Raw genomic sequence first — 56,953 nt, forward strand, 5'->3', positions numbered from 1 at the left:
TGCCACTGAGAGATTCGGCAAATTTGCCAATATATGCTCGGGCACAAACTGCGGCATGGCATTGCGTTTCGCCTGTGCAACGAGGTGGATCAGGGGACCGCTGCGGATCATGCCAAGATAGCTGTGCAAAGCTTTGTCGCTATGACCCACGGGTTTGTCCATAAGCGCAATCGTCGTCTTGTGGGCCGGTTCCAGAAGATCGCAAAGCACTGGATCGGCCACAACGGGCCGCGCCCTGCCGGCGGGATTGACGGGGCGTACCTCCGCCCTGCTGCGCGCAACATTCCACCCCGCATCGCCCTTTTGAAGTGTGATATCCACGATGCCAAGATGTGACCCGCGTGATCCCGCCATCACCGCGGGCACCCCTTTCAGATGACCATGTTCGATGTCCGCGTCTTCGATGCCCGCATGATCCGCGGCCGGAAATACCAGGTGGCTGTGACCGGCAAGAATGGCGTCCAGACCGGGAACATCGGCCAGTTCAAGTGCCGCGTTCTCGGCGGTGTCATACGCCGAGCCTTGTGCAATTCCGGTATGGGCCAGCGCGATGACAATATCCGCCCCCGCCGACCTTAGCCTGGGAACAAGGGCCCGGGCCGTATCCACGATTGGCCGCGTCATGATCTGGCCTTCAAGGTGGGAATGATCCCAGTTGGTGATCTGCGGTGGCAGCACGCCCAGTACCCCGATGCGCAGATCATGCGCCTGCCCGGCGCAATCCGTGACAATGCGATCCAGCATAAGGTATTGTGATACAAGGGTTTTGTCCTGTTTCGGCGTTGCCCCCATATGCCGGATGGCATTGGCGCAGGTGACGGGAAACTCCGCTTGTTCAAGTGTTTTGACCAACCATTCAACGCCATGGTTGAACTCGTGGTTGCCAAGCCCCACGGCATCATAATCCAGGGCATTCATCGCGGTGATCGCCGGGTGGGGGCCTGTCCACTCGTTGTCTGGGGGGGCCGCGATGTCGATCAGGGGCGCCCCCTGCAGAAAATCACCGGTATCGAACAACAGGCAATTGCGTGCCTGCTGTCGTGCTTCGCGAATCAAGGTGGCCGTCCGGGCCAAGCCTGCACTGGTATTGGCGCTGCACGTCAGGTAGTCAAATGGCAGTAAGTGACCATGTATATCCGTTGTTTCAAGCACGCGCAGCTGAACTGTAACACCGGCAGTGCTGTGATGTTGAGGGGACGGGTCAATGCGAGTCACGGGTATTTGGCTGTTTGCTTTTGGGAGTGATCGACATGGGAATCAAAACGCAACAGAAAGAACATGAGCCTGCGTAAAATGTGTATTTGATAAACATCTTAGAGTTGAAATGACCTATAAATCAATGTGGTAACAAGAAGATATCTGGAAAGTTCGGGAAAATCAGCATGAAGCACGCGGAAACGGTTACCTTCGGAGGATCGTCTTTGGATCGCGCGGCGCATTTGCGCGGGGATCATGAGGCACGGACCTACCAGGAGCGGCAATACGGGTCCGAGGTGATCGTCTTGTGGCGTGGCAAACCATTGGTGTCGGGGTCAAACCTCGATCGCCTGAAACGCCTGCCTGCGGATCATCCCGTCTTGCGCGCTGATATGGGCGTTCAGATATTGCTGGGCCGAGATGAAAGCGGATCTTTGATATTCGCGCATGATCTTTCCGCATGGGAGCCGGACAGTCTCGATGCATCTGAATTGGACCGTTTCCTTGACAGTTCCGAGCAATCCCACCCCGACCTTCCCAAGGATGTGGTGTTCGCCGAGTTGCGCCGCATAATGACACGGCTTGATGCCCGCGATGCGGAATTGGCGGCAACGGCGCGGGCGGTCTTGGGTTGGCACCAAAGCCACAGGTTCTGCGCCCGATGCGGGGCGGAAAGCCAATTGATCATGTCGGGCTGGCAGCGCAGTTGCCCGAACTGTGGGGGGCAGCATTTCCCGCGCACCGATCCTGTGGTGATCATGTTGATCACCCGTGGCAATAGCGTTCTCATGGGGCGCTCACCAGGGTGGCCCGAAGGCATGTATTCCCTGTTGGCGGGGTTTGTCGAACCCGGCGAAACCATCGAGGCCGCCGTGCGGCGTGAAGTGTTCGAAGAGGCGGGCGTCGCCGTGGGGCAGGTGACCTATCTGGCCAGTCAGCCCTGGGCGTTTCCCTCGTCGCTGATGTTTGGGTGCTGGGGCCACGCCCTTTCCCGTGAAATCACCATCGACCCGACCGAGATCGAAGACGCAATCTGGGTCAGCCGGGATGATATGCTTGAGGCTTTCGCCGGGCAGCATCCTATTCTGATGCCCGCAAGAAAAGGGGCTATTGCCCAATTTTTGTTGCGCAACTGGCTTGCGGATACCCTTGAATAGGGCGACACTGATTTCCGAGCAGGAAGATAGAGGCGAACCATGAAGTTCAGCACCAAGGAAGATGTTGAAGCGCCCATCGACTTTGTTTTCAACGAGGTTTCCGATTTTCAAGCCTTTGAGCGTGCGGCGTTGCGGCGTGGCGCGGAGGTTCAGCGCATTGATGCCCTTCAAACGCCCGGCCCGGGCATGATGTGGAGTGCCCAGTTCAACTTTCGTGGGCGCAAGCGCGACGCTGAAATCGAGTTGACCCAATATGATCGGCCAAACGAGTTGGCTTGCACGTTTCGAACCCACCTTTTGCTTGGGACGCTGGATGTTGAACTCGTGGCCCTGTCGCGTAAGCGAACGCGGGTGAGCATCGTGACCGAATTTTCGCCTCGCAACTTGACGGCACGGCTTCTGGTGCAGTCGCTAAAGCTGGCCCGGTCCAGTGTGGAGAAAAAGTTTCGCTTCCGCGTGGCACATTTTGCCAAGGAGCTGGAAGAGCGTTACAAACGTTTGGCTTGATTAGAACGCGGCACCCTAAGGGCGCCGCGTTGTTGGTCGTAATTCCGCCTCTTAGGCAATATCCGTCAGGACTTGACCGACATTATAGATCACGCCTTCACGGTCACCCGGGTTGGTTTCGCCATTGTAAATGACGCCGGTGCGGTCACCGGGGTTGGTTTCACCACCGGCGATGTCGAAGGACCGCAGGTTCTCGTTATAGATCACGCCCTCGCGGTCGCCCGGGTTGGTTTCGCCATTGTAAATGACGCCGGTGCGGTCACCGGGGTTGGTTTCACCACCGGCGATGTCGAAGGACCGCAGGTTCTCGTTGTAGATCACGCCCTCGCGGTCGCCCGGGTTGGTTTCGCCATTGTAAATGACGCCGGTGCGGTCACCGGGGTTGGTTTCGCCACCGGCGATGTCGAAGGACCGCAGGTTCTCGTTATAGATCACGCCTTCACGGTCGCCCGGATTGGTTTCGCCCGCTGCGATTTGGCCAAAGTGGCTTGCCGAATTGGTAACGCTTTCCAATTGCGCCACTTTTGCTGCCGTATCGGGCGAAAAGTTGTGTGCCGAGGCAAGCGCGGGAATTGTGGTTGCGACGATCAGGGTAATGAACTTGGTAGTACGCATGGTTTTGTCCTCCATTTCCGATCGGTCCCCATTGGACCTTTGAGATTTTCGGCGGCGGGGTGTCCCGCTCGTCTGTAACAGAGATGGGGCAACTTGGCGTTGTCGGAAACCTTTTCACGAGTGATGTGAAAATGCCTTCACGCAAACGCACAGACCTGTGAAAACGATCTGGAAATTAGATCACATAAAGGCGACTGGAACGCGATGAGTTTATAAAAATACCTTTATATCAATATGTTAAGCTAATTATCGGATTTGCGCGATTTTGCACATAAGCGGTGCTTTGGCGCAAGTTTCGCGCGAATTGAAACAATTCGACCGATGTTTGGCCTTTCAAGGTCAGTGGCGGCGCGGATCGGCTGGGTAAACACCCAGCATCGTGATGCCAGAGGTGAAATAATCCAGCTCATCAAGTGCGCGTTTCACCGCCGGATCATCGGGGTGGCCTTCGATATCTGCATAAAACTGCGTGGCGGTGAAAGACCCGCCGACCATGTAACTTTCCAACTTGGTCATATTCACACCATTGGTCGCGAACCCGCCCATGGCTTTATACAAGGCCGCAGGAATGTTGCGCACCTGGAAGACAAAGGTGGTCATCATGCCGTCATCGCCCCGGCGGCTCCAATCCGGTTCGCGCGACATGATAAGGAAGCGGGTGCTGTTGTTGCCATGGTCCTCGATTTCGCGTGCAAGTACGTCCAGCCCGTAAATCTCGCCCGCGAGTTCACTGGCAAGCCCGGCAAGGCTCGGGTCGCCCGCTTCGGCCACATGGCGGGCCGATCCGGCTGTATCCGCACCGGTCACGCGTTGAATGCCGTGCTTGCCCAGAAACTCGCGGCATTGGCCCAGAAGCATGGTGTGACTCATGGCGCGATCCACCTGGTCAAGCGTGACGCCGGGCAGGGCAAGCAGGTTGATATGCACCCGAACGAAGGCCTCGCCGATGATATACAGCCCCGAGTCGGGCAGAAGGTGATGAATGTCGGCCACGCGCCCGAAGGTCGAGTTTTCAACCGGCAACATCGCCAGTTCGGCCTCGCCCGAGCGTACCGCCTCAATCGCATCCTCGAAGGTGCGACAGGGCATCGATTCCATTTCGGGATATGTCTCGCGGCAGGCTTGATGCGAATAGGCACCCGGTTCGCCCTGAAAGGCAATGCGCTTGGTCATTATGAATTTTTCCTGTTGAATGCCCCTAGTCGGGCGTTTGGTCGCGGAAACTACACCTTGCGCCCGCATAGGTGAAGCGGATAGATACGCCGCGACGGAATTCAAATGGAAACGGGCCTATGTTCGATACGATGACACTCACCAAGGTCGTTGGTGCCTTCTGTGGCGCCCTTCTGATCTTTCTGCTGGGCGGCTGGGCTGCCGAACTGATTTATCACACCGGCGGCGGTCATGGCGATGACCATCAACAGGCCTATGTGATCGAAACCGGCAATGACGAAGGCGGTGCCGAAGAAGACACCGGCCCCAGCTTCGAAGAGCTTTTCGTCGCGGCGGACGCCGGCAAGGGCGAGCGGATTTTCAACAAGTGTAAGGCCTGCCACCAGCTTGAAGAAGGTGCCAACGGTACCGGCCCCTACCTTTACGGTGTGGTTGGCCGCGACGTCGGTAGCGCCGAGGGCTTTGGCTACTCCGGCAGCCTTTCGGCCGTGGCCGACGTCTGGACCCCGCAAAACCTGTCGGCTTTCCTTGAAAACCCCGCAGGCTATGCCCCGGGTACCACCATGGGCTTTGCCGGCGTCAAGGACATGGAAGACCGCGCAAACCTGATTGCCTTCCTCGACCAGACCGATGGGGACACCTACGAGGTTGAAGTGCCCGCCGCCGCCGAAGAAGAGGCCCCCGCGGAAGAACCTGCCGAGGAAACGACCGATGCCGAGGCAAGCGAAGCCCCCGCAAACGACGGGGCCGCCGCAGAAGACGCCGCATCCGACGAGGCAGCATCGCAAGAACCTGCATCCGACGAGGCCGCCGCCGAGGAGGCCGCCACGGAAGAGGCCGCCGCTGACGACAGCGCAGGTGGTTTCGCCGACGTGGTTGCCGCCGCCGATCCTGCCGATGGCGAGAAGGTCTGGCGTCAGTGCCGCGCGTGCCACAAGCTGGAGGACGGGGCAAACGGTGTTGGTCCGCATATGGCGGGTATTGTTGGCCGCGAGATCGGCAGCGTCGAAGGCTTCCGCTACTCCAACGCGCTGCAAGAGCTTGATGGGACCTGGACAGCGGATGAGCTGAACGCATGGCTGGAAGATCCCAAGGCTTATGCCCCCGGTAACAAGATGAGCTTCCGGGGCCTGCGCAAGGAAGAAGACCGCGCAGCGTTGATCGCCTACATGCAGAGTGCCGCCGAATAATTCGGGCAACATCTGAATTCCAAGGCCGCCGTCCCGAAAGGGCGGCGGTTTTTTTGCGCGGCAGGTCGCTGTGCTGTCTTTCGGTGCTTGAACATATCGGCCCACGTCCTTTAGCTTGCCTGCAATAGAAAAAGCGCCATATCTGGCATCGGCAGGAAAAGGAGACCCCAATGACCGCAGAGCGCCGCCGGGCCAAGGCCCAGGCGATGAAACGTACCGCCCCGCGCGTCTTGATCCTCGCTTTGCTTGGTCTGATGATCGCCGCCCTGATGGCACATACGGCCATCGCGCAGGGCGACGATGATGATGTCATCCGTTCCCATGGATACTCCTTCTATGGCGATCTCAGCTATCCGGCGGATTACACGCATTTCAATTACGTCAATCCGGACGCGCCCAAGGGTGGGGAAATCTCGCTTTATGCGCCGGGGACGTTTGACTCCATGAACCCCTATTCGCGCAAGGGTCGTGCCGGGCGGTATTCGTGGATGGTCTATGAAAGCCTGCTGGGTGAAATGCCCGCGGCGAGCGGCCCCGCGCCTGCGGATGCCTATGGCGAATCCTACGGGCTGCTGGCCGAAAGCCTTGAGTACGACGAGGGCAAGACGTGGGTGATTTTCCACATGCGCCCCGAGGCGCGCTTTGCCGATGGCACGCCGGTCACCGCGCATGACGTGGTGTTTTCGCACAACCTCTTTCTGGAACAGGGCCTGCCCTCCTATGCCCAAGCGGTCAGCCGCCGGGTCACCGGGGCCGAGGCCCTGGATGACCATACCGTCAAGTTCACCTTTGCCGAGGGTATCTCGCGCCGGTCATTGATTGATCAGGTGGGCGGCACACCGGTCTTTCCGCGCAAATGGTATGAAGACAACAACGCGCGGCTGGATGAGCCCCGGCTCGAGGCTGCGCCCGGATCCGGCCCCTACCAAGTGGAAAGCGTCGATGTGAACCGCCGGATCACCTACAAGCGCAACCCGGATTACTGGGGCTGGGATCTGCCGATCAATCAGGGGCGTCACAATTTTGACCGTATCCGCGTGGAGTATTTCGCCGACGACAGCGCCGCGTTCGAGGCGTTCAAGGCCGGGGAATATACCTTCCGCGCCGAAGGCAATTCCAAGAAATGGGCCACCGGATATGACTTCCCGGCCGCAAACGCGGGCGATGTCAAGATCGAGGAACTGCCCGACGGCACCCCGCCCACGCCCACCGGGTTCGTGTTCAACCTTGCACGCGACAAGTTCAAGGATGAGCGCCTGCGCGAGGCGGTGGCACTGGCCTATAACTTCGAGTGGACCAACGAATCCCTGCAATACGGGTTGTTCAAACAACGCCATTCCTTCGTGCAGGATACCCCGCTTGAGGCGATGGGCCCGCCGGAAGGGGCCGAGCTTGAGTTCCTGAAATCCCTGGGCGACGTGATCCCGCCCGAGATGCTGACCGAACCCGCCGTGCGCGCCCATGAATCCCGCGCCTCGCGCCTCAATGACCGCCGCAACCTGCGCCGCGCCATGAAATTGCTGGACGAGGCAGGCTGGACCGTGGGGGACGACGGCATTCGCCGCAATGCCGAAGGCAAGGTCCTGAGCATTGATTTCCCGATCCCCTCGTCGGGGTCGGCCACGCTGGGCGCGGTGGTCGAAAGTTTCGTCAGCAACCTGCAACTCATGGGTATCGACGCGCGCTATGAAAAGGTGGACCCGTCGCAATACACCCTGCGCAGCCGCGACCGGGACTATGACATGGTCTTCGACAGTTACGTGACCTTCCTTGGCACCGGCACCGGCCTTCTTCAACGCTACGGTTCGACGGAGGCGGCCTTCAGCGTGTTCAACCCCGCAGGACTGGCAAGCCCCATGGTCGATGCGATCATCAACGCCTCGCTCAACGCCGAAACCAGCGAGGAAGAAAACGTCGCCCTCACCGCCCTCGACCGCGCCCTGCGGTTCGAACGCTTCATGGTGCCGGTCTGGTACAACGACAGCTACTGGGTGGCCTATTGGGACATGTATGAACACCCCGAGACCCTGCCGCCCTATGCCTTGGGCGTGCTGGACTTCTGGTGGTACAACGACGAGAAGGCCGAGGCGCTGAAAGCCTCCGGCGCGCTGAGGTAACCCGCCCATGGGCGCCTATATCCTGCGCAGGCTGCTGCTGATCATTCCCACGCTTCTGGGGATCATGGTGATCAATTTCGTTCTGGTCCAGTTCGTGCCCGGCGGACCGGTGGAGCAGGTGATCGCCAATATGCAGGGCCAAGGCGATGTCTTCGAGGGCTTCGCCGGCTCGGGCAATGACGCAGGGCAAGACATGACCGGCGGCGGCGACAATGAGCAATACGTCGGCGCCCGGGGCCTGCCCCCGGAACTGATCGCCGAACTGGAACAGCAATTCGGCCTCGACAAACCGCCGCTGGAACGGTTCTTCAACATGATGTGGAACTACATGCGCTTCGATTTCGGCGAGAGTTATTTCCGCAAGATCGACGTGTTGGACCTGGTACTGGAAAAGATGCCGGTCAGTATCACGCTTGGCCTGTGGTCGACCCTGATCGCCTACCTGATTTCCATCCCGCTCGGTATCCGCAAGGCTGTTTATGACGGCAGTTCGTTTGACACATGGACCAGCGGGATCATCATCGTGGCCTATGCCATCCCGGCTTTCCTGTTCGCCATCATGTTGTTGGTACTTTTTGCCGGGGGCAGTTATTTCTCGATCTTCCCGCTCAGGGGGCTGACCTCGGACAACTGGGAACAGCTTAGCCTTGTGGGCAAGGTGCTTGATTATTTCTGGCATATCGCGCTGCCGGTGCTGGCCTCGACCATCGCGGCCTTTGCCACGCTGACGCTTTTGACCAAGAACTCCTTTCTGGACGAGATCAAGAAACACTATGTCATGACCGCCCGCGCCAAGGGCCTGAGCGAGCGAAAGGTGCTTTACGGTCATATCTTCCGCAACGCGATGCTGATCGTGATCGCGGGGTTTCCGGCGGTGTTCATTGGCGTCTTCTTCGGCGGGTCGGTCCTGATCGAGACGATCTTTTCGCTGGATGGGTTGGGCCGGCTTGGTTTCGAGGCCGCCGTGGGCCGGGATTACCCGGTGATGTTCGGCACGCTGTTCCTGTTCGGTCTGATTAGCCTGCTGGTCAATATCCTGTCGGATTTGATGTATGTGCTGGTTGACCCGCGCATCGATTTTGAAAAGCGGGAGGGCTGAGGCGATGGGCGTTGGTCTTGATCGCCTATGTTTGCAGGGGGCGCTGCCCCCGTCGCCGCAAGCGGCGACTCCCCCGGAGTATTTTGGGAAAGATGAAGGGCAGGGGAACGTTTCATGAGCCTGTCGCCCCTCAATCAACGCCGCTGGCGGAACTTCAAACGCAACAAGCGCGCCTTTTGGTCCTTGATCATCTTCTCGGTGGTCTTCGTTATCACGCTTTTTGCCGAGTTCGTGGCGAACGACAAGCCGATCCTCGTCAGCTATCGCGGCGATTTTTATACGCCGATCTTCAATTTCTACCCCGAAACCCGGTTCGGCGGCGATTTCGAGACTGAGGCGATCTATCGTGACCCCGAGGTGCAATGCCTGATCACATCGGGCGGGCTGGATATCTGTTTCGATGATCCCGAGGGGGTGATCGAAGACGCGCAGGATGGCATGGTCGAGGGCGAGGAGATCGCCAAGGGCTGGATGATCTGGCCGCCTATCCCCTATAGCTATGACACCTCGGTCGACCGGCCCGGCGCCGCGCCCTTGCCGCCGAATGAGCAAAACTGGCTGGGCACGGACGATACCAAGCGCGATGTGCTGGCGCGGGTGATCTATGGTTTCCGGCTGTCGGTGATGTTCACGCTGATTGTCACGGCGCTGTCCTCGGTCATCGGGATTTTTGCCGGGGCGATCCAGGGGTATTTCGGCGGCTGGCTTGACCTGATTTTCCAACGGATAATCGAGATATGGGCCTCGACCCCGCAGATTTACGTGATCATCATCCTGTTCGCGATCCTGCCGCGAAGTTTCTGGCTTTTGGTGGTGATTACCGTTTTGTTCGGCTGGATGGCACTGGTGGGTGTGGTGCGGGCCGAATTCCTGCGCGCGCGCAACCTTGAGTATGTCCGCGCGGCCAAGGCGCTTGGCGTGTCGAACCTGACCATCATGTTCCGCCATATGCTGCCCAATGCCATGGTCGCCACGCTGACCATGCTGCCCTTTGTCATCACCGGCACGATCTCGCTTCTGGCGGGGCTGGATTTCCTTGGTTTCGGTTTGCCGTCCTCGGCCCCGTCGCTTGGTGAACTCACTCTTCAAGCCAAGCAAAACCTGCAAGCGCCGTGGCTGGCCTTCACTGCCTTTTTCGCTTTTGCCATCATGCTGTCGCTTCTCGTTTTCATTTTCGAAGGCGTGCGTGATGCCTTTGACCCCAGAAAGACCTTTGAATGAGCCTGTTGCGTGTCGAGAACCTGAAGGTCAGCTTCAAACAGGACGGCGCGATCATCCCGGCGGTGCATGGGGTATCTTTTAACGTCGACCGGGGCGAGACCGTGGCGCTGGTCGGCGAATCCGGCTCGGGCAAATCGGTGACGGCGCTGTCCACCGTGTCGCTTCTTGGACCCTCGGCACAGGTCGAAGGTAGTGTCACCTACGACGGGCAGGAAATGATCGGCGCGCCCAGCAAACGCCTGCGTCAGGTGCGCGGCAACGACATCAGCTTTATTTTCCAGGAGCCGATGACATCCCTCAACCCGCTGCACACGCTGGAAAAGCAGATCGGTGAAAGCCTTGCTTTGCACCAGGGCCTGACCGATGAGGCCGCGCGGACGCGCATTATCGAATTGCTGGACCGTGTCGGCATCCATGACCCGGAAAGCCGCCTTGGCGCCTATCCGCACCAATTGTCAGGCGGGCAAAGGCAACGCGTGATGATCGCCATGGCGCTTGCCAACAAGCCCGATATCCTGATCGCGGACGAACCCACCACGGCGCTTGACGTGACCATTCAGGCGCAAATCCTTGACCTTTTGGCCGAGTTGAAGCGCGAGGAGGGGATGGGCCTTCTGTTCATCACCCACGACCTCAACGTGGTACAGCGGATCGCCGACAAGGTCTGCGTGATGAAGGACGGCGAGATCGTCGAAAGCGGCCCCACGGGTGAAATTTTCGCCAACCCGCAACACGCCTATACCCGGAAGCTTTTGAATGCCCTGCCCTCGGGGGAGCCTGACCCGGTGCCAGAGGACGCGCGCCCGCTTGTGGAGACCGACAAGCTGCGGGTCTGGTTCCCGATCCAGAAAGGGTTTTTGCGTAAGACCGTGGGCCATGTGAAGGCCGTCAACGAGGCCACGATCAGCGTCCGGGCGGGCGAAACCCTTGGCATCGTGGGCGAATCCGGCTCGGGCAAGACCACGCTGGCCCTGGCGATCATGCGGCTGATCCAGTCCGAGGGCGGCATCACCTTTGACGGCGAAGACGTGAATGCATGGTCCACCCGGAAACTCCGCCGCCGCCGGGCACAGATGCAGATCGTCTTCCAAGACCCCTTCGGAAGCCTCAGCCCCCGGATGACCTGCGAACAGATCATTGCCGAAGGGCTGGGTGTTCACGGTAACCGCGATGGCCGCGCCGAACGCGATCTGGTGGCCGAAGTGATGGAGGAGGTGGACCTCAACCCCGCCACCATGGACCGCTACCCGCATGAGTTTTCAGGTGGGCAGAGACAGCGCATCGCCATTGCCCGCGCCATGATCCTGCGGCCCAAGATGGTGGTTCTGGACGAACCCACCTCGGCGCTTGATATGACGGTGCAGGTGCAGGTCGTCGATCTGCTGCGGCGTCTGCAGGTAAAATACGGGCTGGCCTATCTTTTCATCTCTCACGACCTCGCCGTGGTGCGCGCCATGAGCCACCGGGTGGTGGTGATGAAACAGGGCGATATCGTCGAATACGCCGATGCCAAAACGCTGTTCGAGGCCCCGCAAACCGAATATGCGCGCAACCTGCTTCAGGCCGCGCTTGACCTCAAGCCGGCTTAGATGGCCGAGCTATGGCCGGCCTTGTCCAACTCATAGGCGTCGAAACTGCGAGCGATCATGCGGGTTAGGGGCCGGGCCTCCATCGGCACGAACAGCCCGTTTTCGTTCACCTGCAACAGGCCGGAAAACTCTGATGCGGTACGGTTCAGCATCTGGCGCAGGGCCGTGGGCGTGATGTCGAATGTTCGGGTGATGTCCTCGGCATCAATCCGGAACTCGCACATCAACTGTTCGATCAACCGGCTGCGCAACTTGTCGTCGCCGCGGAACACATGGCCCCGCGTGGTGGAAAACCGGCCCTCGCGAATGGCCGCCGTATGCGCCCCCGTGGCAGGGGCGTTTTGTGCATAACCCTGCGGGAAGCGCGAGATCGAGGACGCCCCCACACCGATCAGCGCCTCGGCGGTATCATCGGTATAGCCCTGGAAATTCCGCCGCAGGTTGCCGGTTTTCTGGGCGATGGTCAGGCTGTCGTCTTGGGTGGCGAAATGGTCGATCCCGATCTCGGCGTAATTGTCCCACAGGAACAAGCGGCGCGCGGTTTCGAAAAGTTCCAGCCGCTCTTCCGGTGTGGGCAGGGCGTCCGATGGCAGCAACTGCTGTCGTTTGGCCATCCACGGCACATGCGCATAACCATAAAGCGCTACCCGGTCGGGGTTGAGCGAAAGCAGCTTCTGCACGCTTTCTGTAATCCGCGCCTTGGTCTGATGCGGCAGGCCATAAAGGATATCGGCGTTCAGGCTTTGCACACCGCGCGCACGTATCTCTTCCGCGGCCCAACGTGTGATGTCGTAGCTTTGCAAGCGCCCGATGCTTTGTTGAATCTCCTCGTGGAAATCCTGCACCCCGATCGAGGCGCGGTTCATCCCCGCGGCGGCCAGCACATCCAGACGCGCGCCGTCAATCTCGTTCGGGTCAATCTCAACCGAGAACTCCGTATCCGAATCAAAGGGGGCGACGTCCTTGATGGCCCCGGCCAGCTCATCCATCATGCCCGGTTGCAAAAGGGTGGGGGTGCCGCCGCCCCAATGCAGGCGCGACAGGGTGACGCCCTTGGGCAAATGTTGCCCCAACATCCTGAGTTCGGTCTTCAGCGTTTCCAGATACGCCAGCACGGGCTTGTCGCTTTGCGTGCCTTGGGTGCGACAGGCACAGAACCAGCACAAACGCCTGCAAAACGGCACATGCACATACAGTGAAATCCGCGCCCCTTCCGGGATCGCTTCGATCCAGTTGGTGAAACCATCCGCGTTGATGTCGCGTGTGAAATGTGGGGCGGTGGGATAGCTGGTGTATCTTGGCACCTTTGCGTCAAAGAGACCCAACTCACCCAGTTTTGCTTTTGTAACCATGTGCGTACCGTTAAACTGCAGGACAAACGGCCTCCTTGATGCAGATCAAAATAACAGGAAACTGATCCGCCATGCTTGACGAAAAATCCCAAGCCATTCCGCGCGATTGCGGTGATTGCCCCATTCGGCATCGGGCCGTTTGCGCACGGTGCGAGGCGGATGAACTGGAGTCCCTCGATCAGATCAAGTACTACCGCAGCTTCGAAGCCGGTCAGACGGTGATCTGGGCCGGGGACAAGATGGAGTTCGTGGGCTCGGTCGTCACGGGGATCGCCACCTTGACCCAGACCATGGAAGATGGCCGTACCCAGATGGTCGGCCTTCTGCTGCCCAGTGATTTCGTAGGGCGTCCGGGCCGGGACGAGGCGGCATATGACGTGGTCGCGACAAGCGATGTGGTCATGTGTTGCTTCAGGAAAAAACCATTCGAGGATTTGATGGGCCGCACACCGCATATCGCGCAGCGCCTGTTGGAAATGACCCTTGATGAACTGGACGCGGCGCGCGAATGGATGCTGGTCCTTGGGCGAAAGACCGCCCGGGAAAAGATCGCCTCGCTTCTGTCGATCATCGCGCGGCGCGATGCCTCTCTCAAACTGACAAAACCCGCTGGCCCGATGGTGTTTGACCTGCCGCTGACGCGGGAGGCCATGGCCGATTACCTTGGCCTGACGCTGGAAACCGTCAGCCGCCAGATTTCGGCCCTGAAAAAGGACGGCGTGATCCAGTTGGAAGGCAAACGCCATATCACGGTGCCGGATTTCGACCGCCTTCTCGACGAGGCGGGCGACGACAGCGACGGCGGAATGCTGGCCTAAGCGCCATTGCCGGGAAAATTGCCTCTAACCTATTGCTCGGCAAGGAAAATTCCTGCCAATTTTACGTCTGAGACTCCCGCGCGCCCTATTGTAAACGGGGCGCGCGGTTATAAACCTAAATCAGTTTCGTACATTCGGCAGGCAGGATGACGCGCCCGCAGGCTTACCGCGCCATGAACACCGGCAGGTCGGCCTGTTCCAGCATGTGGCGCGTGGCCCCGCCAAAGACCGCTTCGCGGAAACGCGAATGTCCATAGGCGCCCATCACCAGCATATCGGCTTTCATGTCGTCGGCATGGCGCAAGAGTACATCCGAGACACGCGGCAGGGTTTTCGACAGCACGTCGATTTCCACATTCGCGCCGTGCCGTGCCAGGTACTGCGAGACCAGCCCACCGGGGTCCGAGCGGTTCGGCCCGTGCTGCGGCGGGTCGATCACCACCACATGCACCTCATCCGCCGCCGTGATCAACGGCATGGCGGCGCGAATCGCGCCAAGCGCCTCGTTGCTTTCGTTCCAGCCGATCAGCAGGCGGTTGGGCGCGGGCTGCGGCTTGGCGTTGGGCGGAACGATAAGGGCAGGGGTGTGACCTTCGAACAGCGCCGATTCGGTGACCGGCTCCAATTCGGCGCCACAGTTGTCACCATAGGGGCGCGGCAGAACCACCAGATCGGAAAACCGTGCCCGCGCCGCCACGTGCCGCCCCAGGTCGGCCAATTGCGCCACCCCGGTTTCACTGGACCACCGAACACCCGAACCTTCCAAAAGCTTGGTGACCTTCGCCTCAAGCGCCTCTGATTCCTCTTGCGCCCGGGTAATCGTTTCTTGCAGGACAACCGCGCTTGCCCCTGCATAGTAGTATCCCGTCTGGCTGCGATCCACGCCAAGGCACAGCACATCGAGATGTGCGTCATGCGCCAAGGCCATGGCCATGGCCTGCGCCATGGTGTCTTCGACAAGGGTTTCATCGGTAACCACGGAAAACAGGCTATTATACGTCATGGGGTCGTCCTTGTTTCTAGATATGAGACCTTTACGCTACGCACATTCTCGATCCCTCCGCTTTGATGCGCATCAAGAAATGCGATAGCCGTTATTGATGCAGATCAAGGCACCGATGCTGCCCGCGCAGCATTAACGCAGCAGTCTAAACGCGCCCGCGCGACATGTACGAATCGCGCGGTAAGAGACGAAGGGACGCAACATGACGAACTATATCAAGCTGATCGCGCTTGGCATAATCACGCTCTTCGCGTTGATTGCCGCCAACTACGCGCGCGATCTGGCCTATCTGGTCAATGCGCTGACGGTGGCGCTTGTGGCCGGTGGCCTTTTCATCTGGACTTTGCGCAATACGGACGAGCCCGTCGTGACGGTGGACCTGTCCGGCGAATATATGGATGGCGTCGTGCGCGCCGGTGTGATCGCGACCGCCCTCTGGGGCGTTGTCGGCTTTCTGGCCGGGACGTTTATCGCATTCCAACTGGCTTTTCCGGGGCTCAACTTCGATTGGGCCCAAGGGTATTTGAATTTTGGCCGGTTGCGGCCCTTGCACACCTCGGCGGTGATTTTCGCGTTTGGGGGCAATGCCCTGATCGCGACGTCCTTCTACGTGGTGCAACGTACATCCGCCGCGCGTCTTTGGGGGGGCAACCTGGCATGGTTCGTCTTTTGGGGGTTCCAACTGATGATCGTGCTGGCGGCCACGGGCTATCTTCTGGGCGCGACCCAGTCGAAAGAATACGCCGAGCCGGAATGGTATGTTGACTGGTGGCTGACCATCGTCTGGGTGGCCTACCTTGCCGTGTTCCTCGGCACCATCGTCAAGCGCAAAGAGCCGCATATCTACGTGGCGAACTGGTTCTACCTGTCGTTCATCATCACCGTTGCCATGCTTCACATCGTGAACAACCTGAGCATCCCGGTCTCGATCTGGGGCTCCAAATCGGTTCAGGTCTTCTCGGGTGTGCAGGATGCCATGGTTCAGTGGTGGTACGGCCACAACGCCGTGGGCTTCTTCCTGACCGCCGGCTTCCTTGGCATGATGTACTACTTCGTACCAAAACAGGCCGAACGCCCGGTGTTCAGCTATAAACTGTCGATCATCCACTTCTGGGCGCTGATCTTCATCTACATCTGGGCCGGTCCGCACCACCTGCACTACACGGCGCTGCCCGATTGGGCCTCGACGCTGGGCATGGTGTTCTCGATCGTGCTTTGGATGCCCTCATGGGGTGGCATGATCAACGGGTTGATGACGCTGTCGGGCGCCTGGGACAAGCTGCGCACCGATCCGATCATCCGGATGATGGTGATCTCGGTCGGGTTCTACGGCATGTCGACCTTCGAGGGGCCGATGATGTCGATCCGCGCGGTGAACTCGCTGTCGCACTATACCGACTGGACCATTGGTCACGTGCACTCGGGCGCGCTTGGCTGGAACGGCATGATCACCTTTGGTGCCCTGTACTTCCTCGTGCCCAAGCTGTGGAACAAAGAACGCCTCTACAGCCTGAGCATGGTCAGCTGGCACTTCTGGCTCGCGACCATCGGCATCATCCTCTACGCCGCCGCCATGTGGGTGACCGGCATCATGGAGGGTCTGATGTGGCGCGAAGTGGATGCCAACGGCTTCCTCGTGAACTCCTTCGCCGACACCGTGGATGCCAAGCTGCCCATGTACATCGTGCGTGGTCTGGGCGGGGTCCTTTATATCACCGGCGCAATCATCATGTGCTACAACCTGTTCATGACCGTCAAACGGAGCCCGGCTGTCGAAGCCAACAACTCCGTTGTTCCGGCCGAATAAGAGGAGCGACGGACAATGGCAATTCTCGACAAACACGCAATCCTTGAGAAGAACATCACGCTTCTCACGATCTTTGCCTTCCTTGTGGTCACCATCGGCGGCATCGTCCAGATCGCCCCGCTGTTCTGGCTGGAAAACACCATCGAGGACGTAGAGGGCGTGCGCCCCTACACCCCGCTGGAACTTACCGGGCGCGATATCTACGTCCGTGAAGGCTGCTACGTGTGTCACAGCCAGATGATCCGCCCCATGCGGGACGAGGTCGAACGCTATGGCCACTACAGCCTTGCGGCGGAATCGCAGTACGATCACCCGTTCCAATGGGGCTCCAAGCGGACCGGGCCTGACCTTGCCCGCGTCGGTGGCCGGTACTCGGACGAATGGCACGTCGACCACTTGCGCGACCCGCAGACCGTGGTGCCGGAATCGGTGATGCCCAAATACGGCTACCTCGAAGATCGCATGATCGAACCGACCTATATCGAGGACCTGCTTGAAACGCATGCCTTCGTGGGGGTCCCCTATAGCGACGAGATGATCGAAAACGCCCAAGCGGATTTCAACGTACAGGTCGACCCCTTCGGCGACACCGACGGGCTGTTCGAGCGCTACGGCGAAAACGTCAACGTGCGCAACTTCGACGGGCAGCCGGGGATTTCCGAGGCCGACGCATTGATCGCCTACCTGCAAATGCTGGGCACGTTGGTTGATTTCTCGACCTTCACCCCGGTGGCAAGCCGCTAAGGAAAGGACAAGGACCAATGGAAACCTACTCTCTCCTGCGTGAATTCGCCGACAGCTGGATGCTCTTGTTTCTCTTCGCGTTCTTCGTTGGTGTGGTGATCTGGGTCTTCCGGCCCGGCGCCACCAAGACCTACGAAGATCCCTCGGGCATCCCCTTCCGGCACGAAGACAAACCCGCCACGCGCGGGGAAGCCGACGCCAAGGAGGCGTGAACGACATGGCAAAACAACCTAAAAAGAAGCAAGAGGTCGAAACGACCGGCCACGAATGGGACGGTATTCAGGAGTATAACAACCCCCTGCCGCGCTGGTGGCTGTGGGTCTTCTACGCCACCATCGTCTGGGCCATCTGGTACACCATCGCCTATCCGGCATGGCCCGGCATCAAGGATGCCACCTCGGGCTATCTTGGCTGGTCGACCCGGGCCAACGTGGCCCAGGAAATCGCCGATGCCGATGCCGCCAATGCCGCGATCAACGAAAGGCTCGCCTCGGTCGAACTGACGTCGATTGCCGGCGACGAGGAACTGGCCACCTACGCCCGGTCGGCGGGTGAGTCGATCTTCATGACATGGTGTGCGCAGTGTCACGGCTCGGGTGCTGCCGGTGCCAAGGGCTACCCCAACCTGCAAGATGACGCGTGGCTGTGGGGCGGCACGGTGGAAGATATCCACTACACCGTGGCCCACGGCATCCGGAACGAAGATGACCCCGATGCGCGTTATTCCCAAATGCCCGCCTTCGGCGAGCTTCTGGACGAGGCGCAGATCGAACAGGTGGTCAACTACGTGATGTCCCTGTCGTCCACGTACGAGCCACAGGACGCATCCTTGGTCGAAGCCGGTCAGACTGTCTATCTGGACAACTGTGCCGCCTGTCACGGCGACAACGGAAATGGCGATATCTATCAAGGGGCGCCAAACCTGACCGACGCCATCTGGCTTTATGGCGGGGACTACGAGACCGTGAAGCACACGGTGGTCAACTCGCGCTTTGGCGTGATGCCCCCGATGGGCGGTGCAGAGTTGAGCGAGGCGGAAATCCGCGCTGTCACCACCTATGTCCACCAACTGGGCGGCGGCGAATAAGCCCCGCCTGAAAAGAATACCCGCAGACGCATCGCGCCTGCGGGTTCGGCACCGGTCCTTCCGTCCTGTTCGCGCGTTTCCTGGAAGGCCGGTGCCACTTTATTCCGCGAAATCACCGGTCCCTGTCAACGCCGCTTGGGCGGTTTTGATGCCCGTTACCGGCCATTTGTCCAAGGCCGGGGTGGCCTGTGCCCGGTCATTGCCGCAGCAGGGCACTCAACCGGATCAAAAAGCGTTCAGTCACGGCGGCGGCCCTCGGTGTGGGCAACCAATTCCGCAGGTTCGCGGCTGTCAAAGGCAGGGCCTTTTTGCCAATGGCCGGGGGCGCCCCAATGAATGCGGCGATCCGTGCGGGTGGCGGTATTGAAAGATTTGGCGAAAATTCCAAGCATGGTGTGTCCTTTCGGGGCTGCGTTTCTTGTCTTTATTTATGGTGTTCTGGTGCGCATAATGCGACTCAGGAAAAATTTTGACATGTAATTTGGTGTTACACATGGATTGGCTATCACTTCCGCCGCTCACGGCTCTCAGGGCGTTCGCGGCCTTGGCAGAAACCGGATCGGCCAGTGCGGCGGGGGCCGCGCTGAATGTCAGTCACGCGGCGATCAGCCAGCAAATCAAAACGCTGGAAGGGCACATGGGCCTGACCTTGGCGGACCGGACGGGGCGAAGCCTGACCCTGACGCCCGAGGGCCGGCAACTGTCCGAGGCGCTGACCACCGGCTTTGGCGGCATTGCCCGCACCATCGATGCTCTGACCGGGGCCGATGCGGGCCGCGCGTTGCAAATCTCCACCACGCCCAGTTTCGCGGCCCATTGGCTGATGCCGCGGCTGGCAACCTTTCGTCAGGCGCACCCCGAGGCCGATCTCATGCTATCGCCCACGCCGCAGGTGGTGATCCTCGAACCCGGCGGGATCGACATTGCCATCCGCTACGGCAACGGCGATTGGCCGGGACTGGATGCGCATTTGCTGTTTGCCTCGCCCTTGGTGACGGTGGCGGCCCCGGAACTGGTGAAAGATAGCGAAATCACCCAGCCCGCCGATTTGACCGGCCTGCCATGGTTGCAGGAGTTCGGCACCACCGAGGCCAGCGACTGGTTGCGTCAACGCGGCGTGACCACTGACCGCGAGGGCGGTTTGACCCAGGTGCCGGGCAACCTTTTGCTGGACGGGTTGCGCAATGGCTACGGCGTGGCGGTGACGGTGTTTGAATGGGTGCGACATGACATCGCCGCTGGGCGATTGATCGAATTGTTCCGTGACGAAGAAATCGCGGGCTATTACATCGTGTCGCGCAAAGGCCCTTTGCGTCCTAGGGCAAAAGCCTTTGCCGCATGGCTTAGGCGCGAGGCGCGAAATGCCGCGCGCTGTTTGCCTGAAAAAGAATAGATCACTTTCAGAGTCAGAATTGACCCAAATCAAGGCTGGCCCGCCTCACGCCTGAGACAAGACCCTGGAACAAGAACGCGAACACCGGAGTGATTCCGTGGCCGATACCCAACCCGACAGCCCTCCCAGCCTCTACGCTGCCCGTGAACCCATATTTCCCAAGAAGGTCTACGGCAAGTTCCGTAACCTCAAGTGGATCATCATGGCGGTGACGCTGGGCATCTATTACCTGACGCCCTGGATTCGCTGGGACCGCGGGCCAAGCCTGCCGGATCAGGCGGTATTGCTGGACCTGGCCAACCGCCGCTTCTATTTCTTCTGGATCGAGATCTGGCCGCACGAGTTTTATTTCGTCGCTGGCCTTTTGGTCATGGCGGGGCTGGGCCTGTTTCTCTTTACCTCGGCCCTGGGCCGTGTCTGGTGCGGTTATGCCTGCCCTCAAACGGTCTGGACCGACCTTTTCATTCTGGTCGAACGCTGGATCGAGGGGGACCGGAACGCCCGCTTGCGCCTGCATCGTCAGAAAAAGCTGGATGCGCGGAAAATCCGCCTGCGCCTGACAAAGTGGATCACCTGGCTGGTGATCGCTGCGGCCACCGGGGGCGCTTGGGTGTTTTATTTTACCGATGCGCCGACGCTTCTGGTCGATCTGTTTACCCTCAACGCGCATCCCATCGCCTATACCACCATCGCCGTTCTGACCGGCACGACCTTCTTTTTCGGCGGGTTCGCCCGCGAACAGATTTGCATCTATGCCTGCCCATGGCCCCGCATCCAGGCCGCCATGATGGACGAGGACACCCTGACCGTCGGCTACCGCGAATGGCGGGGCGAGCCGCGCAAGAACTCCCCCGAGGTCAAGGCCGGGGCCGAGCAGGGCGACTGCATCGACTGCATGGCCTGCGTCAACGTCTGCCCCGTGGGCATCGACATCCGCGACGGCCAGCAAATGGAGTGCATCACCTGCGCGCTGTGTATCGACGCCTGCGACGATATCATGGCCAAGATCGGCAAGCCGCGCGGCCTCATCGACTACATGGCGCTGACCGACGAAGAAAATGAACGCAAGGGCGGAACCCCCAAGCCCGTCATCAAGCACGTCCTGCGCCCGCGGACCATCCTTTATACCTCGTTGTGGTCGCTGGTGGGGGTCGGACTGCTCTTCGCGCTCTTCATCCGGTCCGATATCGACATGACCGTCGCCCCGGTGCGCAACCCGACCTTCGTGACCATGTCGGATGGCTCGATCCGCAACACCTACGAGGTGCGCCTGCGCAACAAGCACGGCGAGGATCGCCCCTTCCAGATCTCGGTCAAGGGCGATGACCCTTCGATCCGCCTGCAATTGGAAGGGACGCCCTATGCCACGGTTGACGTCCCCGCCGATTCGATCAAACTGCAACGTGTCTACCTGATCGCGCCGCCGTCCTCGGGGGCCGCCGAGGCGGAACGTACCGAGGTCCGGCTCTGGGTCGAGGATATCACCAACGGCGAACGCGCCTACGAAGATACCTTCTTTAACGGGAGGTCCAACTGATGACCGAACGCAAACTCACCGGTAAACACGTGCTCTTTGGCTTCGTCGGCGCCTTCACCGTGATCATCGGTGTCAATCTTGTGCTGGCCTACTCGGCGATCAAAACCTTCCCGGGACTCGAGGTTAAAAACTCTTATGTCGCCAGCCAGACGTTCAACGATCGCAAGGCCGCGCAAGAGGCCCTTGGCTGGGATATCAGCGCGCACCACAAGGCGGGTATCCTGAGGCTGGCCATCACCGACCCCCAAGGCACCCCCGTTGAGGTGGCCAACCTCAAGGCCACCGTCGGCCGCGCGACCCACGTGAAGGATGATGTCACCCCCGATTTCCGCTTTGACGGCTCGGCCTATGTCGCGCCGGTGGAACTGGGAGATGGCAACTGGAACATCCGCATGATCGCACTGGCCGATGACGGGACCGAGTTCAAACAACGGGTCGTGCTGATCAAGGACTGATGCGATGACCGCCACCATGCGCCCCAATCATTCGGCTTGCCCGGCCTGCGCCGCCGCCCCGGCGGCGGAAGCGCTGGCCCAGGTGGACCGCACCCCGGCCCAGATCGCCCTGTCCCTGCCGGGCATCCATTGTTCGGCCTGTATCACCAAGATCGAAAAGGCGCTGAACGCGCACCCGGGCGTGACATCGGCGCGCGTCAACCTGACCCTCAAACGCGCCAGCATCGAGGCCGAACCGGATGTCACCGCGCAAGAGATGAAGCACCTGGTCGAGGGGCTGGGCTACGAGGCGCATGAACTGGACGCCGGCACCCTCAATGCCACGGCGACCGACCGCGCCGGGCGTGACCTGCTGATGCGGCTCGCGGTGGCGGGCTTTGCCTCGATGAACGTGATGCTGCTGTCGGTCTCGGTCTGGTCCGGGGCGGCGGACGCGACCCGCGATTTGTTCCACTGGATTTCGGCGGCCATTGCCCTGCCGACCATCGCCTTTTCCGGGCAGCCGTTTTTCCGTAGCGCATGGGCGGCGCTCTCGAACCGGCAGCTCAACATGGATGTGCCGATCACGCTGGCGATCCTTCTGGCGATCATCACCTCGCTTTGGGAAACCTCGTTGTCGGGCAAACACGCCTATTTCGATGCGGCGCTTGCGCTGACCTTCTTCCTTTTGGCGGGCCGCTATCTGGACCACCGCACGCGGGCGATTGCCCGCTCGGCGGCCGAGGAACTGACCGCGCTGGAAGTGCCGCGCGCCACGCGGATTGCCTCCGATGGCGCTGAAGAAGTGGTGAACGTCGCGGACCTGGCCGTGGGGGATTTGATCCTCGTGCGCCCCGGCGCGCGTATGCCGGTGGATGGCTCGATCACCCAAGGCACGTCCGAGTTGGACCGCTCGCTTCTGACAGGCGAAACCGTGCCGGTCTTTGCCGAAGTGGGGCAGGGGGTTTCGGCGGGGGAGGTCAACCTGACCGGGCCGCTGACCATCCGCGCGACGGCAGTGGGGCAGGATACTTCGCTGCATCAAATGGCCGATCTGGTGGCCATCGCGGAATCCGGGCGCTCGCGCTATACTTCGCTGGCCGACAAGGCGGCGAAGCTTTATGCGCCGGGGGTGCATATCCTCTCGGCTTTGGCCTTCGTAGGTTGGTTTCTCTACACGTTCGACCTGCGCACGGCGCTCAATATCGCGGCTGCTGTCTTGATCATCACTTGCCCCTGTGCGCTGGGCCTTGCGGTGCCGGCGGTGACAACCGCCGCTTCGGGGCGGTTGTTCCGGCGGGGGATGCTGATCAAACATGAAACCGCGCTGGAGCGTTTGGCACAGGTTGATACCGTGGTATTCGACAAAACTGGCACGCTCACGGCTGGCACGCCTGAACTGACCAACCTCGCCGATTTGCCGCGCCGAGACGTGGAACTGGCGCTGGCGCTGGCCGAAGGCTCGTCTCATCCGCTGGCGCAGGCCATCACCCGCGCCGCGCGCGAGGCGGGTTTTGCCCCGGCGCAAGTGACCGATGTGACCGAGGTGCCGGGCTATGGCACCAAGGGGATGCTGAACGGCCAAGACGTTCGCCTTGGTCGGGCCAGTTGGACCGGGGCAGAGGGCCGCGCGGAAACCGCGACCTTCCTGCAACGGGGGCAGGCCGCGCCGCTTGCCTTCACGTTCACCGACCGTTTGCGCGACGGGGCCGAGGAGGCTGTGACCGAACTGCTGGACAGCGGTAAAGAGGTTTACCTCATGTCGGGCGACACGACCCCCGCCGTCGAGGCCTTGGCGAACCGTCTTGGCATCAGCCGTTGGATGGCCGAAGCCCTGCCCGCCGACAAGGCGGGCCGCGTTCAGGCGATGATGGACGAGGGCAAGCATGTTCTGATGGTGGGCGATGGCCTCAATGACACCGCCGCGCTGGCCGCAGCGCATGTCTCGATCTCGCCAGCCACGGCGCTGGATGCGGCGCGGGTGGCCTCGGACATCGTGCTCTTGGGCGGGGATATTTCGCCGATTGCAGCCGCCTGCGACACGGCCCGCGCCGCAACCCGGCGCATCCGCGAAAACTTTCGCATCGCCACGGTTTACAACGTGATCGCCGTGCCGCTGGCGGTGGCGGGGCTCTGCTCGCCTTTGATCGCGGCCTTGGCCATGTCGGCCAGTTCGATTACCGTGTCGCTCAACGCCCTGCGCCTGAGGTGACCCGATGACCATTCTCGCCTATCTCATTCCGATCTCGCTGTTTCTGGGGGGCTTGGGGTTGGTGTTCTTCGTCTACACCGTGAAGTCGAACCAATACGACGATCCCGAAGGCGATGCGCGCCGTATTCTAAGCGACGAATACGACGATCACCCCAAGCGCTGATTGGTTCGAATGTACAAGGGGGCTTTGCCCCCTCGGCCTGCGGCCTCACCCCTAGGATACTTGGAAAAAGAAGAACAAGGGTTTGTTAACCTTGGCGTGCCATGCTGTGAGGGCGGTACAGGCGGGGACGCCGATGACCGCAAAAGGAGAAAGCCGGTTCGCCGGTCGGGCGCGGGGGGCAAACGCCCCTGCGCCTTCTTCTTTTTGAAAGTATCCCGGGGAGTCGCCCGCAGGGCGACGGGGCAGAGCCCCAATCAGGCGCCGCCGCCGGGTTCGATCATGAAGCATGTCACCTGCTTGGCCTGCAGGCGGCGGCAGGCAAGATCGGCGGTTTCACGGGTCAGTCCCATGAAATTCGCGTCGAATCCCGCGCGCCGTTTGACCACCTTGCGCAGCGATCCGTCCAGTGTGCTCATCTCGTTCAGCGCCGTTTTCAACAGCACTTTGCGCGCCTTGTATTGGCTGGGGTAGCGGCCCACGTTGATGCCCCAATTCCGCCCGCCGGACGTGGAGAGACGGGTGACGACCTCCTGCACCGGGTCCTCGGCGGGTTGTTGGACGCTGGCCAGAACTAGATCCTCGGGGCGCGCCTCGGGCTTGACCTTTGGCAATACGGTGGCCCCGGCCTCGCGGGGTTGCTCAACGGCGGCGGCCAAATCGACGGCCTGCGCGGCCTTGATGGCCGCTTCGATGTCATCCTTGGCGGCGATCGCCACGGGGGCGGTCTCCGGCATCGGGCGGACCTGTGGGCGCAGGCTTTTCTTGACGGCTGCGGCGGCGACAAGGCGAACCTTCTTGCCGAAACCGCCGGGCGTGCCGCCGCCCACCTTGCCCATGTAGGCCGGGCGGCGCGGCTTGTGCACCGCCACGCGGCTTGGCGCCCGGCGAAAGCCGAGGTCCAGAAGTTCGGCCACCTTGGCGTTGCGGGTCGCGGTCGAGCGCCCGCCGAACACCGTGGCGATAATCCGTTCGCCGCCGCGTTCGGCGCTGGCCGTCAGGTTGAAGCCGGCGGCGCGGGTATATCCCGTCTTGATCCCGTCCGCCCCGCGATAATTGCGCAAAAGGCGGCGGTTGGTGTGATACACCTTCTTGACCCCGGCATTGGCCGAGATCCGCGAAAACAGGTTGTAATAGTCGGGGTAGTCATAAAACACGTGCCGCCCCAGAAGCGTCATGTCGCGGGCGGTGGACAGGTGGCCACTTTCGGTCAGGCCATGCGCGTTCTTGAAGGTGGTGCGCGTCATGCCCATGGCCTTGGCGGTGCGGTTCATGCGGCGGGCGAACTTGGCCTCCGAGCCTTCGATCGCTTCGGCAATGGCGGTGGCCGCGTCATTGGCCGATTTGACCGCCGCCGCGCGCAACAAGTACCGAAAGCGGATGGTCTGCCCCGACCGCAAGCCCAGTTTGCTGGGCGGTTCGCTGGCGGCGTGCTTGGAAATGCGCACCGGCGTATCAAGGCCGATCTCGCCGTTTTCGACCGCTTCGAAGGCGATGTAAAGCGTCATCATCTTGGTCAGGGAGGCGGGATGTAAGCGGGTATCGGCATTGCGAGAGTGTAAAACCTCGCCGCTGCGCGCGTCCATCACCAGTGCTGCATAGGGGGCCGCCGCTGCGCTGAGCGGGACGATGATCAACATCCAGATCGTCGCCAGGGCCACCAAACCCCAGCGGATCGGCTGACTGCTCCGAGCCTTCATGGAACTACTCTTTTTCTGCCTCGTTCGCCGCCGGTTATCCGACTGACTTTTAGATTATTAACATTGATCCTAGCACAGGGGCGCAGTCTTTTAAAGTATTCATTTTGAAGGAATTTATTGGATTTTGAACGACCGGAACCCAACATTTAGTGGCTTGGTGGGCATCGTCCGCTAAACTGTCGATTGTGGCGAGGATGTGGCGCTCGTCACCACCTTGCCCAAGGCTTCCCCGGCGTGTTCCGCGGACTGTCGTCTAATTTTCAAAAACCACCACTAAGACCCCGGCGAAACACCCAAGCGACCAAAGGGGGCGATGTGCGGTACTTTCTGTTTTGTCTGATGTTTTGGCCCACGATGCTTTCGGCGGCTGAGCATGACAAGCCGCATGCCACCCTTGCCGACATGGGCCTACCCGTCAGCACCGGCGCGACCCAAGGCTATGTGCCCGATGCGGTTTGCGCCGAATGCCATGCCGACAAGGCCGAAAGCTTTGCCGAAATGGGCATGGCGCGCAGTTTCTACAAACCGCGCCCCGAAACGGCGGTCGAGGATTTCGACGCTCTGCCCTTTTTCCATGAGCCCAGTCAGCGATATTACGAGATGGAACTGCGCGGCGAGGATTATTGGTTCACGCGCTACGGCAAGACCCCGGCAGGCGACAGGATCGACGTCTTTTCCACCAAGGTCGATTGGATATTGGGCTCGGGCAATCATTCGCGCATCTACCTGTACCAAACGCCCGATGGCGCGATGTTCCAGTTGCCGATCTCCTGGTACACGCAGGATAACATCTGGGCCATGGCCCCGGGGTATGAATTTCACGATCACAAAGGCGTTTTGCGCGCTGTCAGCAGGCGCTGTATGACCTGCCACAATTCCTATCCCGACTATGACGACGGCGAAGGGGTCGCCGGGCAACCGCAGCTTTTCCCGCAGGACATGCCCGAAGGGATCGGGTGCCAGCGTTGTCATGGCCCGGGGGCCGATCATGTCGAACAGGCCTATTCCGGTGCCTCCAGCCTTGAGGAGTTGCAAGCCGCGATCACCAACCCCGGCGATCTGCCGCGCGAGGACCTCTATAGCATCTGCTATGGTTGCCACATGCAGCCCACGGCCTCGATCAACGGCCAGCTTCGCCTTGGACGGGGGGAGTTTTCCTTTCGTCCCGGCCAGAACATACATGACGTCCTCGTGAAAATGGATATCGAAGACCCCGCCACGCCCGCGCCCAAGCGGTTCGAGATCAATCATCACCCTTATCGGATGGAACAAAGCGCCTGCTTTACCCAGACCCAGGGCGAATTGGGCTGCCTCACCTGCCACGACCCGCATGTAAAGGTCAAACCCGAGGATCGCGCGGCGCATTATCGGGCGGCCTGCCTGACTTGCCATGAAACCGATGGCGCGGGCCTGCCCGTGATGGCCAAGGCCAAGGCGCAGCATCCGCAGATTGCGCAGACCGACGATTGCACCGCCTGTCACATGCCCAAGCGCCGCACGCAGGATGTGGTCGAGGTTTGGATGACCGATCACAAGATCACCCGCCGGCCCGCCCCCAAGGCCAAGCGCCTTGCCCCGATCCAAAGCGAAAAGGTGCAGGTCGCGCGCATCTTCCCCGCGGACTCCGGGCAGGACATGCCCAAGGCCGAGCGTCAGGCCCTGACGTTGATGTCCGTGCTGGAATACACCGCCTACAAGGCGCCGGCGAAGGCCCGCAAGTTACACGCGCTTCTGGAGCGCGAAAACCTTGACCAGTTCGAGCCATGGCTGACCCTGCTCAATTCCTACGTGGCGCAAAAGGATTTTGCCGCCGCCGCCCGGATTGCCGATCACACGCTTTCGCTGGCCCCCGACAACCCCGGCGTTGTCAGCGCTGTTGCCGTCACGCGCTTTCGCACGGGCCAGCAGCAACAGGCCATCGCCATGCTGCGCAACTTGGTGTCGGCGCGGCCGGCGTTGGCTGAACCAAGGTTGAAACTGGGCAACTTCCTTGCCGTGACGGGGCAGGTGCCCGAAGCCGTGCAGCATGTCGGTAAAGTTGTCGAACTGCGCCCGAACCATTGGAAGGCCTGGACGCTTCTTGCCGGGCTGGAACGCGCCATGGGACAGCAGGAACAGGCGATCACGGCCTATCTCAAGGCGCTTGATATTCGGCCTGAATCGCATGGCGTGCGGCGCGCAACGGTGCGGGTGCTGGATGCCGCAGGCCGCAAGGACGAGGCGAAAAAGCATTTCCAGCGTTTGCAACGCTAGCGGGGTGATTGGTGGGATGGGGGCAGGGCGCATCATGCGTCAATCCTGCACGGGCAAGGGTTAACATCTGATTGATCTGGCGCGCGCTGATCGGCATCCGAGGGGTGATTTCGTACGACTCGTACGATATGCGCCCGGCCCCCTCGGATTTTCGTACGAAACTCGCGTACAAAACGTACAACTTGTACGTTTTGTCAAAAGCCGGGCGTGCCGCGTTTGTCGGGATGATGGGCCAGGTACTTGCGCTTGATCTCTTCGCTGGTGTCACGGCTCCCGTCATGGCTCCAACCCGGGGGCATGACGCAGTAGTTCAACCGGTCCCGCCAAGTGATCCCGGGTTGCGTGGCATCCTTGAAAATGCCCACCCATTCGTGAAAAGCCACGCGCACCGGGTTGAAGGTGCCAAGGTTGTGCACAAGGCCATAGTCAGGCTTTTCTTCTTCCAATTCAGGGACATAGGTGCCGAACAGCTTGTCCCAGACGATAAAGACCCCGGCGAAATTGGCATCCAGATAACGGGCATTGCGGCCATGATGCACCCGGTGATGCGAGGGGGTGTTCATCACCGCCTCGAACCACTTGGGCATCTTGCCGATGGCCTCGGTATGGATCCAGAATTGATAGATCAGGTTGAGGCCACCGCAGAACAGCACCATAGCCGGGTGAAAGCCCAGTAAAATCAAAGGGCTACGGACAATCATCATGAAGGTGAACGTCCCCGTCCAAGTCTGCCGCAGGGCGGTTGTAAGGTTGTAATGCTGGCTGGAATGGTGGTTCACATGGCTGGCCCAGACCCACCTGATCCGGTGGCCAAAGCGATGCACCCAGTAATAGCGCAAATCATCCAGCACGAAACACACCGCGATCACCCACCAGGATGTGCCAAGGTCGAGCGGCGTAAGTGCCCATAAAACCATGAAAAATCCGTAGGCGATGAAACCAAGCAACAGTCCCGAGGCCACGTTCCCCGCCCCCATGATAAGCGAGGTCACCGCATCGCGCGTTTCATAACGCCCGCCTTTGCCTTTCAGGGCGATCCAAAGCACTTCGATAAGGATGGCCGCGATGAAGACGGGCACAGCCCAGCTTACGACATCGGGAAAGGTGATCTGGTCTGTCATGCGGTTTGCTCCATCAGGCTGGGCCATTGGCTGGCCTCCTCCGCGTCCAACGTCAGGTGGATGCGCGGGGCTGTGTAATCGGGCAGGTCAATGCGCAAGCCCTTGTTCGTGCGGGAAATTTTTGCGCCGGTTAGGTGTCGTGCGGTGGTGTCGCTGCCCATGGGCCAAACCACGCCATGGCCTTTTTGCGTCTCGACAAGGGCGGCGTGGTGATCGTGGCTGAGGACGACGCGCTTGGGCGGGTCGTCGGGGAATTCTCCAAGCCAAGCGCGTTCTGCCGCCGCCTCGTCTGCCAAGGCAGCAGGCTTTGACCAGCCCATAACGTGCAAAAGCACCGTGATCCCCACGATGCCCAAGACCACCATCGGCAATAAGATATGCAGTGGCATGGCTCCTCCCTTGCGGGATTAAGCCAAATCGAGGCTGCCTTTGTCAAAGCTGGCGTTGCGTCACTTTCGCGGGGCGGGAAAGGGTGCGCGTACGCGCCCCTCTCGCCAGGCAAGAAGTCCCGCGCCGGTCAGGATGATGCACGCCCCAATGACCGACACCCTGTCCGGCACCACCCGGAACACCGCGGCATCGTAGATCGCCGCAAAAACCAGTGCGGCATAGAAGAATGGCGCGACAAAGCTGGCGTCGGCACGGGCCATGGCGTTGACGAAACAGGCCTGCGCCGCGGCCATGAGCACCCCGATCCCGGCAAGGGCTGCCCATTGCGCCGGGGTTGGGGCCTGCCAGACAAAACTGGCCGCGATCCCGGCGATACACAGGCCTATCGCGTTGTTTATAAACAGGATTTGCAGCGGCCCCTCCCAGCCGGAAAGCCGTTTGATCAGAATAAGTTCCGCCCCCAGGCACAGGGCCGAGCACAGCGCCAGAACCGCGCCAAGCTCAATCGCGTCGCCCCCGGGCCGGGTCAGCACAGCAGCCCCCGCCAAGGCAATCAGGGCGGCGCTCCATCGGACCGGGCCAACCTTTTCGCCCAACAGCGGGATCGCCAGAAGCATGCCGAAAACCGGGTTCAGAAAACTGATTGCCGTGGCATCCGAAAGTGGAATGAAGGCCGCTGCCGCGAACATCAGGGTCACACCGCCCCAGCCAAGCGCAGAACGGCCGGCGTGCAGCCCCAAATGGGGGCGGGTAAACTTCGGGCGAACAACTGCGATGGCGCCACAGATGGTCACCAGGGCAAAAAGGAATCGGCCAAAGCTGATTTGCAGGGCGTGCATCTCGGGGCCAAGAGCCCCTGTTCCAAGCGCCTTGGCCAACAGGGTTGTGCCCGCCAGGAAGGCAGCGGCAAGCACCGTGAGACTTGCGGCAAGTGTGGAATTCTGGGCGCGGGGCGTAAACATGGCCCATGCAGTGCGCCTTTTCACGGGTTGGGACAAGGCGAAAATGGCAATATGAAAAATGCCTTCCCTTGCGGCAAGGATCGCGCTACACCGCCGCCATGATCAAACCTGTGACATATTTCGAGACTCGACGCCGACGCACCCGCGCCTGACGTCCGTTACCCTTTGATCCATGGCGTATATCGCGCCACCAACCCCCCAATGATTGACTTAGCCTGTGCCATGCGGCACTCACAGGGCTTCTTGATAAGGATAAACCCATGATCCCGACTGTCCTTCCGACCTATAACCGTGCGCCTTTGACCTTCGTCAAGGGTGAAGGTAGCTGGCTGATCGAGGACGACGGACGCCGATTCTTGGATCTGGGGGCCGGGATCGCGGTGAATGCCTTGGGCCATGCCAACCCCGAACTTGTCGAGGCCCTGACCGAGCAGGCGGGCAAGCTGTGGCATACCTCGAACCTTTACGACATTCCGCAGCAGCAGGCGCTTGCAGATAAGCTGGTGGAGGAAACCTTTGCCGATACGGTGTTTTTCACCAACTCCGGCACCGAGTCATGCGAGCTGGCTGTGAAAATGGCGCGCAAGTATTTCCATGAAAAGGATCAGCCCGAGCGGGTTGAGATCATCGCCTTTGAAGGCTCGTTCCACGGTCGTTCGCATGCAGCGATCGCCGCGGCGGGTTCCGAGAAGATGACCAAGGGCTTTGGCCCACTGTTGCCCGGCTTTCAGCATGTGGCGTGGGGCGATCACGATGGCCTGAACGCGGCGATCAACGACAACACCGCCGCCATCCTGATTGAGCCTGTGCAGGGCGAGGGCGGTATCCGCCCGCTGCCCGATCAATGCCTGAAGGGGCTGCGGGACCTGTGTGATGAGCGTGGTATCCTGTTGATCCTTGACGAGGTGCAATGCGGCATGGGCCGGACCGGGAAGCTGTTTGCCCATGAATGGGCCGGGGTGGAACCGGATATCATGATGGTGGCCAAGGGCATCGGCGGGGGCTTCCCCTTGGGGGCTGTTCTGGCCACCGAAGAGGCGGCCAGCGGGATGACTGCGGGCTCCCACGGATCGACCTATGGCGGCAACCCATTGGCCTGTGCCGTGGGGGCCAAGGTGATGGAGATCGTGGCCAATCCCGCCTTCTTGCAGGAGGTGAGCCGCAAGGCAGGTCAATTGCGCCAAGGGCTTGAAGGCTTGGTTGCCGCGCATCCGGATGTATTCGAAGCTGTGCGCGGGCAGGGCCTTATGCTTGGCCTGAAATGCAAGGCGGCCAATACCGATGTGGTCGCGGCAGGCTACGAGGCGCAGGTCACCACCGTGTCGGCTGCCGATAACGTGGTGCGCCTTCTTCCTGCGCTGAATATCTCGGACGAAGATATAGACGAGGCCCTGAGCCGCCTTGATGCCGCCGCCACCCAAGTTGAACAAGCGATGCAAAAGGTCTGATCCGATCAGGGCCTTGAACCGAAAGACAAAGACATGAAAAGTTTCCTTGATATCCATAAAACCGATAGCGCCGACTTGCGGAAAATCATCGACAACGCGATTGAAATGAAGATCGCGCGTAAGGGCCGCCTGCGCGGGGCCTGTGATGACGACAAGCCGCTGGACGGCCATATGGTGGCGTTGATTTTCGAAAAACCGTCGACACGGACGCGCGTGTCTTTCGACGTGGGTGTGCGCCAGATGGGCGGGCAGACCATGGTGCTATCGGGGGCCGACATGCAATTGGGCCATGGCGAGACCATTGCCGATACCGCGCGGGTCCTGTCGCGCTACGTTGACCTGATAATGATCCGAACCTTCGATGAATCGGTTCTATTGGAGATGGCGGAATATGCCGACGTGCCGGTGATCAACGGCCTGACCGATCGCACCCACCCCTGCCAGATCATGGCCGATGTCATGACCTATGAAGAGCATCGTGGCCCGATTGCCGGGAAAAAGGTGGTCTGGTCCGGGGATGGCAACAATGTCTGTTCCTCCTTCCTGCATGCCGCGGGGCAGTTCGGATTTGACCTTACGTTTACAGGGCCGTCGCAACTTGATCCCGAGGATGAGTTCATCGGGCTGGCCCGTGGCAAGGGCAGCGCGATTCAGATTGAGCGTGATCCGGTGAAGGCTGTCGAAGGCGCTGATCTGGTGGTGACTGATACTTGGGTCAGTATGCATGACAGCCAATCCACCAAGGAGCGCCGTCATAACATGCTGCGCCCTTATCAGGTGGATGAGCGGTTGATGGCGGCGGCCAAGCCCGATGCCCTGTTCATGCACTGCCTGCCCGCGCACCGCGAGGACGAGGCGACCAGTGCGGTGATGGATGGCCCGCATTCGGTGATCTTTGACGAAGCCGAGAACCGCCTGCATGCGCAAAAGGCGATCATGCGGTGGTGTTTGGGCGTGTGACGTCCGCCGTGCGATGGCTTGCACATGCAGGCCATTCCAGTAGGCTGAACCCGTGATCGCTAACAGGGGCTGATATGCCAAAGGCACAAATCGGGGTTTACGGGCTTGGCACCATGGGCAGCGCGCTGGCGCTGAACATGGCCGAGCACGGGTTTGACGTGGCGGTGACCAACCGCGAGGTTGAGTGGATTGCACCTTTTGTCGATGAGGCGGGGGCGCTGAAGGACAAGCTGCTTGCGCATGACACGCTTGAGGGGTTTGTGCAGAATCTGGTGACGCCCCGGGTGATCCTGTTCATGATTCCGTCGGGGGCGCCGATGGATGCGATGATCGAGGCGGTGACCCCCTTGTTGGAGCCGGGCGATACGATCATCGACGGCGGCAATGCGAATTTCCATGACACCCGGCGGCGGACCGCGGCCTTGGCCGAGAACGACATTCACTTCGTCGGCATGGGCGTGTCGGGCGGTGAAAAGGGCGCGCGCTTTGGCCCGTCGATGATGGTGGGTGGCAGCGATCATAGTTGGCAGCAGCTTCGCCCGATCCTGCGCGAGATCGCGGCCCGGTTTGAAGATGATCCTTGTGTCGATCACCTTGGCCCGGATGGGGCAGGGCATTTCGTCAAGACGGTGCATAACGGCATCGAATACGCCGATATGCAGATGATCGCCGAGATTTACGGGCTGATGCGCCATGGCAAGGCGCTTGCACCCGCGGAGATTGGCGGGATTTTCGCGGAATGGAACAAGGGCGCGCTCAAATCCTATCTTGTCGAGATCACGGGCAAGGCGCTGCAATACGATGACCCGACCACCGGCCACCCGATGGTAGATGTGATCAAGGATGCGGCGGGCCAGAAGGGCACAGGCCGCTGGACCGTGGTTGAGGCCGTGCGAATGGGACAGGCCGCCAATACGATCGAGGCCGCCGTGGGCGCGCGTAGCTGGTCGTCGGAAAAGGAAACCCGCCAGACCGCCGAAGGTGTTCTTGGCGGGGCCTGTCATGCGCTTGATCTGTCGCGTGAGACTTTGGCCGATGCTTTCCTTGCGGCGCGCATTCTTGGTTATGCGCAGGGCTTTCGGATTTTGGAGGCCGCCGCGCGGGAATATGACTGGCCCTTGGATTACGCGCGGATTGCCGAGATTTGGCGCGCGGGGTGTATCATCCGGTCGGCCCTTTTAGACGATATTTCCGAGGCTTTTCGCGGGGAGCTGCCTGCCGGGCAATTGATCCTTGCGCCGCGCTTTGCGCAGATGCTGGCGGCCAGTATCCCGGCGCTGCGCGAGGTGGTGGCCGGGGCGGTGCAAGGCGGGCATGCGGTGCCCGCGCTGTCGGCTGCTCTTGCATGGTACGACACCATGCGGCAGGGGCACGGGACGGCCAACATCATTCAGGCGCAGCGTGACTTCTTTGGACACCACGGCTTTGAACGGCTTGGTGAGACCGGCAAGCACCACGGGCCTTGGTGGGATTAGCGCACCGAGAAATCCAAGGCGGCAGGGCTACTGGCCCAACCGTGCAGCGCGTCGATGAAGGCCGACAGGATCGCCGACCAATGGCTCTCATGCTGCCCGGGATTATCCAGAACCAGACGAACGGCACGCTTGCGCACGTCCGGGGAATACGTGTTCGGTGTATCGCTTATGATGATCCATCCTGCTCAAAAGTTGGAGCCTCCGGCAAACCCGCCGCGGTTCATTAAAGCGTTTCGCTCAATCTTTGCACGCGTTCCGCCTTTCGCTGATGCTTCAGGTTAAAGGCGGAACGCTTTAGGCCAGTGTCGAGTTGATCAATAGGAAGATAACCGCCGACATAAAGGCGGCAGCGGGGACCGTGATGACCCATGCCGCGACGATTGTCATGAAGTGACTGCGCCGGACGAGTTTGCGGCGGCGGCGTTCCTCGGCGGGCAGCACCTTGGGTTTGCCAGCGGCCACGCGACCGTTACGCAGGCGGCGCTCCATATGCCATTCGCGGAAGAAGCCCACGCCGAACACCCCGCCCACGGCGATATGGGTAGAACTGACCGGCAGGCCCAGCCATGAGGCGACGATCACGGTGATCGCTGCGGACAAAGCTACGCAGTAGGCGCGCATCGGATTCAGTTTCGTGATCTGGCTGCCGACCATGCGGATGAGTTTCGGACCGAAGAGAAAGAGGCCAAAGGAAATCCCGAAGGCCCCGATCACCATGACCCACATCGGGATAGATACCGTGCCTGCCGCAACGCCGAATTCGCTGGCGTGAACGATGGCGGCAAGGGGACCCACGGCATTGGCCACGTCATTGGCCCCGTGGGCAAAGGACAGAAGTGCCGCCGAGAAGACAAGCGGCAGGCCGAACAATACCTTGAGAGATTTGTTGCGGTTTTCCATACCTTCGGATTGCCGGCGGATCAGTGGGCGGGTCAGGGCCCATGTCGCAAGACCGATGACCAGGCCGATAAGCAGGGCGGTTTGCAGGTCGATCGTGATGATCCTCTTCAATCCCTTGAGCGCAAGGTAGGAGGCAAAGGCCCCGGCCATGATCCCCACGAGGATCGGCACCCAAGTTCGTGCGGCTGCGATCTTGTCGTCGCGGTAGATGATGCGCGATTTGATGAGGGCAAGAAACAGCGCGGCAATCACACCGCCCAAGACGGGCGAGATCACCCAACTGGCGGCGATCTTGCTCATGGTGGGCCAGCTCACGGCGGCAAACCCTGCCGCCGCGATCCCCGCGCCCATCACGCCACCCACGACAGAATGGGTCGTCGAGACGGGGGCGCCAACCTTGGTTGCAAGATTGACCCAAAGCGCGGCGGAAATGAGGGCGGCCATCATGGCCCCGATGAAAACGCGCGCTTCGGATACGCTGTCGGGGTCGATGATGCCTTTGGAAATGGTCGAGACCACGTCGCCCCCGGCCAAAAGCGCACCGGCGGATTCACAAATGGCGGCGATCACGATCGCGCCGCCCATGGTCAGGGCGTTCGCGCCTACGGCAGGGCCCATGTTGTTGGCCACATCGTTGGCCCCGATGTTGAGCGCCATGTAGGCACCAAAGACCGCAGCCGCGACCACGACCATGTTGCCGGGGTAGCTGCCAAAGAAAATCGCGGCCCCAAGGCCCGCGACGAATATGAAGACAAGCGCAAGACCCATACCGATAAGCGGGCGCGAGACATAGGACGTCGCGTATTCCACTTGCGAGATGCGGTTGAGGTCTTTGTCCAGTGTTTTCCACTGGTTCGATTCAGGCGTCTGTGCCATGCAAGCCCCCTCCCCGATAGCGCGTCTGCGGCACAGCGCTAGTGCGTCTGAAGAGCTTTATCAATGCATGGCCGTCGTAATATCGTTACAAAACGGTTACATTTGCCTAAAAATCGACTGTAGGCCGGGCTCGTCCACCATCTGGGCCGCCTCGGCAGGCGTGACCCATTCGCGGGTTCGCTCACGCGCTTCGGGAAAAATGTCGATGATCTCGGTCACGTCCATCTTGTATACTTGGACGTGGACCGGTGTAACGTACCCATCGTCAAGGCGTTTGTCATAGGCATAGCTTGCCATTGGGTGATCTGCAGTCTTGGCGGATTTTACGCCAGCCTCTTCCCAGGCTTCCAATTGCGCGGCCTCAAGGGCGGTTTTGCCCTCCATCAGCCAACCTTTCGGCAGCACCCAGCGACCGGTGTCGCGGCTGGTGATCAAAAGAACCTCGGGTCCATGCGGCCCTTCGCGCAGGCACAGGGCCGCCACCTGACATTCAGGGGGGCGTCGCAACAAGGGTTGGACCATTTCGGTCCATGCTTTCTTAATTCCTTCGGTCATTTGAACGTCTGTGCCTGCTCAAGGTTAAGTTTTTATTATTGTTTCAATATATGGGGATAGTTCGAAAATGCAAATTACCGGCCCTTGCGCGGCTTTGCACGCAGGGTCGGGTCGGCCTCGGTCGGGTCTTCGGGCCATGGGTGTTTGGGGTAGCGCCCGCGCATATCCTTGCGCACATCGGCGTAGGAATTGGCCCAGAATCCCGGGATATCCATCGTGGTTTGCACCGGCCGCCCGGCAGGCGACAAAAGCGTGACCCGAAGGGCCGTGCGTCCGACCATGGGGTGCGATGTCTGGCCGAACATCTCCTGCAGGCGAAGCGAGATTTCGGGGGTCTCACCGCTGTAATCAATGGGGATACGGCGGCCCAAGGGCGTGGTGAAATGCGCCGGGGCCGCGGCATCGACTTGCTGCATCTGATCCCATGTCAGGCGGGCGCGCAGGGCGTCGAGCATATCGAACCCCTTCCAATCCTGCGCAGTTTTCAGCCCTGCCAGATGCGGCAAGAGCCAGTCTTCCAGAGTCTCAAGCAAAGCGTCTTCGCGCATATCGGGCAGGGTGCCGCCACCATCGCGCACCAATTCCACCCGCGCCACGAAGCGGCGTGCGGCGTCGCTCCAATTCAGGCCCAGATCGCGTACACCGTCCAGCATGGCAAGGGCGACTTGGTCGGCGGGGGCGTCCTTCCAGATGCGATCATCAAGAACAACCTGGCCCAGACACTCCCGCTTGCGGGAAACAACGCGGCGTTCGCGTCTGTCCCAGGCGCAGGTTTCGGTCCAAGCGATTTGATCCCAGAACAGTGCGCGCAAGTCCGCTTCGGAGATTTGAATGGCTTGCCTGATACGCGCCTCGCGCGGGTTGCCGTCCAGATCGGTGGCAACGATGAGGCGGGCAGCGGCAAGATCATCGTCCTGTGGCAGGATCGCGCCCTTACCGCCAGAGAGAACGAAACGCGGTTCGTTACCGTTGCGCCGAAGGCCCACACGGTCCGGGTAGGCGAGCGCCGCCATGGCGGCGTCGCTTAGGCCGGTGTCGTCTGTTGCCTTGGCTTGCGCGCGCAGGCGCTTGGCCTCGGAGCGGATGCGCTCAATGGCACCGCGATTGGCGGGCCATGGGTGCCGGTCAGCATAGGCCCTTGGATCGCGCAGAGCAGACAGGCGCAGCGACAGGTCCACCGGCGCGCCACGCGATAGCGGATCACGATCCGCCAGAAGCGCCGCAAGTGTTGCGGCCTCGGGACCAGCCACCGCCAGCATATGCGCCAAGCGTGGGTGCAGGGGCAGGGTGGCCAGTGCCTTGCCATGTGGCGTGATCCGGTTTTGATCGTCCAATGCACCGAGCATCCGCAAGAGCGCCTGTGCCTCGCTATAAGCACCTGCATTAGGCGGTGTGAGAAAGGCCAAATCCTCGGGCGCTGCCCCCCAAAGCGCCAGTTCAAGCGCCAAGCCCGACAGGTCGGCGGCTTCGATCTCGGCAGGCGGGTAGGCCAAAAGCGCGCCTTCTTCGCCCTTGGTCCAAAGCCTGTAGCAGGTGCCTTCGGCCACACGCCCGGCGCGGCCCGCGCGCTGTGTGGCCTCGGCGCGGGTGACTTTTTCGGTGACGAGGCGCGACATGCCGGAGCCGGGATCAAAACGCGCGCGGCGCGCTTGGCCACCATCCACCACAACGCGGATGTCCTGAATGGTCAGAGAGGTTTCGGCGATGGAGGTGGCCAGAACGATCTTGCGCCCTTCTTCCGCCGGGGCGATCGCCGCGCGTTGTTTGGCAAAATCCATTGCGCCGAACAGTGGGTGCAGCTGACTATCGGGGGGAAGCTTGCCTTGTAGCAGGGCCTCGACCCGCCGAATTTCCCCCTCACCCGGAAGGAAGACCAGAACGCCGCCTTCGGTTTCCGATACCGCCTGTGCCACCAGATCGGCCACGGCCTCTTCAAGGCGGCGCTGCTTGGGAACGGGGCGGTCAAGCCAACGGGTTTCAACCGGGTAACTGCGTCCTTCGGAGGTGATGACCGGCACATCGCCCATGATTGCCGCGACAGGTGCAGCATCCAACGTGGCGGACATGGCCAGCAGGACCAGATCATCGCGCAGGGCTTCGGCCACCTCAAGGCACAGGGCGAGACCTAGATCGGCATTGAGGGATCGCTCGTGAAACTCATCGAAGATCACCGCGCCGATGCCCGGAAGGTCCGGGTTTGACTGCAACATCCGGGTAAGGATGCCTTCTGTGACCACTTCGATGCGGGTGGATTTCGAGACCTTCGCTTCCCCCCGAACGCGGTATCCCACAGTCTCGCCCGGCTGTTCGCCCAAGGTTTTCGCCATGCGTTCGGCTGCGGCACGGGCCGCAAGCCTGCGCGGCTCCAGCATCAGGATGCGGGACTCGGCAAGGCCCGCGTTGAGTATCTCAAGGGGCACCACGGTTGTTTTGCCAGCCCCGGGCGGGGCTTGCAGTACGGCGCGACGATGGGCTTTCAAGGCCTCAAGCAGCGGTGCGATAGCGTCGTGGATGGGCAAACGGGTGGTCATGCCCGCGTTATCGGCGATGCGCCGGGGATTTTCCATAGGCCCTAGCGGCGAAGTAAAACCGCCTTGCCGTATTTGGTTTGAATATCCACCCGGGTGGCCAGCATATCGCCTGATTTGGCCTCGTAGTGCACGGTAAAGGGAATGCGGCGCTCTTTCCTCTCGGACGCGGTATAGCCGGACAGGCGGCGATATTCGCCGGCACATGTTACGCGGTCTTGCTTGGGTCTTGGACTGCCAAGCGATAGCCGGGCATGCCGGTGCCCGTCATAGACATCGCGCCTGAACCGACACAGACCGTCGCGGGGTTGGTCGCGCAGAATCAGGTAAAGTGCAGTCAGCGGGTCAAGCGCATTGCGCAGGCCGCTGGTATCGGCGGGGGTGGCGTGGCTGTCAGGGTCGCCCGAAATCAATCTTGGTGGTTTGCCTTCGAACCTGACTTTCACATCGGTAAAGCGTTTGCCGTCGTTGATGGTTTCGGAATACTGACCGGGGGTATGATCCTGCCCGGCCACCCGCCCTTTTACTGAAACATCGCCGCGCATGCGTTTCAGGGCTTTGACGATACCTGTTGTCCTGAACCGGGAACGGGCGGCATAGCTGCCGTTCGCTTGGGTTCCGGCAATCGTCACCTCGCCGATCTTGGCGCCGATCAGGTGCACGTCATAAAGAATGGCGGTTTTTTCCTGTGCCGCCACAGGCGCCGCAAGCATCCACAAGACAAGACCAAGGCACTTTCGCATCACGCAGGCTTCCGCAATAGGGGGCGGTCTGGACATTCGCCAGCCACCCAAGGCATAGGGAGGGGACCAATCGAACATCGGGCCGCTTCCATGGACATTGCACAACTCAGCGACAAAATAATCAAGGGGGATCGGCGTGCCCTTTCCCGCGCGATCACCCTGATCGAAAGTGCGCGTGCCGATCATCGTGAGCAGGCGACCGAGCTTTTGGAGCGGCTAAAGGACTCGAACCGACAGGCAATCCGCGTCGGGCTGTCGGGGACGCCGGGTGTCGGTAAATCCACGTTTATCGAGAGCTTCGGCATGATGCTGACGGGGCAGGGCCTGCGTGTCGCGGTTCTGGCGGTTGACCCCAGTTCGGCACGGTCGGGCGGCTCGATCCTTGGAGATAAAACGCGGATGGAGCGGCTAAGCCGTGACCCCAATGCCTTTATCCGCCCCTCGCCAAGCCAATCGCATTTGGGCGGTGTCGCCCGGCGCACGCGCGAGGCGGTCGCGGTTTGCGAGGCCGCGGGGTTTGACGTGGTTTTGATCGAAACCGTGGGCGTGGGCCAATCGGAAACCGTTGTGGCCGAGATGTCGGACCTCTTCGTTCTGCTTCTCGCGCCCGCGGGCGGGGACGAGTTGCAGGGCGTGAAACGCGGCATCATGGAGATGGCCGATATCATCCTTATCAACAAGGCCGACGGCGATTTGAAACCGGCGGCAACGCGGACCTGTTCGGATTATTCCGGCGCCTTGAGGTTACTGCGTAAGCGACCGCAAGACCCGGTAGGTTTCCCCAAGGCGATGATGGTTTCGGCACTTGAGGAAGAGGGGTTGCGCACCGCTTGGGATGAAATGACATCGCTGGTCGATTGGCGGCGCGAGACCGGGCATTTCGATGGACGCCGGGCAGAGCAGGCGCGGTACTGGTTCGAAGAAGAGGTCAAACAGCGGCTATTGGCCCGCCTGCGAACGCCGGAGGCACAACAGGCCATGGGCGAGGCTGCTGATGCAGTGGCCGAAGGTGCGGTGACACCAGCGATCGCGGCGCAGCGGTTGTTGCAGGGGTTGGCGGAGTGATCGCCCTGTAATTTCGGACGAAAGTAATCCCGGACGAAAAAAGCGCCCCAATCCGGGGCGCTTTGTTGTTCGTGGGGTCTGCTTGGCTCAGGCGGCTTGCGCCTCGTTGCCAAAGCGGCGGTAGAAGCTTTGATTTTTCTCGGCCATCTCGCGTAGCAAGTCCGGGCAGGTGAACCGCGCGCCATGCGCCTCGGTCAGTTGATCACAACGCTCGGCGGCATAGGGGCTGCCGATGATGTCCAACCAGCTGAAAGGCCCGCCCGACCACGGCGCAAAGCCCCAAGCAAGGATCGCGCCCACGTCGCCCTCGCGGATGTCTTCAAGCACACCTTCCTCCAGGGCGCGGACGGCTTCGAGGACTTGGGCGAACATCAGGCGGTGCTGCACTGCGATCAGATCGGGCTGTTCCTCGGCATGGGGGTATTTTTCCTCCAGACCGGCCCAATAGCCTTGCCGCTTGCCCTTCTCGTCATAATCGAAGAAGCCAGCGTTCGCCTTGCGGCCCAAGCGCCCTTCGCCTTCCATCCAGAAGATCACCTCATCGACGGCCGCATCGGGATAGTCATCGCCCATGGCCTCTTTGGTGGCGCGGGCGATCTTGGCCCCCAGGTCAATCGAGGTTTCATCGACCAGTTGCAGCGGCCCCACCGGGAAGCCCAATTGGCGTGCCGCATTGTCGATGAGCGCAGGGGCTACCCCCTCGGCCACCATCCGGATACCTTCGTTGATGTAAGGGATGATGCAGCGGTTGCAGTAGAAGAAGCGCGCATCGTTCACCGCGATCGGGGTTTTCTTGATCTGCCGGACATAATCAAGCGCCTTGGCCACGGCGCGCGGGCCGGTTTCCTTGCCCTTGATGATTTCCACCAGCATCATCTTCTCAACCGGTGAGAAGAAGTGGATGCCGATGAATTGCTCCGGCTTGTCGGAGGCCTTGGCCAGTTCGGTGATCGGTAGGGTCGAGGTGTTGGTGGCAAAGATGCAATCATCGCCAACGACCTCAAGCACCTTCTTGGTCACCTCGGCCTTCACGCCGGGGTCTTCGAACACCGCTTCGATCACCAGGTCACAGCCTTCGAGCGCGGCGTAATCGGTGGTTGCGGTAATGAGATCGAGGGTGTTCTCTTTCTTCTCCTCGGTCGCCTTGCCGCGTTTGATGCCCTTATCCATGTAATCGGCGGTGTAGGATTTGCCCTTGTCGGCGGCGTCTTGTTTCTGGTCGATCAGGACAACCTGCATTCCGGCCATGGCCGAGACAAGCGCGATGCCCGCGCCCATCATGCCCGCGCCCATGACGCCGACCTTCTTGACGGTCTGCTCCGGCACGTCGGGGCGATTGGCCCCTTTTTCGAGCGCTTCCTTGTTGATGAAAAGCGAGCGGATCATGGCCGAGGACGAGGGGTTCATCAACACGTTGGTGAACCACCGCGCCTCGATTTTCAGGGCTGTGTCGAAGGGGACAAGTGCGCCCTCGTAAACCGCCGAAAGCAAAGCCTTGGCTGCCGGGAAGGCCCCTTGGGTTTTGCCGTTGACCATGGCCGAGGCACCCACGAAGGTCATGAATCCAGCGGGGTGATACGGCGCGCCGCCGGGCATCTTGTAGCCCTTCTCGTCCCACGGTTTGACGAAACTTGGTTCGGACAGGACCCACTCCTTGGCCTTGGCGATAAGCTCGTCCGCTGGCACGACCTCATCCACCACACCGGCGGTTTTGGCTTTCTTGGGGTCGTTGAGTTTCCCTTCGAGCAGCAAAGGCGAGGCCCCCATGGCGCCCAGTTTGCGCACCAGCCGCGTCGTGCCGCCTGCGCCGGGAAAGATGCCGACCATGATCTCGGGCAGGCCGATCTTGGCCTTCGGGTTGTCGGCGGCGAAAATACGGTGGCAGGCCAGCGGGATTTCAAGGCCGATGCCAAGCGCCGTGCCGGGCAGGGCGGCGGCAATCGGTTTGCCGCCCTTGTTCTTGTCGTCCATCCCGCCGCGTTCGATCTTGCGCAGGATGGAATGCATGTTCATCAAGCCATCCATCAGGCCTTGTGCCGGGTTGTCACCGGCCATTTCCTTCATCTTGGCGATAACGTTCAGGTCCATCCCGCCAGCAAAGGAACCCTCCTTGCCGCTGGTGATCACGATGCCCTTGACCGCATCGTCGGCCAGTGCGTCGTCAACAAGGTCTTCCAGAACCGGCCATGCCTCCATCGACATCACGTTCATCGACTTGCCGGGCACGTCCCAGGTGATAACGGCGACGCCATCGGCGCCTTTTTCCATGGTGAAATCAGTCATGTCTCAATCTCCTGTTCGTGGCGCCTTACACGCGCTCGATGATCGTCGCGGCACCCATGCCGGATGCGATGCAGAGCGTGGCAAGGCCAACCTCTTTGTCGGTCCGCTCAAGCTCGTCCAGCAACGTGCCGATGATGATCGCACCGGTGGCCCCCAGGGGGTGCCCCATGGCGATCGAGCCGCCGTTGACGTTCACAAGGCCGGGGTCGACATCAAAAGCCTGCTGAAAGCGCAGAACGACCGAGGCGAAGGCCTCGTTCACCTCGAAAAGATCAATGTCCGATATCGCCATGCCGCTGTCTTTCAGCGCCTTTTGCGTGGCAGGCACCGGGCCGGTCAGCATGATCGTGGGGTCGGTGCCGATCTTGGTGGTCTGACGGATGCGCGCGCGGGGGGTAAGCCCCCACTTTTCGCCGAACGCCTTGCTGCCGATCAGCACCCCGGCGGAGCCATCGACGATGCCCGAGGAGTTCCCGGCGTGGTGGATGTGGTTGATTTTTTCCAGATGCGGGTACTTCAGCTTGGCCACGGCATCAAAGCCGGGCATCACCTCGCCCATCTGCTGGAAGCTGGCATTGAGGCTGCCAAGCGCCTGCATGTCGGTGCCCGGGCGCATGTATTCATCATGGTCGAGGATGGTCAGGCCGTTCTGATCCCTGACCTCGATGATCGACTTGGCAAAGCGCTTGTCGTCCCACGCGGCGGCGGCGCGCTTTTGACTTTCCACGGCCAAGGCATCGGCGTCATCGCGGCTAAAGCCGTATTCGGTGGCGATGATATCGGCCGAGATACCTTGCGGGACGAAATAGGTTTCCATGGCAACGCTTGGGTCCACGGCAATGGCCGCGCCGTCACTGCCCATGGCCACGCGGCCCATCATCTCGACACCACCGGCGATATAGGCCTCACCGGCGCCGCCCATCACTTGGTTGGCGGCAAGATTCACCGCTTCCATGCCCGAGGCGCAGAAGCGGTTGATCGCCAGGCCGGGGATCGACTCGTCCAGGTCCGAGGCCAGAACGGCCGTGCGGGCAAGACAGCCGCCTTGCTCCATCACCTGGGTGACATTGCCCCAGATCACGTCTTCGACGGCATGACCTTCAAGGCCATTGCGGTCTTTCAGAGCGTTCAAAACTTGGGTCGAAAGCCGAACGGCGGTCACCTCGTGCAGGGCACCGTCTTTGCGGCCCTTGCCGCGCGGGGTACGAACGGCGTCGTAGATATAAGCGTCGGTCATCATGATCTCCTTGGGTCAGGCCCGGTCCGCGGGGGAGCCGGGCATCAGGTCATAGGGGTGTTTCCAGCCGGGGGTGCTTTCGATGTTCGAAAGCCACCGGTCGATATTGGGCCAATCCTTGCGGTCGAAGCCGAAAGGCTCGGGGTAAAAGAGGTATCCGCAGCAGGCGATATCGGCATTGGTGATGGCATTGCCCACGATCCAATCGCGGCCCTCAAGATGGGCATCCAGTGTCTTGTAGGCTGCCTTGAGGCGGCCCTGCATGAAGCCGATCACCTCGGCGGGACGCTTCTCTTCGGGGAGGAAGTTCATCAAGAAGCGCGTCATGCCCGCCTGAGAGCTGAGCTTGTGATTGTCCCAGAACAGCCACCGCATGACCTCGCGCTGCTCGACCGGTGTTTCGCCGCCGAACTTGCCGGTCTTCTCGGTGACATAGATCTGCATGACGCCGGATTGGGTGAAGGTTTCATCACCATCCAGCATCACCGGCACTTCACCCATGACATTGATCTTGCGAAACTCCTCCGAGCGGGTCTCGCCGCCGAAGAAATCAACATAAATCGGCTCCCAGTCGAGACCGCCGAGTTCGAGCGCGAGAGCCGCTTTGTAGGCATTCCCCGACTCGCCCATACAGTAGAGTTTAATGGTCATGCTCTTCCTCCCTATGTCGCGCTTTTGGCGGGTGTTGGATGTGAGTATTTTTGGAAAGATGAAGCGAATGGAGCTTCACTTTTCCTTAACGGATTTCGAGTTCCATGAGGGACGCGGTACAGGCTGGAGAGCCGATGGCCGTGAAAGGTGAAGCCCTGATCCGGCGTCTGATGCCAGTAGGCCCGCGCGTCGGACAGGGTGGACCGTTCCCCTTCATCTTTCTCAAAATACTCCACGGGGGTCCGGGGGTGTGAAACCCCCGGTTCGACCTTGGCCATGTGCGCCGCGGGACACGTCATAGCGCCCTCGCGATCAGTTCTTTCATGATCTCGTTGGTGCCGCCGTAGATGCGCTGCACGCGCGCGTCGGTCCACATCTCGGCGATGTCATATTCGGCCATGTAGCCATAACCGCCATGCAGTTGCAGGCAATCGTCCAAGACCTCGCCCTGCGTGTCGGTGATCCAGTACTTGGCCATGGCGGCCTTTTCGACGCTCAACTCGCCGCGTAAATGCTCTGCGATGCATTCGTCCAGGAAGGCGCGGGCCACGGTGGTTTTGGTCTGACATTCGGCCAGTTTGAAGCGCGTGTTCTGGAATTGGGTGAGCGGGCCGCCAAAAGCCTGCCGTTCCTTGGCATAGGCAATGGTACGGGCGACGCCGCCTTCCATGGCCCCTTGTGCCCCGCAGGCGATGATCAGGCGTTCCTGGGGCAGTTGTTCCATCATCTGGTAGAAGCCTTTGCCCTCTTCACCGCCAAGGATGTTTTCGGGCGGGACTTCAACGTTGTCGAAGAAAAGTTCAGATGTATCCGCCGCGTGGCAGCCGATTTTTTCAAGGTTGCGACCGCGCGAAAAGCCTTTTGCATTCTCGGTTTCGACCACCACAAGCGAGGTACCCTTGGCGCCTTCCTTCGGGTCCGTTTTGGCGGCGACGATGATTAGGTCGGCGTGTTGCCCGTTTGTGATGAAGGTCTTCTGGCCGGACAGGCGATAGGCGTTGCCGTCCCGGAGGGCCTTTGTCTTGATACCTTGCACGTCCGAACCGGCGGCCGGTTCAGTCATCGCGAGCGCCCCCACCATCTCGCCCGAGACCATCTTGGGCAGCCAGCGTTTTTTCTGATCTTCGCTGCCATAGGCCAGAATATAATGCGCGACGATCCCGGAATGGATCGGATTGCCCCAGCTTGCGAGGTTGGCGCGGCTTTGTTCGATGCAGATCACGGCCTCGTGGCCGAAATCGCCGCCAGCCCCGCCATATTCCTCGGGAATCGAGGGACAGAGTAGGCCCAGTTCCCCGGCCTGCTGCCAGATGCCGCGATCCATCTCGCCGGCCTTGCGCCAGCGTTCGAAATGCGGCGCCCATTCGGCACCGATGAAATCGGCGGTCATCTCGGCGAGCATGCGGTGCTCGTCAGTCATCCATGCAGACATTGGGCCCTCCTCCCGTCGTCAGCGTTTGCGCGCCTCCAGTTCGGAATTGAAGATACGCAGGCGGTGCCCGAAGGTATCCTCATTGATCACGCTGTCGAAGTTCTCGAAAAGAAAGGACAGCGCCTCGCCTTCGTCCAAACCGGCCTCCTGTGCAAAGCGGCGCAGGCGGCGGTATCCATCCTCGGTCATCGCAGCGTTGAAGCGGCGTGTGAGGCGAAAGCGTTTTGGCATGTCTGTCCTTCCTTTTCGTATTTAGCCCGCCGAACTTGCGAATTGTTCGGGCTCAAGCGCCATGACAGTGTCCGCCCCGCTTTCGATCCGCTTGAGGTGCGTCGCGGTCACCGGCAGGTGGCGGGCCATGTAGTGGCGCCCGGTTGCGATCTTCGTCTCGAAGAAGGTCGCATCGCCTGCCCCCCCGTCAAGCGCACCTTTCGCGGCCTTGGCCATCTTGGCCCACATCAGCCCAAGGCAGACATGCCCGAAGAGGTGCATGAAGTCGTAAGAACCCGACAGCGCATTATTGGGGTTCTTCATGCCGTTTTGCATGAAGTACATACCCGCCGCCTGCAAATCCTTGCTGGCGGCCTTGAGCGGCTCAAGGAATTGCGCGTCGAACGCCTCATCCTGGCCGGCGTTATCCTTGATGTAGGCTTTCATCATGTCGAAGAAACCCATGATCGCCTTGCCGCCGTTTTGCGCCAGCTTCCGGCCAACCAGATCGAGCGACTGAATGCCATTGGTGCCTTCGTAGATCATGGTGATCCGGGCATCGCGGACGAATTGCTCAAGCCCCCATTCCTGGGTAAAGCCCGACCCGCCAAGGGTTTGCTGTGCCAAGACCGTGGTCTCGAACCCCTTATCGGTCAGGAAGCCCTTGATCACCGGTGTCAGGAGCGAGATCATCTGCTCGGCTTCCTCATCGCCCTTACGGTGGCTGGCGTCGATCATCGAGGCCCCCCAGAAGGTGAAGGCCCGCGCGCCTTCGACGAAAGCCTTTTGATCCATCAGGTTGCGGCGCACATCGGGGTGCACGATGATCGGATCGGCGGGTTTGTCGGGGGCTTGCACGCCGGTCACGTCGCGACCCTGCAAACGATCCAGAGCAAAGCCAAGCGCGTTTTGATAGGCGACCTCGCCTTGGGCATAGCCTTGCAGGCCCACCCCAAGCCGCGCTTCGTTCATCATGGTGAACATGGCGCGCATGCCCTTGTGCGGCTCACCCACGAGGAACCCGGTGGCCCCGTCATAGTTCATCACGCAGGTGGCATTGCCGTGAATGCCCATCTTCTCTTCCAATCCGCCGCAGGACAGGGCGTTGCGCTCACCAAGGCTGCCGTCGTCGTTCACCATGAACTTGGGCACGATGAACAGGGAAATACCTTTCACGCCTTCGGGGGCGTCGGGCAGTTTGGCCAGCACGAGGTGAATGATGTTGTCGCACATGTCGTGCTCACCCGCCGAGATCCAGATTTTCTGCCCAGTGATCTTGTAGGTGTCGTCACCCGCCGGCTCGGCCTTGGTACGGATCAGGCCCAGATCGGTGCCGCAGTGCGGCTCGGTCAGGTTCATGGTGCCGCCCCATTCGCAAGTCACCATCTTGGGCAGGTATGTCTGCTTTTGCTCGTCCGAGCCGTGGGCGTGGATGGCGTTATAGGCCCCGTGGGTCAGGCCCTGATACATGTTGAACGCCATGTTCGCCGCCGAGAGCATTTCACCGACAGCCGTGGACATCAGATAGGGCAGGCCCTGACCGCCGTATTCGGGGTCGCAATCAAGGGCCGTCCAACCGCCTTCGCGCACTTGGTCGAAAGCATCCTTGAACCCGTCGGGCGTATGCACAACGCCATTTTCAAGGGTGCAGCCCTGCTTGTCGCCCACGGTATTGAGAGGGGCCAGAACCTCGGAGGCCAGCTTGCCCGCCTCATCGAGAACCGCATTGGTGAAATCGCGATCCAGTTCGTCATAGCCCGGAATATCCGAATCCGAGACATTCAGCACATCGTGCAGCACGAACTGCATGTCCTTCGTGGGTGGGGTATAGGTTGGCATGGCTCTCTCCCTTGACGTGGTGCCGGATTACTCGGCGGCTTTCTTGGATTGGCGGATCGAGGCGATCATCTTTTCGCCCCAACGCATTTGGTCACGCAGATCGGCAATCGCATTTTCCAGCTCGTCGCGCTGACGTTCGAGGTCGACAAGGCGCTCCTGTGCGATCTCGTAGGATTGGGTCAACTGGGTCAGCTGCTGGTCGCCCTTGTCGTAGAGGTCCAGAAGCTGCCGGATTTCTTCAAGGCTGAAACCAAAGCGTTTGCCGCGCAGGATCAGCTTCAGGCGCGCGCGATCGCGCTTGGTGAAAAGGCGTTTTTGACCTTCGCGGATGGGAAACAGCAACTCCTTGGATTCATAGAACCGAAGGGTGCGGGGCGTGACGCCGAAGGCATCGCACATTTCCCGGATTGTCATCGTGTTATCATCTGTCATCGCTACTACCTTTGCTTGGTCGCAAGGCTGAATTGTGCGTCTTTCGGATTCGATACAACAGGAGGTGATGTTGACGTAAGAGATACGTCACGTCACTTTAATATTGACGTAAGATAATGAAAGGTAAACCTGAAAAGGCGCAACTTCCTTGCCCCTGCGTCATCGGGTTTGACCACGATCAAGGCCTGATTTCGTAGGTAAAGCTTTACCCGAGGCTACTGTGCGTTTCGTCGCGCAGGGCTTGAAGTTCGTCCATCGCCTCTTCCAGTTGCGCGCGCTGCTCGGCCAATTCGGCAAGCTGGCGGTCCGCCAATTCAATCCAGCTCCGCATTTGGGCCTCGGTCCCCTCATGCTCGTAGATCAAAAGCCACTGGCGGATCTCCTCCAAAGCGAAACCAAATTTTCGCCCGCGCAGGATAAGTGTCATGCGCGCCACTTCGCGCGCGCCGTAAAAGCGCGACCGCCCTTCACGCTCTGGGTTGAGTAACTCGATATACTCGTAATAGCGTAGGGTACGCGGCGTTACATCGAACTTGGCGCACATGTCTTTGAATGTCAGGCGATTCTCAGCCATCGCTCAAGCCTCCCTTGGGACAAGCGTAGGATGTCCTTGCAATGAGGGCAACCGCTGGCCTTGCGGCTTGCCCATGTTCAGGCCCATAAAGGAACGAGGAACCAAAATGCGGACAGAGGCATGACCCCCGACAAGACAAAATTCGCAGAACAGTTCATGGGCGCGATCCCGCATTCCGAGGCACTGGGTATGGAATTGACCGAGATCGGAGAGGGCACCGCCGAGATTGCCATGGACTATAACGAACGCTTTATCGGTGATCCCGAAACCGGCGTGATCCATGGCGGCGCCGTGTCGGCCTTGATGGATACCTGCTGTGGTGCGGCGGCGATGAGCCATCCCAAGAACCCCGGGGCGACGGCCACGATCGACCTGCGCATAGATTACATGCGCCCGGCGACGCCCGGCCAACGGATCAAGGCCCGGGCCGAGTGCTATCACATAACGCGGTCCGTGGCTTTTGTCCGGGCCAAAGCCATGGATGACGACGAAGATCGCCCTGTGGCCACGGCCACCGGCACCTTCACCGTGGAGGCCAGGTAATGGCGCGTCCCCGTCCAGAGCCTGTACAGGTGGTCAAGCAACGTCGTGATGCCGCGCTTAACGCGCTTGTTCACGGCGTGCCCTACATCCAGTTCCTTGGGATCGAATTTGACCGGCGCGGAGATGAGTTGACCGCCGTCATGCCCTTCGAAGATAAGCTAATTGGCAATCCGCTTTTGCCCGCGCTGCATGGCGGGGCGACGGCGGCCTTTCTCGAGGTTTCGGCAATCATAGGGTTGAGTTGGGCAATGCTGTGGGGCGAAATTGAAACTGGCAAGCTGGACCCCGATGATCTGGCGCAAGGCAAGCTGCCGCGCCTGCCAAAGACAATCGGGTTCACCGTTGATTACCTGCGTTCCGGCCTGCCGCGCGATGCCTATGCCCGTGCGCAGGTAACCCGCTCGGGCCGCCGCTATGCCAGTGTGCATGTCGAGGCATGGCAGGACAATCGCGCGCGGCCCTTCGCACAGGCCTCGGGGCATTTCCTGATGCCGCGCCGGGATGGCTGAACCCGCGCCGGGGGCGATCACCCACAAACGCGTCCTGAATATCGCCCTGCCGATCCTTTTGGCCAATATCACGGTGCCAATCCTTGGTGCCGTCGATACCGGTGTGGTGGGCCAGATGGGGCAGGCCGCGCCCATCGGGGCCGTCGGGATCGGCGCGGTGATCCTGTCGGCGCTTTACTGGATCTTCGGGTTTCTGCGTATGGGCACCACTGGCCTGACCAGTCAGGCCCACGGCGCGGGGCGTACTGGCGAGGTGGCCGCGCTTCTGACGCGCGCCTTGATGATTGCCTTGGCGGGTGGGGTTGCGGTGATCACCCTGCAAATCCCCCTGTTTGCCGGGGCGTTCCTCCTTGCCCCTGCAAGCACCGAGGTCGAGGGGCTTGCCCGCGAATACCTGGGGATCCGGGTCTGGAGCGCCCCCGCCATGATCGCCATCTACGGGATAACCGGCTGGTTGATCGCACTGGAACGTACGCGCGCCGTTCTGTTGATCCAATTGCTCATGAACGGGGTAAACATCGGGCTGGATTTATGGTTCGTGCTGGGCCTTGGCTGGGGCGTGCAGGGGGTGGCCTTGGCCACCTTTCTGGCCGAATGGGGCGGGCTGATGCTTGGCCTGTGGTTGTGCCGCGATGCGTTTCGCGTGCCGGCTTGGCGTGACTGGCCGCGGGTCTTTGATCGGCAGGCCCTGCGCCACATGGGGCAGGTGAATGGCGATATCCTGCTTCGTTCGCTGATGCTTCAGGCGATTTTTCTGTCCTTCCTGTTTCTGGGGGCCAATTTCGGCGATGTCACATTGGCGGCCAATCAGGTGCTTTTGCAGTTTCTGCATATCACGGCCTATGCGCTTGATGGTTTCGCCTTCGCGGCCGAGGCCTTGGTGGGGCAGGCCATGGGGCGCGCCGATAGCCGCCATTTACGCCGCGCTGCCACGGTCAGTAGCACATGGGGCCTGGTCAGCGTGGGGGTCCTGGCCACCGGCTTCGCGCTGATGGGGGGAGTGATCATAGATACCATGGCCAAGGTGCCCGAGGTGCAGGCCGAGGCGCGCGTTTACCTGCCTTACATGGTGGTCGCGCCCGTTTTGGGCCTTGGTCCGTACATGCTGGATGGTATTTTCATCGGTGCCACGCGGACGCGTGACATGCGTAACATGATGGTCCTGAGCTTGCTCTCCTATCTTTTGGCCGCCGCGCTTTTGGTGCCGCAGTTTGGGAACCATGGCCTGTGGCTGGCACTGCTGATCAGCTTCGTTGCACGCGCGGCGACCCTAGGAGCGCGCTATCCTGCGTTGGAGCGCGCTTCCAACGGGCGTCAGTAGCCCAAACCACGATCGACCAGGTGCAAGAGCGGCTCTCCGGCTTCTCCGCGCCGAATATTTTCGGCAATCACGCGCGAGGCGCTTTTGGGCCGGGTTTCCGAGGCGATATGCGGTGTGACCGTTACTTTCGGATGGGACCAGTATGGGTCTTCAGGCGGCAAAGGCTCTTGCCGGAAAACATCCAAGGTAGCGTGACCGACCCGCCCCGAATCAAGAGCGGCCAAAAGCGCGGTATCATCAATCAACTGGCCGCGGCCCGGATTGATGATCGCAGCGCCCTCCGGCAATAGGGCCAAGCTTTCTGCATTCAGGATATTTTCGGTCTCGGGCGTCATCGGCAGAAGTAAGATCACGATCTCCGCCCCAGACAGCGCCGCGCGCAACCCGTCGTCACCAGAGAGGCAGTGCAGCCCCGGAACGTCTTTTTGCGTTCTGCTCCAACCGGTGACAGGAAAGCCAAGCCCGGCAAGGGCCTCGCCGCAGGCCCGGCCAAGGGCGCCAAGACCCAGAATCGTTACCGGGCGGTCAGTGGCCAATGGCGGCACAAAATTGCGCCATTCGCCATCTTGGTTCATCACGTGCAAGTCAGTGTTCAGGTGGTGGCGCAGGGTATGGCCCGTGACCCAATCCACCATGCCTTGGGTCAATCCATCGTCGACCATCCGCGCCAAGGGCTGGGTTAGCGTTTCATTGCCAACGACGCCTTCGACCCCGGCCCAAAGGTTCAGAACCGCCTTGGTACGTGTGTAAGGGGTGAAATCCTGCACGTCGGAACTGGGCGCATAAACGATGTAATCCACCTCTGCCGCCGGAATATCCAAGGCCAGAGTGCTATCACCATGACCTACTTCGGCCAAAGCCTCTCGCAGCGGGGCTTCATAGGTCTGCCAGCGGTCTTCGCTGGCGGCGAACAGGATATTGAGCGACATTTTTTTACCTCGGCTTGTGAATATGCGCGCTTTGTACAAAACCAAAACCAAGCATGAGTATCAACATCGCCGACCCCCCGTAGCTGACCAAAGGCAGCGGCACACCCACCACCGGGGCCAAGCCCATGACCATCGACATGTTGACGGCGAAAAACAAGAAGAAGGTCGTGGCGATCCCGAGTGTCATGAGGGAGGAAAACCTGTCGCGATTGGCAAGTGCGATCGAGATGCAAAAGATCAGGATCAGGGCGTAAAGCAGCAATAGCGAAAAGCCCCCGACAAAGCCGAATTCCTCGGCCAGCGTGGTGAAGATGAAATCGGTGTGTTTCTCGGGCAGGAAGTTAAGCCGCGATTGGGTGCCCTGCATGAACCCCTTGCCGGTCCAACCGCCCGAGCCAAGGGCGATCTTCGACTGGGTGATGTGATAGCCCTTGTCGAGCGGGTCCGAGGCCGGATCAAGGAAGGTGTCCAGACGGTCGTAGTGATAGTTGCGCAGGATTTGCCATTCCGTCCCGCGCGACTGGAATACCGCAAAGATCAGGCCCGCCGCCATCGAGAACACCGCGGCGAAATAGGCCCAGTGCACGCCTGCAAAAAACATCATCGCGGCCCCCGCCATCATCAAAAGCAAAGCGGTGCCAAGGTCCGGCTGTGCAAAGACAAGTGCGGCCGGCAGAAGGATGATAACCACCGGGACCAACACCCAAAGCGGGTGGGATGTTTTCTTGAGTGGAAGCCAATCGTAATAGGCGGCCAGAAACATCACCAGGCTGATTTTCATCAATTCCGACGGCTGCAGCCGCATAAAACCCAGGTCAATCCACCGCTGCGCACCCCCCGCGCTTTTCCCGAAAAACTCCACCGTCAACAACAGCAGGATCGATATCCCGTAAGCGACCCCTGCCATATTGCGCCAGAACCAGATCGGCACCATGGCGGCGATGAACATCACGGCAAAGCCAAGCGCGAAGCGTTTGATCTGTGGTTCGGCCCAAGGGCTGAACGAGCCGCCCGCCACCGAATAAAGCATCAGGAAGCCAACGCTGGCTATCGCGGCAAGCAGGATCGCCAAGGGCCAGTTCAGGTACAAAACCTTGCGAAACCCGGTTGGCGTGGTTTTGACGGTATACTCAAGATAACTCATGCCCGGTCGTTCCCCTCGCCACCGGGTTTCATCCGGATCCGGCGTAGCTCTTCTTGTTGCGAGCGGATGCGCCCACGATCTTTGGCGGGGTAGGCTTCCAAGGGCGGGTCTTCGCCGTAAAGCGCCTGTAGCGTAATGTCGCGGGCGATCGGGGCTGCAGTCCTTGAGCCGCCGCCGCCGTGTTCAACGACGACCGAAACAGCGATCCTTGGCGATTCATAAGGTGCATAATTCACGTATAACGCATGGTCGCGCTGCTCCCACGGTACCGAATTATTGTCGACCACGGCCGAACGCACCTGGCTGGTGCCGGTCTTTCCCGCCATCCGGAAGGCATCCTCGATGATCCGGCTGGAATAGGACGTGCCTCGCCGGTTGTTCGAAACCGCATACATCGCCTGTCTTATGCGGCGAAGGTTGTTTTCGTTCAGGCCCATGTCCTCGCCATGGCCCGTCGGGCTTTCAACGCCATCGACGGACCTTATGACACGCGGGGTCACCGAACGCCCGGTGGCCAGTCGCGCCGTCATTACGGCAAGTTGCAAAGGCGAGGCCAGGACATCACCTTGGCCGATCGCGGCATTCACGCTGTCACCGATGACCCATTCGGCATCTCTTACGCGGCGCTTCCATTCTTTCGTGGGGGCCAGTCCCGCCGCAACCGATGTCATCGGCAGGTCGTGCTTGATACCGAGACCCAGTTTCTTGGCCATGGCGCTGATGTTCTCGATCCCGGTGCGCAATGCCAATTCGTAGTAATAAACATCACAGCTTTCGCGCAGTGACCTGTGCAGGTCCACGTTGCCATGCCCGGCGCGCTTCCAGCAATGGAACCGCCGCCCGGCAACCTCAAGGTGCCCGGGGCAATAGATGGTTTCCTCGGCGTCGATGGTGCCGGCCTCCAGCGCGGCCAGTACCGTGACCATCTTGAACGTTGACCCCGGCGGGTAAACACCCTGCACCGCCTTGTTCGGCAATGGGCGGTACTTGTTCTCCAAAAGCGACTTGTAGTCCGGAACCGAAATACCGCGGACGAATAAATTGGGATCAAAGGAAGGCGACGAGACACAGGCCAGAAGATCGCCGGTTTCGCAATCCATGACAGTGGCGGCGGCGCTTTCCCCGGAAAGGCGGGCACTGATGTAGGATTGAAGCCCGGAATCGATTGTCAATTGCACGTCGGTTCCGGCTTGGCCTTCCTGCCGTTCCAGTTCGCGCATGACATGGCCGCGCACGTTGACCTCCACGCGCTTTGTCCCGGCCTTGCCTCGCAAGGCGTTCTCATACGCGGCCTCGATGCCGAACTTGCCAACCTGGAAACGGGGGATGCGCAGCAATTGTTCGGGCGCATCAATGCGGTCTCGGTCACGTTCGGCATATGGCCCGACGTAGCCCACGATATGGGCATAATCACCTATGTGCGGATACCGTCGTGAAAGCCCGACTTCCGGTGCGACACCGGGCAGGGCGGGGGTGTTCACGGCCACCCGGCTGATGTCATCCCAACTGACCCGGTCGGCGATGGTGACAGCCGTGTCGCCACGGGCTTCGCGCAGGTCGCGCCGGGCGCGGTCCAACTCTTCTGGATCCAATTCAACCAGTTGGGCAAGACGGGCGATGACCTTGTCCACATCGCCGGCTTCTTCGGGCACCATGGTGATCCGGTAACTTGGCACATTTTCCGCGACCGCAATGCCATTGCGGTCGAAGATGCGCCCGCGCGTGGGGGGCAAAAGGCGAATGCTGATGCGGTTTTCGTCAGCCAGCAGGCGGAATTCATCGGCCTGTTCCACCTGCATGTATCGCATCCGAAGCGCCAGCCCCCCCATGAAAAGGGCCTGTGCGCCGCCAATGATCAAACCACGACGGGTGATCAAACGCTGGCTTTGGGCTGTATCACGACCCGGGCGTCTCATGTGCGGGCCTCCATTCCGTCAATGTCACCGGGCGCCAGTTTACGCACGCCGAACAGAAACTGCGAGGCGGCAACCACGATCGGGTAAATCGCGATTGTCGCAACCGCTTGCATCAAGGCCGGTCCAAGTGGTCCGGCTTCGACCATCATCACGCCAAGGACGATCCTGTAGCCCAGGAACATCGCGATCATCGTCATCGCCACGTTGAGCCATTCCATCGAAAAGGTCAGATCGCGAAGACCCGGGGCCCGCCTGCGTAGCGCCTCGCTTCCTATCAAGGCGAATGCGGCCCAAAGGCCGGGCGGGCGTTGCAAAAGCAGGTCTGACATCAGGAACGTCGCGGCCACGAGGACAGCGGGCACATATTCCGGCCGCCTCAGAACCCAGGCCAGGGTGATTGCCACGTGCAGGTCGGGCCCGGCCCAGATGCGTGCCAGGAACGATGGTGACGACAGCGGCGATGGCTGTGCTGAATCGATGGGCAGCAAATGCAAGAACACCAACAGAACCCAAAGCGCCACGAACGTCAGGCGCTTGCTCAAAAG

The 56,953-nt window shown here is 60.7% G+C and carries 52 protein-coding genes (1 of these 52 cut by a window edge); 25 read left to right on the forward strand and 27 right to left on the reverse strand.

All coding sequences use genetic code 11. The features are described 5' to 3' along the window. On the reverse strand, positions 1-1,152 hold a 1,152-nt coding region (locus RBB32_RS06310), incomplete at its 3' end, for a metallophosphoesterase (RefSeq protein WP_306151854.1). A gap of 230 nt (positions 1,153-1,382) precedes the next feature. On the opposite strand from RBB32_RS06310, the gene nudC reads away from it, so the two are divergent. Together nudC and RBB32_RS06320 are read left to right on the forward strand one after the other, a co-directional pair. Then, positions 1,383-2,354: an NAD(+) diphosphatase gene (gene nudC / locus RBB32_RS06315; RefSeq protein WP_306151855.1), complete on the forward strand. Its 972-nt coding sequence runs from the start codon at positions 1,383-1,385 to the stop codon at positions 2,352-2,354. 39 nt (positions 2,355-2,393) lie between these two features. Continuing rightward, positions 2,394-2,861: an SRPBCC family protein gene (locus tag RBB32_RS06320; protein WP_306151856.1), complete on the forward strand. Its 468-nt coding sequence runs from the start codon at positions 2,394-2,396 to the stop codon at positions 2,859-2,861. Positions 2,862-2,912: 51 nt separating this feature from the next. On the opposite strand, the gene RBB32_RS06325 is transcribed toward RBB32_RS06320, so the two are convergent. After that, positions 2,913-3,476 carry a hypothetical protein gene (locus RBB32_RS06325; protein WP_306151857.1) on the reverse strand — a complete coding sequence of 188 codons (564 nt, stop codon included), beginning with the start codon at positions 3,474-3,476 and terminating at the stop codon, positions 2,913-2,915. A 339-nt stretch (positions 3,477-3,815) separates the two neighbouring features. Continuing rightward, the gene (locus tag RBB32_RS06330; protein ID WP_306151858.1) at positions 3,816-4,649 is read right to left on the reverse strand and encodes a prephenate dehydratase; all 834 of its coding nucleotides are present in this window, start codon (positions 4,647-4,649) and stop codon (positions 3,816-3,818) included. Between the two features lie 131 nt (positions 4,650-4,780). Between RBB32_RS06330 and RBB32_RS06335 the strand changes: the two genes are divergently transcribed. The 5 genes from RBB32_RS06335 (at position 4,781) to RBB32_RS06355 (ending at position 11,865) form a co-directional block, all read left to right on the forward strand. After that, positions 4,781-5,839: a cytochrome c family protein gene (locus RBB32_RS06335; RefSeq protein ID WP_306151859.1), complete on the forward strand. Its 1,059-nt coding sequence runs from the start codon at positions 4,781-4,783 to the stop codon at positions 5,837-5,839. Between the two features lie 206 nt (positions 5,840-6,045). Continuing rightward, on the forward strand, positions 6,046-7,956 hold the full coding sequence (locus RBB32_RS06340) for an extracellular solute-binding protein (RefSeq protein WP_371931027.1): 1,911 nt from the start codon (positions 6,046-6,048) through the stop codon (positions 7,954-7,956). A 7-nt stretch (positions 7,957-7,963) separates the two neighbouring features. After that, positions 7,964-9,055 (forward strand): microcin C ABC transporter permease YejB, encoded by a 1,092-nt coding sequence (locus tag RBB32_RS06345; RefSeq protein WP_306151861.1) that lies wholly within the window; start codon positions 7,964-7,966, stop codon positions 9,053-9,055. Positions 9,056-9,169: 114 nt separating this feature from the next. Continuing rightward, the gene (locus RBB32_RS06350) at positions 9,170-10,276 is read left to right on the forward strand and encodes an ABC transporter permease (RefSeq protein ID WP_306151862.1); all 1,107 of its coding nucleotides are present in this window, start codon (positions 9,170-9,172) and stop codon (positions 10,274-10,276) included. Beyond that, entirely contained in the window at positions 10,273-11,865 is a 1,593-nt protein-coding gene (locus tag RBB32_RS06355; protein ID WP_306151863.1) for an ABC transporter ATP-binding protein, read from the forward strand. The genes RBB32_RS06350 and RBB32_RS06355 overlap by 4 nt, the downstream gene beginning before the upstream one ends. On the opposite strand, the gene hemN is transcribed toward RBB32_RS06355, so the two are convergent. Continuing rightward, the gene (hemN, locus tag RBB32_RS06360) at positions 11,862-13,217 is read right to left on the reverse strand and encodes an oxygen-independent coproporphyrinogen III oxidase (protein WP_306151864.1); all 1,356 of its coding nucleotides are present in this window, start codon (positions 13,215-13,217) and stop codon (positions 11,862-11,864) included. The genes RBB32_RS06355 and hemN overlap by 4 nt on opposite strands. A gap of 71 nt (positions 13,218-13,288) precedes the next feature. Between hemN and fnrL the strand changes: the two genes are divergently transcribed. Continuing rightward, positions 13,289-14,035: a transcriptional regulator FnrL gene (gene fnrL, locus RBB32_RS06365; protein ID WP_306151866.1), complete on the forward strand. Its 747-nt coding sequence runs from the start codon at positions 13,289-13,291 to the stop codon at positions 14,033-14,035. Positions 14,036-14,198: 163 nt separating this feature from the next. Here the strand turns inward: fnrL and RBB32_RS06370 are convergent, their stop codons facing one another. After that, positions 14,199-15,038, reverse strand: coding sequence for a universal stress protein (locus RBB32_RS06370; protein WP_306151867.1), 840 nt, complete (start codon positions 15,036-15,038; stop codon positions 14,199-14,201). 202 nt (positions 15,039-15,240) lie between these two features. On the opposite strand from RBB32_RS06370, the gene ccoN reads away from it, so the two are divergent. From ccoN to ccoP, 4 genes are read left to right on the forward strand one after another with little or no spacing between them, the layout of a single operon-like run. Continuing rightward, positions 15,241-16,845 (forward strand): cytochrome-c oxidase, cbb3-type subunit I, encoded by a 1,605-nt coding sequence (ccoN, locus tag RBB32_RS06375; protein WP_306151868.1) that lies wholly within the window; start codon positions 15,241-15,243, stop codon positions 16,843-16,845. A 15-nt stretch (positions 16,846-16,860) separates the two neighbouring features. Next, the gene (gene ccoO / locus RBB32_RS06380) at positions 16,861-17,589 is read left to right on the forward strand and encodes a cytochrome-c oxidase, cbb3-type subunit II (RefSeq protein ID WP_306151869.1); all 729 of its coding nucleotides are present in this window, start codon (positions 16,861-16,863) and stop codon (positions 17,587-17,589) included. Between the two features lie 17 nt (positions 17,590-17,606). Next, positions 17,607-17,801: a cbb3-type cytochrome c oxidase subunit 3 gene (locus RBB32_RS06385; protein ID WP_306151870.1), complete on the forward strand. Its 195-nt coding sequence runs from the start codon at positions 17,607-17,609 to the stop codon at positions 17,799-17,801. 5 nt (positions 17,802-17,806) lie between these two features. Beyond that, a complete protein-coding gene (gene ccoP, locus RBB32_RS06390; RefSeq protein ID WP_306151871.1) occupies positions 17,807-18,676 on the forward strand; it encodes a cytochrome-c oxidase, cbb3-type subunit III in 870 nt (289 codons plus the stop codon). A gap of 236 nt (positions 18,677-18,912) precedes the next feature. Here the strand turns inward: ccoP and RBB32_RS06395 are convergent, their stop codons facing one another. After that, positions 18,913-19,068, reverse strand: a complete 156-nt coding sequence (locus RBB32_RS06395) for a hypothetical protein (protein WP_306151872.1) — start codon at positions 19,066-19,068, stop codon at positions 18,913-18,915. Between the two features lie 101 nt (positions 19,069-19,169). Between RBB32_RS06395 and RBB32_RS06400 the strand changes: the two genes are divergently transcribed. From RBB32_RS06400 to ccoS, 5 genes are all read left to right on the forward strand, one after another. Continuing rightward, complete coding sequence (locus RBB32_RS06400; RefSeq protein ID WP_306151873.1) at positions 19,170-20,069, forward strand: LysR substrate-binding domain-containing protein; 900 nt, start codon at positions 19,170-19,172, stop codon at positions 20,067-20,069. Positions 20,070-20,166: 97 nt separating this feature from the next. Further along, the gene (gene ccoG, locus RBB32_RS06405; RefSeq protein WP_306151874.1) at positions 20,167-21,606 is read left to right on the forward strand and encodes a cytochrome c oxidase accessory protein CcoG; all 1,440 of its coding nucleotides are present in this window, start codon (positions 20,167-20,169) and stop codon (positions 21,604-21,606) included. After that, a complete protein-coding gene (locus RBB32_RS06410; protein WP_306151875.1) occupies positions 21,606-22,061 on the forward strand; it encodes a FixH family protein in 456 nt (151 codons plus the stop codon). Before ccoG ends, RBB32_RS06410 begins: the two co-directional genes overlap by 1 nt. 4 nt (positions 22,062-22,065) lie before the next feature. Next, a complete protein-coding gene (locus RBB32_RS06415; protein ID WP_306151876.1) occupies positions 22,066-24,252 on the forward strand; it encodes a heavy metal translocating P-type ATPase in 2,187 nt (728 codons plus the stop codon). A gap of 4 nt (positions 24,253-24,256) precedes the next feature. Next, on the forward strand, positions 24,257-24,415 hold the full coding sequence (ccoS, locus tag RBB32_RS06420) for a cbb3-type cytochrome oxidase assembly protein CcoS (protein ID WP_306151877.1): 159 nt from the start codon (positions 24,257-24,259) through the stop codon (positions 24,413-24,415). Between the two features lie 254 nt (positions 24,416-24,669). Here ccoS and RBB32_RS06425 read toward each other — a convergent pair whose 3' ends face one another. Continuing rightward, positions 24,670-26,112, reverse strand: coding sequence for a D-alanyl-D-alanine carboxypeptidase family protein (locus RBB32_RS06425; protein ID WP_306151878.1), 1,443 nt, complete (start codon positions 26,110-26,112; stop codon positions 24,670-24,672). A 339-nt stretch (positions 26,113-26,451) separates the two neighbouring features. On the opposite strand from RBB32_RS06425, the gene RBB32_RS06430 reads away from it, so the two are divergent. Further along, on the forward strand, positions 26,452-28,365 hold the full coding sequence (locus RBB32_RS06430; RefSeq protein WP_306151879.1) for a cytochrome c3 family protein: 1,914 nt from the start codon (positions 26,452-26,454) through the stop codon (positions 28,363-28,365). 194 nt (positions 28,366-28,559) lie between these two features. On the opposite strand, the gene RBB32_RS06435 is transcribed toward RBB32_RS06430, so the two are convergent. Genes RBB32_RS06435 through RBB32_RS06445 form a run of 3 tightly spaced genes read right to left on the reverse strand, consistent with a single transcriptional unit; the run spans position 28,560 to position 30,838 of the window. Then, positions 28,560-29,486, reverse strand: a complete 927-nt coding sequence (locus RBB32_RS06435) for a sterol desaturase family protein (RefSeq protein ID WP_306151880.1) — start codon at positions 29,484-29,486, stop codon at positions 28,560-28,562. Continuing rightward, complete coding sequence (locus tag RBB32_RS06440; protein ID WP_306151881.1) at positions 29,483-29,875, reverse strand: hypothetical protein; 393 nt, start codon at positions 29,873-29,875, stop codon at positions 29,483-29,485. Before RBB32_RS06440 ends, RBB32_RS06435 begins: the two co-directional genes overlap by 4 nt. A 60-nt stretch (positions 29,876-29,935) precedes the next feature. Continuing rightward, a complete protein-coding gene (locus RBB32_RS06445) occupies positions 29,936-30,838 on the reverse strand; it encodes a DMT family transporter (RefSeq protein ID WP_306151882.1) in 903 nt (300 codons plus the stop codon). A 260-nt stretch (positions 30,839-31,098) separates the two neighbouring features. Here RBB32_RS06445 and RBB32_RS06450 point away from each other — a divergent pair, with 260 nt between their 5' ends. The 3 genes from RBB32_RS06450 (at position 31,099) to gndA (ending at position 34,721) form a co-directional block, all read left to right on the forward strand. Continuing rightward, positions 31,099-32,286, forward strand: a complete 1,188-nt coding sequence (locus tag RBB32_RS06450) for an aspartate aminotransferase family protein (protein WP_306151883.1) — start codon at positions 31,099-31,101, stop codon at positions 32,284-32,286. Between the two features lie 33 nt (positions 32,287-32,319). Continuing rightward, positions 32,320-33,246 (forward strand): ornithine carbamoyltransferase, encoded by a 927-nt coding sequence (argF, locus tag RBB32_RS06455; RefSeq protein WP_306151884.1) that lies wholly within the window; start codon positions 32,320-32,322, stop codon positions 33,244-33,246. Between the two features lie 74 nt (positions 33,247-33,320). After that, entirely contained in the window at positions 33,321-34,721 is a 1,401-nt protein-coding gene (gene gndA / locus RBB32_RS06460) for an NADP-dependent phosphogluconate dehydrogenase (protein WP_306151885.1), read from the forward strand. On the opposite strand, the gene RBB32_RS06465 is transcribed toward gndA, so the two are convergent. From RBB32_RS06465 to RBB32_RS06485, 5 genes are all read right to left on the reverse strand, one after another. Continuing rightward, positions 34,718-34,858, reverse strand: a complete 141-nt coding sequence (locus RBB32_RS06465; RefSeq protein ID WP_306151886.1) for a hypothetical protein — start codon at positions 34,856-34,858, stop codon at positions 34,718-34,720. The two genes, gndA and RBB32_RS06465, sit on opposite strands and share 4 nt — an antisense overlap. A 157-nt stretch (positions 34,859-35,015) precedes the next feature. Beyond that, entirely contained in the window at positions 35,016-36,497 is a 1,482-nt protein-coding gene (locus RBB32_RS06470) for an inorganic phosphate transporter (protein ID WP_306151887.1), read from the reverse strand. Positions 36,498-36,593: 96 nt separating this feature from the next. Next, positions 36,594-37,052 (reverse strand): NUDIX hydrolase, encoded by a 459-nt coding sequence (locus RBB32_RS06475; RefSeq protein ID WP_306151888.1) that lies wholly within the window; start codon positions 37,050-37,052, stop codon positions 36,594-36,596. A 74-nt stretch (positions 37,053-37,126) separates the two neighbouring features. Further along, positions 37,127-39,583: an ATP-dependent helicase HrpB gene (gene hrpB, locus RBB32_RS06480; RefSeq protein ID WP_306151889.1), complete on the reverse strand. Its 2,457-nt coding sequence runs from the start codon at positions 39,581-39,583 to the stop codon at positions 37,127-37,129. Between the two features lie 41 nt (positions 39,584-39,624). Then, on the reverse strand, positions 39,625-40,323 hold the full coding sequence (locus RBB32_RS06485; RefSeq protein ID WP_306151890.1) for a DUF3108 domain-containing protein: 699 nt from the start codon (positions 40,321-40,323) through the stop codon (positions 39,625-39,627). A gap of 90 nt (positions 40,324-40,413) precedes the next feature. Here RBB32_RS06485 and meaB point away from each other — a divergent pair, with 90 nt between their 5' ends. Further along, positions 40,414-41,388, forward strand: a complete 975-nt coding sequence (meaB, locus tag RBB32_RS06490) for a methylmalonyl Co-A mutase-associated GTPase MeaB (protein ID WP_306151891.1) — start codon at positions 40,414-40,416, stop codon at positions 41,386-41,388. A gap of 87 nt (positions 41,389-41,475) precedes the next feature. Here the strand turns inward: meaB and RBB32_RS06495 are convergent, their stop codons facing one another. The 8 genes from RBB32_RS06495 to RBB32_RS06530 form a co-directional block, all read right to left on the reverse strand. After that, entirely contained in the window at positions 41,476-43,671 is a 2,196-nt protein-coding gene (locus RBB32_RS06495) for a 3-hydroxyacyl-CoA dehydrogenase NAD-binding domain-containing protein (RefSeq protein ID WP_306151892.1), read from the reverse strand. A 25-nt stretch (positions 43,672-43,696) separates the two neighbouring features. Next, the gene (locus RBB32_RS06500) at positions 43,697-44,908 is read right to left on the reverse strand and encodes an acetyl-CoA C-acetyltransferase (protein ID WP_306151893.1); all 1,212 of its coding nucleotides are present in this window, start codon (positions 44,906-44,908) and stop codon (positions 43,697-43,699) included. A gap of 15 nt (positions 44,909-44,923) precedes the next feature. After that, entirely contained in the window at positions 44,924-45,559 is a 636-nt protein-coding gene (locus RBB32_RS06505; RefSeq protein ID WP_306151894.1) for a glutathione S-transferase family protein, read from the reverse strand. 295 nt (positions 45,560-45,854) lie between these two features. Next, on the reverse strand, positions 45,855-46,991 hold the full coding sequence (locus RBB32_RS06510; protein WP_306151895.1) for an acyl-CoA dehydrogenase family protein: 1,137 nt from the start codon (positions 46,989-46,991) through the stop codon (positions 45,855-45,857). A gap of 18 nt (positions 46,992-47,009) precedes the next feature. Next, positions 47,010-47,222, reverse strand: a complete 213-nt coding sequence (locus RBB32_RS06515) for a hypothetical protein (RefSeq protein WP_154150026.1) — start codon at positions 47,220-47,222, stop codon at positions 47,010-47,012. A gap of 21 nt (positions 47,223-47,243) precedes the next feature. Then, complete coding sequence (locus tag RBB32_RS06520) at positions 47,244-49,040, reverse strand: acyl-CoA dehydrogenase C-terminal domain-containing protein (protein ID WP_306151896.1); 1,797 nt, start codon at positions 49,038-49,040, stop codon at positions 47,244-47,246. A gap of 27 nt (positions 49,041-49,067) precedes the next feature. Then, a complete protein-coding gene (locus RBB32_RS06525; RefSeq protein WP_306151897.1) occupies positions 49,068-49,472 on the reverse strand; it encodes a MerR family DNA-binding transcriptional regulator in 405 nt (134 codons plus the stop codon). Between the two features lie 205 nt (positions 49,473-49,677). Continuing rightward, a complete protein-coding gene (locus RBB32_RS06530) occupies positions 49,678-50,046 on the reverse strand; it encodes a MerR family DNA-binding transcriptional regulator (RefSeq protein ID WP_306151898.1) in 369 nt (122 codons plus the stop codon). A gap of 120 nt (positions 50,047-50,166) precedes the next feature. Here RBB32_RS06530 and RBB32_RS06535 point away from each other — a divergent pair, with 120 nt between their 5' ends. Genes RBB32_RS06535 through RBB32_RS06545 form a run of 3 tightly spaced genes read left to right on the forward strand, consistent with a single transcriptional unit; the run spans position 50,167 to position 52,419 of the window. Continuing rightward, positions 50,167-50,589: a PaaI family thioesterase gene (locus RBB32_RS06535; RefSeq protein WP_306151899.1), complete on the forward strand. Its 423-nt coding sequence runs from the start codon at positions 50,167-50,169 to the stop codon at positions 50,587-50,589. Further along, positions 50,589-51,098: a PaaI family thioesterase gene (locus tag RBB32_RS06540; protein ID WP_306151900.1), complete on the forward strand. Its 510-nt coding sequence runs from the start codon at positions 50,589-50,591 to the stop codon at positions 51,096-51,098. The genes RBB32_RS06535 and RBB32_RS06540 overlap by 1 nt, the downstream gene beginning before the upstream one ends. Next, a complete protein-coding gene (locus RBB32_RS06545; RefSeq protein ID WP_306151901.1) occupies positions 51,091-52,419 on the forward strand; it encodes an MATE family efflux transporter in 1,329 nt (442 codons plus the stop codon). Before RBB32_RS06540 ends, RBB32_RS06545 begins: the two co-directional genes overlap by 8 nt. Here the strand turns inward: RBB32_RS06545 and RBB32_RS06550 are convergent. The 4 genes in view from RBB32_RS06550 to RBB32_RS06565 are tightly spaced (at most 4 nt apart) and all read right to left on the reverse strand, a layout consistent with a single transcriptional unit that may run on beyond the window. Then, a complete protein-coding gene (locus tag RBB32_RS06550) occupies positions 52,413-53,348 on the reverse strand; it encodes a glyoxylate/hydroxypyruvate reductase A (protein WP_306151902.1) in 936 nt (311 codons plus the stop codon). The two genes, RBB32_RS06545 and RBB32_RS06550, sit on opposite strands and share 7 nt — an antisense overlap. 4 nt (positions 53,349-53,352) lie before the next feature. Continuing rightward, entirely contained in the window at positions 53,353-54,492 is a 1,140-nt protein-coding gene (gene rodA / locus RBB32_RS06555; RefSeq protein ID WP_306151903.1) for a rod shape-determining protein RodA, read from the reverse strand. Beyond that, positions 54,489-56,408 carry a penicillin-binding protein 2 gene (gene mrdA / locus RBB32_RS06560; protein WP_306151904.1) on the reverse strand — a complete coding sequence of 640 codons (1,920 nt, stop codon included), beginning with the start codon at positions 56,406-56,408 and terminating at the stop codon, positions 54,489-54,491. Before mrdA ends, rodA begins: the two co-directional genes overlap by 4 nt. Further along, positions 56,405-56,953 carry the 3' portion of a rod shape-determining protein MreD gene (locus RBB32_RS06565; protein WP_306151905.1) on the reverse strand. 24 nt of this gene lie beyond the right edge of the window, so the window shows 549 of its 573 coding nt (coding positions 25-573); the start codon falls outside the window, past its right edge — the gene reads right to left on this strand; it ends in the stop codon at positions 56,405-56,407. The genes mrdA and RBB32_RS06565 overlap by 4 nt, the downstream gene beginning before the upstream one ends.

It is taken from the genome of Roseovarius sp. MMSF_3281, from assembly GCF_030733685.1.
Taxonomy (GTDB): domain Bacteria; phylum Pseudomonadota; class Alphaproteobacteria; order Rhodobacterales; family Rhodobacteraceae; genus Roseovarius.

Coding starts and splice junctions, on each gene's coding strand:
- argF (WP_306151884.1), top strand. CDS start 32,320: ATGAAAAGTTTCCTTGATATCCATAAAACCGATAGCGCCGACTTGCGG.
- RBB32_RS06515 (WP_154150026.1), bottom strand. CDS start 47,222: ATGCCAAAACGCTTTCGCCTCACACGCCGCTTCAACGCTGCGATGACC.
- ccoS (WP_306151877.1), top strand. CDS start 24,257: ATGACCATTCTCGCCTATCTCATTCCGATCTCGCTGTTTCTGGGGGGC.
- RBB32_RS06425 (WP_306151878.1), bottom strand. CDS start 26,112: ATGAAGGCTCGGAGCAGTCAGCCGATCCGCTGGGGTTTGGTGGCCCTG.
- fnrL (WP_306151866.1), top strand. CDS start 13,289: ATGCTTGACGAAAAATCCCAAGCCATTCCGCGCGATTGCGGTGATTGC.
- ccoP (WP_306151871.1), top strand. CDS start 17,807: ATGGCAAAACAACCTAAAAAGAAGCAAGAGGTCGAAACGACCGGCCAC.
- RBB32_RS06510 (WP_306151895.1), bottom strand. CDS start 46,991: ATGTCTGCATGGATGACTGACGAGCACCGCATGCTCGCCGAGATGACC.
- RBB32_RS06445 (WP_306151882.1), bottom strand. CDS start 30,838: ATGTTTACGCCCCGCGCCCAGAATTCCACACTTGCCGCAAGTCTCACG.
- RBB32_RS06410 (WP_306151875.1), top strand. CDS start 21,606: ATGACCGAACGCAAACTCACCGGTAAACACGTGCTCTTTGGCTTCGTC.
- gndA (WP_306151885.1), top strand. CDS start 33,321: ATGCCAAAGGCACAAATCGGGGTTTACGGGCTTGGCACCATGGGCAGC.
- RBB32_RS06530 (WP_306151898.1), bottom strand. CDS start 50,046: ATGGCTGAGAATCGCCTGACATTCAAAGACATGTGCGCCAAGTTCGAT.
- hemN (WP_306151864.1), bottom strand. CDS start 13,217: ATGGTTACAAAAGCAAAACTGGGTGAGTTGGGTCTCTTTGACGCAAAG.
- nudC (WP_306151855.1), top strand. CDS start 1,383: ATGAAGCACGCGGAAACGGTTACCTTCGGAGGATCGTCTTTGGATCGC.
- RBB32_RS06385 (WP_306151870.1), top strand. CDS start 17,607: ATGGAAACCTACTCTCTCCTGCGTGAATTCGCCGACAGCTGGATGCTC.
- RBB32_RS06355 (WP_306151863.1), top strand. CDS start 10,273: ATGAGCCTGTTGCGTGTCGAGAACCTGAAGGTCAGCTTCAAACAGGAC.
- RBB32_RS06470 (WP_306151887.1), bottom strand. CDS start 36,497: ATGGCACAGACGCCTGAATCGAACCAGTGGAAAACACTGGACAAAGAC.
- RBB32_RS06340 (WP_371931027.1), top strand. CDS start 6,046: ATGAAACGTACCGCCCCGCGCGTCTTGATCCTCGCTTTGCTTGGTCTG.
- RBB32_RS06525 (WP_306151897.1), bottom strand. CDS start 49,472: ATGACAGATGATAACACGATGACAATCCGGGAAATGTGCGATGCCTTC.
- mrdA (WP_306151904.1), bottom strand. CDS start 56,408: ATGAGACGCCCGGGTCGTGATACAGCCCAAAGCCAGCGTTTGATCACC.
- RBB32_RS06330 (WP_306151858.1), bottom strand. CDS start 4,649: ATGACCAAGCGCATTGCCTTTCAGGGCGAACCGGGTGCCTATTCGCAT.
- RBB32_RS06475 (WP_306151888.1), bottom strand. CDS start 37,052: ATGACCGAAGGAATTAAGAAAGCATGGACCGAAATGGTCCAACCCTTG.
- RBB32_RS06540 (WP_306151900.1), top strand. CDS start 50,589: ATGGCGCGTCCCCGTCCAGAGCCTGTACAGGTGGTCAAGCAACGTCGT.
- RBB32_RS06535 (WP_306151899.1), top strand. CDS start 50,167: ATGACCCCCGACAAGACAAAATTCGCAGAACAGTTCATGGGCGCGATC.
- RBB32_RS06450 (WP_306151883.1), top strand. CDS start 31,099: ATGATCCCGACTGTCCTTCCGACCTATAACCGTGCGCCTTTGACCTTC.
- RBB32_RS06345 (WP_306151861.1), top strand. CDS start 7,964: ATGGGCGCCTATATCCTGCGCAGGCTGCTGCTGATCATTCCCACGCTT.
- RBB32_RS06325 (WP_306151857.1), bottom strand. CDS start 3,476: ATGCGTACTACCAAGTTCATTACCCTGATCGTCGCAACCACAATTCCC.
- RBB32_RS06350 (WP_306151862.1), top strand. CDS start 9,170: ATGAGCCTGTCGCCCCTCAATCAACGCCGCTGGCGGAACTTCAAACGC.
- RBB32_RS06550 (WP_306151902.1), bottom strand. CDS start 53,348: ATGTCGCTCAATATCCTGTTCGCCGCCAGCGAAGACCGCTGGCAGACC.
- RBB32_RS06430 (WP_306151879.1), top strand. CDS start 26,452: ATGTTTTGGCCCACGATGCTTTCGGCGGCTGAGCATGACAAGCCGCAT.
- ccoN (WP_306151868.1), top strand. CDS start 15,241: ATGACGAACTATATCAAGCTGATCGCGCTTGGCATAATCACGCTCTTC.
- rodA (WP_306151903.1), bottom strand. CDS start 54,492: ATGAGTTATCTTGAGTATACCGTCAAAACCACGCCAACCGGGTTTCGC.
- RBB32_RS06335 (WP_306151859.1), top strand. CDS start 4,781: ATGACACTCACCAAGGTCGTTGGTGCCTTCTGTGGCGCCCTTCTGATC.
- RBB32_RS06415 (WP_306151876.1), top strand. CDS start 22,066: ATGACCGCCACCATGCGCCCCAATCATTCGGCTTGCCCGGCCTGCGCC.
- meaB (WP_306151891.1), top strand. CDS start 40,414: ATGGACATTGCACAACTCAGCGACAAAATAATCAAGGGGGATCGGCGT.
- RBB32_RS06320 (WP_306151856.1), top strand. CDS start 2,394: ATGAAGTTCAGCACCAAGGAAGATGTTGAAGCGCCCATCGACTTTGTT.
- RBB32_RS06545 (WP_306151901.1), top strand. CDS start 51,091: ATGGCTGAACCCGCGCCGGGGGCGATCACCCACAAACGCGTCCTGAAT.
- RBB32_RS06500 (WP_306151893.1), bottom strand. CDS start 44,908: ATGACCGACGCTTATATCTACGACGCCGTTCGTACCCCGCGCGGCAAG.
- RBB32_RS06395 (WP_306151872.1), bottom strand. CDS start 19,068: ATGCTTGGAATTTTCGCCAAATCTTTCAATACCGCCACCCGCACGGAT.
- RBB32_RS06440 (WP_306151881.1), bottom strand. CDS start 29,875: ATGCCACTGCATATCTTATTGCCGATGGTGGTCTTGGGCATCGTGGGG.
- RBB32_RS06485 (WP_306151890.1), bottom strand. CDS start 40,323: ATGCGAAAGTGCCTTGGTCTTGTCTTGTGGATGCTTGCGGCGCCTGTG.
- hrpB (WP_306151889.1), bottom strand. CDS start 39,583: ATGACCACCCGTTTGCCCATCCACGACGCTATCGCACCGCTGCTTGAG.
- RBB32_RS06520 (WP_306151896.1), bottom strand. CDS start 49,040: ATGCCAACCTATACCCCACCCACGAAGGACATGCAGTTCGTGCTGCAC.
- ccoO (WP_306151869.1), top strand. CDS start 16,861: ATGGCAATTCTCGACAAACACGCAATCCTTGAGAAGAACATCACGCTT.
- RBB32_RS06400 (WP_306151873.1), top strand. CDS start 19,170: ATGGATTGGCTATCACTTCCGCCGCTCACGGCTCTCAGGGCGTTCGCG.
- RBB32_RS06435 (WP_306151880.1), bottom strand. CDS start 29,486: ATGACAGACCAGATCACCTTTCCCGATGTCGTAAGCTGGGCTGTGCCC.
- RBB32_RS06505 (WP_306151894.1), bottom strand. CDS start 45,559: ATGACCATTAAACTCTACTGTATGGGCGAGTCGGGGAATGCCTACAAA.
- RBB32_RS06370 (WP_306151867.1), bottom strand. CDS start 15,038: ATGACGTATAATAGCCTGTTTTCCGTGGTTACCGATGAAACCCTTGTC.
- RBB32_RS06495 (WP_306151892.1), bottom strand. CDS start 43,671: ATGACTGATTTCACCATGGAAAAAGGCGCCGATGGCGTCGCCGTTATC.